Genomic DNA, 54,592 nt, shown 5'->3' with positions numbered 1-54,592 from the left:
CGTTGTCGGCCGCGTAGCCGGGGTAGTACAGATTGCCGATGACCTTGAGCTTGGTGCCCGGGTAGGCGTTGGCGTTGATGTAGTCCATCGCCTTGGCCACGTAGAGCTTGCAGTTGGCCTCGGCAGCGTCCAGGCCGCTGTAATTGCAGGTGCCGGTCTGGCTCTTCAGCGCGGAGCGGGCCTGCAGGCCGTCGTTGCCGCACATCTCGAAGGTGACGACGCGGGTGCTGCTGCTCTGCATGTAGGAGCGCTCGGCGACGATCTTGTTGTCGTACACATCCTTGGCCACCGCGCCGGACTTGGCCCGGCGCACGCTCTCGATGTCGGCATTCCACTGGGCCGACAGGTACTCGGCATCCACGGTGGGAGCCGAATACTTCGCCGCGTTCAGCGTCGAGCCGTTGTAGCCGGCGTAGATCGAGTCGCCATAGGCCACCAGGCGGTACTTGGTGCTGGTGCCGGAACGATCGATCGTCCAGGACACGTTCTGGTTCAGGGTGCTGGCGCCCACCTGGGTGGCAAGGCCGAGCAGGGCCAGGGCGGGCAGCAGGCGGCGCAGCGCGCCGGGCAGGGAAAGGGGCATGGAGGTCTCCTGAAGGGGGTCGGAAACAAGCTCACCCTCTCGGTGCGCCCCTCTGCCGGGGCCTACGACGGAAACACCGTGCGGTGAAGCCCGCCAGCGTGCGGCCAGGCCCCCAAACGGCGAATCCCTTCTATCCCTGCCCAGACAAACCCTGGCCGCCCCTTGGCAGCCGGCCGTCCTGGGAAACCAGGCCCTCACGCGCCCGCACGGGGCGCCGGCGCTCAGCCCGGTTGTTGCAATCCCGCCGCAGCCAGCGCCGCGCGCCAGCGTGCCTGCAGGGCGCGCCAGGCCGCCCAAGCCTGCGCCGCCAGGGCGCGATGCCGCTCGGCGGCCTCGGCTTGGTCCAGGTATTCGTACACCTGGGCCAGGCGCGAATGGGTGATGCCCAGGTCGTCCGGGTGGCAGGCCGGCTCGATCTCCAGCTCGGCCTGGCGCGCCTGGGCCAGCGCGGTGTCGGCCTGCCCCAGACGGGCGCGGCACCAAGCGAGATCGGCCATCAAGCTGGAGCCCAGACGGCTCAGGCCGAGGCCCAGGGTCTCGGGCAGGCTGTCCTGATAGAGCGGCAGGGCCTGCTCGAACTGGCCGGCTGCCACCAGCACCTGGGCCCGCAGCAGCGGGGTCAGCGGGTCCAGCGCGGCCACGCCCATGGCCCCATCGAAATGGGTGATCGAGTCGACCGCCGCCATGGGCACCGGACCGCGCGCCGCGCCGTCGGCCAGTTCGGCCTCGCGCAAGCGCGCCACCCGGATCACCGCCATGTTGTAGAGCAGGGCCGAGACCAGTGCATCGTCCCCGCAGCCGGCGGCCAGCGCACGGGCCCGCTGGTACCAAGGCTGGGCGGCTTCCTGGCTGTCGGTCAAATGGTGGGCCAGCGCCAGCACCAAGTGCCAACGCGCCAGCGCGGCGCCCTGCTCGGGCTGAGCCAGGGCCCGCGCGGCCAGGGCATGCGTCACCAACAGCTCGGGCTGGTGATCGACGAAGGCCAGGTGCGCCAGAAAGGCCTGCACCTCCACCTGCACCTCCACGCAACCGGCCTCGGCCGCCACCGCGTCCGCGTGCAGCAGGCGCTCCCGGGCGCTGTGGCTGTCGTAGCCGCCGTAGAAGCCCAGCAGGCCCTCGGCCAAATGCAGCCACGCCGCCAGTTCGGGCTGCGGGCTGGCAAAGAGGGCCTGGTAGAGCGCCGTCAGCTCGCCCCGCGCCAGATCCAGCTGGCCGTGGCGCACCAGCAGACCGCAGCGGCGCGCGCGCAGGGTCTGGGCCTGCAACTGGCGTCCGGCCAACTGGGCCTGCTCGATCTCCTGCTCGACCTGGCGCAGCAGGCGCGAGTGGAAGGCGCCCCCGCTCATCAGGCGGTCAGGCGATCCAGGGCCTTGCGGTAGGTGGCCGCGGTCTGCTCGACCACGGCAGCCGGCAGCGCCGGCGCCGGCGCGGTCTTGTTCCAGGGCTGTGCCTCCAGCCAGTCGCGCACGAACTGCTTGTCGTACGAAGGCGGGTTGGCGCCGACGGCATAGCCTTCCACCGGCCAGTAGCGCGAGGAATCGGGCGTCAGCACCTCGTCCATCAGCGTGAGCGTGCCGTTGGCGTCGAGGCCGAACTCGAACTTGGTGTCCGCAATGATGATGCCGCGCGTCAGCGCGTACTCCGCCGCACGCTGGTAGAGCGCAATGGCGGTGGCGCGCACCTGCTCGGCCAGCTCGCGGCCGATCAGGCCGACGCAGCGCTCGAAATCGATGTTCTCGTCGTGCTCGCCCACATCGGCCTTGGTGGCCGGCGTGAAGATCGGCTCGGGCAGCTTGGAGGCGTTTTGCAGACCGGCCGGCAGGGCCACGCCGCAGACCGATTGCGTGGCCTGGTACTCCTTCCAGCCCGAGCCGGCCAAGTAGCCGCGCACCACGGCCTCGATCGGCAGGGGCTTCAGGCGCTTGACCAGCATGCTGCGGCCGCGCACCTGATCGACCTCATCGGCCGCCACCACGGAGAGCGGGTCCTCGCCCGTCAGGTGGTTGGGCACCACATCCTTGAGCTTGTCGAACCAGAACAGCGCCATCTGCGTCAGCAGCTCGCCCTTGCCGGGGATGGGTTCGCCCATCACGACGTCGAAGGCCGACAGGCGGTCGCTGGCGACCATCAGGATGCGGTCTTCGCCGACCGCGTAGTTGTCGCGCACCTTGCCACGGGCGAGCAAGGGCAGGGAGTGCAGGGAGGAGCTGAGCAGGGCATTCATGGCGCGGGATTGTCGCCGCGGCGCTTAGAGCATCGGCAGGCCTTCGATGAAGTGCCGCTTGGCGCGGTACTCCACCCGCAGCCAGGCCAGCCAGAGCCGGGCGGCTTCGGGTTCCAGCACCTGCAGCGCCTGACGCACCAGGCGCAGCGGCTGGGCGTAGGGGGATTTGGCGGCGCGCATGGAGCGGGTCAGCAACTCCTTGAAGATCTGCGCCGCCGCGTCGCGGTGCTCGGCCGGCAGCAACTGCGCCAGGCGCAGCAGCGCCGTCTCGCCCACCGCGCGCGGCGTCTGCAGCCAGCGCAGGACGCTGGCCCAGTCGCCTTCGTCGGTCCAGAGCGTCAGCATCAGGTTCGCCACCTCGCTTTCGCGCCAGCCGGTGGCGCCGGCCAGGCGCTGCTCCAGCTCGCGCCAGACCCGCTCGCGCTCGGCCGCACGGGGCTGGCCGGCAGCTTCGGCGGCCTGCAGAAGGGCCTGGTAGCGCGCGCTGTCGGGCTGGCGATCAAACAGCTCGCGGTAGAGCTGCAGCACCTGCTCGTCCCAGCCGTCGCGGCGGTAGAAGCCGATCAGCAGCTCGGTCAGTTCGGCCGCCTGCGGGTGCGCGCGGTGCGCAGCCTCGGCGGCCTGCAGGGCCTCGCGCGCGCGGCCGGCGGCCTGCAAGGTCTCGATCAGCTCACGATGGTCCGTCCAAGCCTGCAGCCGGGCGCGCAGCACGCGCAGCGCCTCGTCCCAATCCTGCACGGCGCGCAAGTGCTGCAAGTAGTGGCGACGCGCCGGCGTGGCAGTGCCGGCTGGATCCACCTCCCAGCGCTCGCGCAGCAGGCGCAGCAGGCGTTCGCGCGCGGCGGGGCCCAGCGCCACCAGGGCGGCGTTGACGGGCAGGTAACCGCAGTCATCGGCATCGAGCAGCTTCAGGTAGCGCTCGGCGTACACAGCCGGTGGCGGCCCAGCGGCCTGCAGCGCAGCCACCCAGAGCTCGCCCACCTGCACGATCAGCTGCTGAATCTCGCCATTCGAGTCGTCGGCCGTATCCAGCAGCTTCCACAGCTTGAGCCACGCATGCTCGGCCGCCCCGAGGCCGAGCGCGGCGTCGCGCGCCGTCCAGCCGGCCAGCAGGCCAAGCACGCTTTCCGCCTTGCGCACATAGGCGCTGACCTGGCGCCACTCCCACAGCTCGCGCGGCGCGGCCAGCACGGTGGTGACGACCTTCTTGGCCTGCGCCAGATCCTGCACCGGCGTGGCGGCCTGCTGCCAGAGCTGCAGCTCCTTGCGCAGTTCAGGCAGGCGCGCAGCCCAGCGCAGCAGGCGCTCCGCCAGCTCGGCGGCGGGCTGCTGGCGCACGAAACGGGCCCAATCCTGCTCGGCGGCCGGCTTGACCGGGGGTTCGGTTGCGGGTTCCGGTCCGCTCATGGCCCCCGCCAGCGCCTCGCCGCCCAGATGCCGGCGCCAAGCCAAGGCCAGCGCCGCCTGGTGCTTGCAGGCTTGACCACCCGCTGCATGCGGGCAGTCGCAATCGCCCCGCAAGGCGCCGCCCGGGCTATGGGTCAGGCTGACGCGATACAGCGCCCCCCCTTGCACGCGGCCCTGCGCGGCGCTGACTGCCCCTTGTTGAGCGCATTCGAAGTCGCGCACATGGGCCAGCAGTGCCGTGCCGCGCTCCAGCACCGCCGCCGTCCAGCGGCGCGCCAGGGCCGGGTCGCCGAGCGCCTCCAGCAGGGCGGTGGACGCAGGCACCATCAGGTCAGCGCACCCACCAGCGCCAGCAGCACGAAGCCCAGCATCAACAAAAGCAGGTGCAGGAAGCAGAGCAAGGTCGCGCGCAACAAGGTCTTCCACCATGCCCCGTCGTACACGCGCTTGAGCGCCAGCACCGGATAGGCGTTGCCCCACAGCACCGCGAAGGTCACCGCCGTCCAGTGCGGCAACTGGGCCAGCAGCAGCACCGCATACCAGGCAGCGTGCAGATGCATGGCGAACACGAAATGCGCGCCAAAGGGCTGGCGCCGGTTGCGGTACAGCAGCGCCAGCAGGCCGGCATAGAAGGGCAGGCTGCACAGCACCGCATAGGGCGCCAGCGCCAGCATGCGCGCGCCCAGGCGGCGCGATTCGGCCTTCGGGTCGGCCTCAAGACGCGCCATGGCGCGCTTGGCCGCCCGCTCCATCGGCGCCGGCAACTGACGAGCGAAGTCCTCGAACTTCTGGTTGTCGCCGGCCTCCTGGGGCTCGTTGGCTCTTTTCGCACGGTCGGCTTCGAACTCCGCCTTGGCCTGTGCCACCGGGTCGGGAGCCGAGGCCACCGGCTTCCTGGGCTTGCCCAGGCTCGCAGCCGAAGCCGGCGCCGACGCAGCGGTGGACGCCTGCGCCGCGCCGTCCACGACCACCAGATCGTCGGCCGGCTCCACCTTGAGCACCAGGAAGAACACCAAGCCCAGGGTCAGGATGAGGCGCAACGGCAGTACATAGCGCTGTTTGCGGCCGGCCAGGTACTCCTTGGTGAGAAAGCCCGGCCGTGCCAACAGGCCCCAGAGCGACTTCCACAGCTTGCCCTCGAAGGCGACGTAGTGCAGCAGGAACTCGTGCACGAACTCCCACAGCGAGGGCGGGTGGTCCAGAGTGTCCTGCCCGCATTGCGAGCAGAACTTGTCCCAGGGGGCGACACGGTGGCCGCAATTGCTGCAATTGGAAGTCGGAGCCGCCGCCATGCAATACCTATTTGTAGAGAGCTGCTAACGGAAAAATCGCGAGAAAAGCAACCAGCAAGTAGGCGCACTGGTAGCCCAGAAATCGCAGCGACACAGTCCACCATCGCCCGCCATAGACACGGCGCAATGCAATCCATGGAGCCAAAAGAATCCAGACCAGCGGCGGGTATTCAAGCCAATGCAAGCCCAGCATCTCGAAGCCGACGCTCAAGGCAATCATCAGATAGACACCTGCCTGCTGATGGACGGCAAACACCATGTGCTCACCGAAGGGCCGACGCCGATTGCGAAAGATTGCCATCAAGGCAGCCGCAAGCACTGGCAAGGCGACCAAGACCGCATAAGGCACAAGCCCTAGATTGAGCCAAGCCCTTGCCTGCGGATCGTGAATGACCAGCGCTCGCAGCTTGATCGTCAGCAAGCAAAGCAGACCGAAACTCAGCAGCAAGTGCAGCGGCAGCACGTGGCGAGCACGGCGCCCTTCCAAGTAGTCAACGGTCAGTTGACCGGGGCGCACCAGCATCAGCCAGAGGCTTGTCCAAAGCTTTCCGCCTTCAATTGCAAAGTAGTGGCCAATGAACTCATGCACAAACTCCCAGAAACTGGGTTGATGCAGCACTGCAGTCTGGCCGCAAGACGCGCAAAAGCGGTCCAAGACATTGAACCGATGCCCGCAGTTCGGGCAATGGGTATTGCGGTGCCCTGACATCAGTTCGCCGCGGTATCGAAGGTCCAACTGCGCTGAAGCTTCAGCGCGCCTGCCTCGCCCTCGAACTCGACCCGGTAGCGGCCACCGGCCAGCAGGGGCAGGCGTGGCACCAGGTAAGCCAGGTTGCGGTGCAGTTTCAGGTAGGGATCGTTCTCGGCATTCAGCAGCAGGGCCTCGACGGCGCGGCCGCTGGGCTCCTCGAAAAGCTCGAAGCGCACCACTTTGAGGACGCGACCGGGGGGTGCGTAGACGGACACCGGCATGCCGAAGCGGTCCAGCCCGGCTGGGCGCGGCCGTTCGCAGCAGGCCAGGCCCGGCACGTTCTCTTGCGCGGGGCTGGGCCAGAGCAGCCAGTCCGGCGCAGCTTGCGGCGCGGCGCGGGCGGCGCCGAACTCCATCACCAGGCCGGGCTGATCGGACAGGCCGAGGCCCAGATCGGCCGCGCGGGCCGACAGCAGGATGTGGCGGTGGTAAGGGCCGGAGAGCAGTTGCATCAGCGCCGCGTCCACATCGGCGATGCCGACCACGAAGGCCTCGGCCACCACGCCGGCCTGGCCCAGGCCATAGCCATGGGCGCGGGCGCGGTCCCAGGGCATGCTGCCGAGGAAGCCCGCTTCATCACGCTGCTGCGCGTGGGTGGCGCGGCGGTGGCGGGCCAGATGGTCGGCATGGGCCTGAGCGGCCTTGTCGAGCTGGGGCTGGCGCACCAGTTCGCCCAGCCCCAGGCGGGTGCGTTCACGGTTCAGGCTGTCCAGCACCTGGGGTGCAGCGGCCAGCCAGGCCTGGCGGACTTCGGGCAGCAGGCCGTAGGCGGGGGCCTGTTCAGCGTGCGCGCCCGTCAGGGCCAGCAGCAGGGGAATGAGGAGGGCGATTCGGCGCATGGGGCGGGAGTTTCGCTGCAGCCATGAAAAAGGGGCGCCGCAGCGCCCCTTGTGGATCACTCGAAGCGTGTTCAGCGAACCACTTGCGCCAGCTCGCCCTTGGCGTAGGCGGCGGCCATGTCCACCAGGCTGCGGTTGTTCTGTGCGCGGCCCTGGCCTTCGCAACCGAACTGCAGGTAGCGCTGCTTGCAGATTTCTTGCGCGGCAGCGCGGGCGGGTTTCAGCCACTCGCGGGCGTCGAACTTGTCGGGGTTCTCGGCCAGGAATTTGCGCACCGCGCCGGTCATCGCCAGGCGGATGTCGGTGTCGATGTTGATTTTGCGCACGCCATGCTTGATGGCTTCCTGGATCTCCTCGACCGGCACGCCGTAGGTCTCCTTCATCTTGCCGCCGTACTGATTGATGACGGCCAGCAGGTCGGCCGGCACCGAGGAAGAGCCATGCATCACCAAGTGCGTGTTGGGAATGCGGGCGTGGATCTCCTTGACACGGCCGATGGCCAGGATGTCACCCGTGGGCTTGCGGCTGAACTTGTAGGCGCCATGGCTGGTGCCGATGGCGATGGCCAGCGCGTCCAGCTGGGTGGCCTTGACGAACTGGGCCGCTTCTTCCGGGTCGGTCAGCATCTGCGCGTGGCTGAGCTTGCCTTCGGCGCCGATGCCGTCTTCCTCGCCCGCGTCACCGGTTTCCAGATTGCCCAGACAGCCCAGCTCGCCCTCGACCGACACGCCCACCTTGTGCGCCATCTCAACCACGGTGCGGGTCACTTCGACGTTGTAGGCGAAGTCGGCCGGGGTCTTGCCGTCGTCGCGCAGCGAGCCGTCCATCATCACGGAACCGAAGCCCAGGTCGATGGCGCCCTGGCAGACCTTGGGGCTGGTGCCGTGGTCCTGGTGCATCACCAGGGGGATGTGCGGGTAGGCCTCGGTGGCGGCCTGGATCAGGTGCTTGATAAAGCTTTCGCCGGCGTACTTGCGGGCACCGGCGCTGGCCTGCAGGATCACCGGCGCACCCACCTCATCGGCGGCGGCCATCACGGCCTGCACCTGCTCCAGGTTGTTGACGTTGAAGGCGGGAATGCCATAGCCGTGCTCGGCGGCGTGGTCGAGCAGCTGGCGCATCGAAACGAGTGGCATGGGAAGGTCCTCGGGGGAGTTGATGAATCCTGGGAAGGCCGGCTCGCAGACTGCGCTGTAACCGCTTCGTAACTGGGGCGGGATTCTACGGAGCGAGCTGCAGAAGGGCGGGCCGGCCGGGCAGGTTGAGCCGCGGCCGCAGCGGCTCGCAACGGCTCAGCACCTGGCCGCCGCGCAGCACCGCCAGGCGCGGCGCACGGGTGCGAATGGCCTCGATGGGGTCGCGCGCCTGCAGCAGCACGAAGTCGGCCGGGGCGCCCGGCTGCCAGGTCTGCACCGGCCGGCCCAGCAGCTGCGCCGGGGTGCGGGTCACGGCCTCAAAGCAGGCGTGCATGCCGGCTTGCGAGCTGAGCTGCGCCACATGCAGGCCCATGTGCGCCACCTCCAGCAGGTCGGCGCTGCCCAGCGGGTACCAGGGGTCGAGCACGCAGTCCTGCCCGAAGGCCACCGACACGCCGGCGGCCAGCAACTCGGGCACGCGTGTCATGCCGCGGCGCTTGGGGTAGCTGTCGTAGCGGCCCTGCAGCAGGATGTTGATCAAGGGGTTGGCCACCACGCTGAGCTGCGCTTCGGCCATCAGCCCGATCAGGCGGGCGGCGTAGGCGTTGTCCATGCTGTGCAGCGAGCACAGATGCGAGGCCGTGACGCGCCCCTGCAGGCCCAGGCGCAGGGTCTCGGCGGCCAGGGTCTCGACATGGCGGGAGTTCGGGTCGTCGGTCTCGTCGCAGTGCAAGTCCATGCCCACCCCGCGCTCGGCCGCCAGCTCGCACAAGATGCGAATGCTTTGCGTGCCCTCGGCATAGCAGCGCTCGTGGTGCGGAATGCCGCCGATGAGGTCCACGCCCAGATCCAGGGCCTGCTTCAGCTGCCCCAGCGTGCCGGGGTGGCGCAGCAGGCCGTCTTGCGGAAAGGCCACCAGTTGCAGATCGAGGTAGGGCCGCACGCGCTCGCGCACCTCCAGCAGGGCGCGCACCGCCAGCAGCCGTGGGTCGCACACATCGACATGGCTGCGGATGGCCAGCACGCCCTGGGCCACCGCAAGGTCACAGTAGCGCAGCGCGCGCTCCACCACCGCCTCATGCGTCAGGCTGGGCTTGAGCTCGCCCCAGAGCGCGATGCCCTCCAGCAGGGAGCCCGATTGATTGACGCGCGGCTGGCCATGGGTGAGCGCCGAGTCGAGATGGAAATGGGCATCGACAAACGGCGGGCTGAGCAACTGCCCTTGCGCATCCAGGCACTCCGCCCCGGCCGGCGCCGGCAGCTGGGGGCCGACGGCGGCGATCCTGCCCTGCTGCACCAGCACATCCAAGCCGTGGCGGCCATCGGGCAGATTGACATTGCGCAACAGCAGCATGGCGGGGCTCCGCTGGGGGTGAGGCGGCGAGTGTCGGCGCTGCGCGCAAGCGAATGGCAAGTCCACAACAAAAAACGCTTGCGCTTATGAATAAGCTTTATTTATCATTCGCCACTCGTTTAGCTCACTTCCTTGATCAGGAGCCTCTATGCCGCAATTCACCTCGCCGCGCCCCAGCAACGGCAGCAGCCTGCGCAAACCGCGCAATCCCTGGGTCGCACCCAGCCAGTTGCGCAAGGCCGGCGTCCACCGCGCCGCCCATGCCCGACAGGCCGCCCGAATCGAGCTGGCGCAGACCCTGCGCGAACTCTGGAGCCCACCCCGCCACGACTGAATAGCTGAGCCGCCGCAAGCGGCCCAGCCGGAGAACACCATGCACGCCATCGCACTCACTGCCCGCAGCGCCGGGCGATCCCTCCCCCGCCAGCTCCTGATCCGTGCCCTGCACGCGGGGAGCCGCCAACTTGACTACCTGGCCGCCCGCCTGGCCCAGCCCGCCCGTGCCGCCGCTGAACCCAGCGGCCATCTGGAATACCGGCTGGACCCGAGCACCGGCCAAGGCGCGCTCTACGAAGATGGCGTGCGCCGCTTCACCTTCTTGCAAGGCTTGGAGCGCCTGTAAATCACGCAAACAAGCCACAAAGGCCCGCTTCTGCGGGCCTTTGTTTTTGGGGCCGCTCCTATCATGGTCACAACCCTGGCGTGCCCCATGAACGACAGCCCAGTTCTCCCGCCCATCGATCGCCCACTGCCCAGCCTGTCGGCCTGGGTGCAGGCCTTCGCCGGCCGTGAGATCCCCGTGCTGGCCACCAGTGCCGAAGCGCTGGAGCAGCTGCGTGCCGACGAGGATTCGGTGGACGCGCATCTGATCGGCGAGACTTTCGCGAGCGACCCGCTGATGAGCCTGAAGGTCTTGGTCGCTGCGGCGCAACTCGGCCGCGAGCGCCGCAATGCCGACGCCGAGACCGTCACCAGCGCCGTGGTGCTGATGGGCATCACGCCCTTCTTCACCACCTTCGGCCCGCAACCCACGCTGGAGCACTGGCTGGTCGGCCAACCACAGGCGCGCGATGGGGTCGACGCGGTGCTGCGCCGCTCCGAGCGTGCCGCCCGCTACGCCCTGGCCTTCGCCGCCCACCGCATGGACCAGGATGCCCAGATCCTGCACAGCGCCGCCCTGCTGCACGACTTTGCCGAGTTGCTGCTCTGGTGCCACGCGCCCGCGCTGGCGCAGGAGATCCGCCGCCTGCAGGCCCTGAACCCGAACCTGCGCAGCGTCAAGGCACAGCAGCAGGTGCTGGGCATCGAGCTGCCGGCGCTGGAGCAGGCGCTGATGAAGACCTGGCATCTGCCGCCGCTGCTGGCCCACATCACCGACGACCGCCACCACCACGACCCGCAGACTCAGTGCGTGCGCCTGGCGGTGCGGGTGGCGCGGCACAGCAGTCAGGGTTGGGACAACCCGGCCATTCCGGACGACGTCAAGGACATCAGCACCCTTTTGAACCTGGGGCCCGAGCCGACGCTGCGCCTGCTGCAGGACATTGACCGCGAAAGCGGGCCGAGCCTGCGCTAGCCAGCTCGCGACCTAGACCGAGACGGCGCCCGCGCTCTTCACCCGCTCCAGCACGAAGCTGGTCTTGCAGTCCTGCACCGCCGGGTGCGCCAGCAGGGTGTCGCGCAGGAAGCGCGCGTAATGCTCCATGTCGCGCACCAGGATGCGCAGCAGGTAGTCCATCTCACCGGCCAGGGCCGCGCACTCCACCACCTCGGGCCAGGTCTGCACGGCGGCGCGAAAGCTCTCCATCGGGCTGCGGCGCAGGTCCGGCGTGTGCTTTTCCAGGCGCACGTTGACGTAAGCCGTCAGGCCCAGGCCCAGGCGCTCGGGCACCACCACGGCGCGGTAGCCGGCAATCACCCCGGCCTGCTCCAGCCGCCGCACCCGGCGCAACACGGCCGAGGGGCTCAGGCCCACCTGTTCGGCCAGGGCATCGAAGGTCAGGCGGCCATCGGCCTGCAGGGCCTGGATCGTGCGTCGATCAATCGCATCCAGCTCAATGGGTGCATTCATATTGACAATTCTGCATTGATCATGCGCAACTCGGGTGAAGTGCCGCCAAAAGTCGCAGGAAACCTGCGCCACCTCAGGCCTACAGTGCTGGGTTCACTCAAACAGGAGACCACCATGGCGCAGTTCACTCCCTGGGACAACCCCATGGGCACCGACGGCTTCGAGTTCATCGAATTCGCCGCCCCCGATCCCGCCGCGCTGGGCCGCCTATTCGAGACCATGGGCTTTCGCGCCGTAGCCAAGCACCGCCACAAGAACGTCACGCTGTACCGCCAGGGCGAGATCAACTTCATCATCAACGCCGAGCAGGATTCGTTCGCGCAGCGCTTCGTGCGCCTGCACGGCCCCTCGATCTGCGCCATCGCCTTCCGCGTCAAGGACGCCGCCTACGCCTACCAGCGCGCGCTGGAGCTGGGTGCCTGGGGCTTCGACAACAAGACCGGCCCGATGGAGCTCAACATTCCGGCCATCAAGGGCATCGGCGACTCGCTGATCTACTTTGTGGACCGCTGGCATGGCAAGGACGGCGGCCAGCCCGGCCAGATTGGCAACATCAGCATCTACGACGTCGACTTCGTGCCGCTGACCGACGCCGATGGCAAGCCGGTCAGCAGCGAGGTGCCGGGCTACGGCCTGGGTCTGATCGACCACCTGACGCACAACGTCTACCGCGGCCGTATGAAGGAATGGGCAGACTTCTACGAGCGCCTGTTCAACTTCCGCGAGGTGCGCTACTTCGACATCGAGGGCAAGCTGACCGGCCTGAAGAGCAAGGCCATGACCAGCCCCTGCGGCAAGATCCGCATCCCCATCAACGAGAGCAGCGACGACAAGAGCCAGATCGCCGAGTACCTGCACACCTACAACGGTGAAGGCATTCAGCACGTGGCCCTGTCGGCCAGCGACATCTACGGCAGCGTGGACGGCATGAAGCGAGGCGGCGTGGAGTTCCAGGACACCATCGAGACCTACTTCGACCTGATCGACAAGCGCCTGCCCGGCCATGGCGAGAACCTGGCCGAGCTGCGCCGCCTGCGCATCCTGATCGACGGCGCCGCCCACCTGGGCGCCGACAAGGAGCTGCTGCTGCAGATCTTCACCAAGGAAGTGATCGGCCCGATCTTCTTCGAGATCATCCAGCGCAAGGGCAACGAGGGCTTCGGCGAAGGCAACTTCCAGGCGCTGTTCGAGAGCATCGAGCTGGACCAGATCCGCCGCGGCGTGTTGAAGGACGAAGCCACCCCGGCCTGATGAGCGAAGTTGGCGCGCAGATCCTGGACTGCCTGGCGCGGGTCGAGCGCCAGCGCCAGCGGCGTGCCGTCGAAGCAGCGCTGGGCGACACCACCCAGCGCCTCAAGGCGTTCCAGCAGGAACGCTTCCGGCGCGCCTACGGCGACCTGCTGGCCACGCCGCGCTACACCCACGCGGCCAGGTTCTTTCTGGAAGAGCTGTACGGCCCGGCCGACTTCAGCCGCCGTGACGCGCAGTTCCAGCGCATCGTGCGCCCGCTGGTGCGGCTCTTCCCCTGCGAGGTGGTGGACACCGTGCATGCGCTGGCGCAACTGCATGCACTGTCGGAGGAGCTGGACTCCGCCATGGCCGAGCGCCTGCTCGGCTCGGGCGTGCAGGCGCCGGACTACATCGCCGCCTGGCAGGCCGTGGGCCAGCCCGAGGCACGCCAGCGCCAGATCGAGCTGACCTTGGCCGTGGGCCGCGCGCTTGACGTCTACACGCGCAAGCCGCTGCTGCGCCATTCGCTGCGCCTGATGCGCGGCCCGGCCCAGCTGGCCGGCCTGCACGAGCTGCAGGATTTCCTGGAATGCGGCTTCGACACTTTCCGCGCCATGCGCGGGGCGCAGGAGTTCCTGGGCACGGTGCAGGGGCGCGAGCAGGACTGGGCGCAGCGCTTGTTTGCGGGCGACCCGGAAGGGGCGCTGCCCCAGCTGATGGCCTGAATCAGGGCAGCCAGAGCTCGAAGCGCGTGCCGCCGCCCACGCGCGGCAGCAGGTCCACCCGACCGCGCACGGCCTCGCGCCGGTGCGCGCGCGCCACGGCTGCGCAGAGCTGCATCCCTAGGCCGGTGGAGCTCTGCGCGCTGGGATCTTGACTGCCCAGGCCCGGGCCGTCGTCTTCCACCGTGAACAGGAGCCCACCCGCCTGCGATTGCACCGAGAGCAGCACCTCGGCGCGCGCGAAGCGCCAGGCGTTGTGCAGGGCGGCTTCCAGCGCCAGGCGCACCAGGCGGGCGTCAAAGTACCAGTAGGGAGGCAGCCCCGCTGCCGGACACAGGCGCAGAGGCGCCCCTTCCGGGCGCGAGGCGATGTGTTCCAGCGTGCGCAGGAACTCGGCCGGGGCTTCGTCCTCCAGCTGCGCGCGCAGGCCCTGGCGGCCGCCGTAGAGCGTGAGGTAGGCCACCAGGCGCTGGCGCAGCTGGGCGCAATGCTGGTGCGCGCGCGTGGCGCGGGCGGCATCCGGCTGCAGGCTCAGGCTGGCCAGTTCGGCTTCCAATTGCCCGAGCTGGTTCTTCAGGTCGTGCGCCAGCAGGGCCACGAGTTCGCGGTTCACGCCTTGTCTTTGCTGATGCTGAAGTTGCCGTCGCGCTGCAGCGTGGCCAGGGTCTCGCGCAGGTAGCGGCGCATCTGCGCCACGCGCTCATGGCCGGGCAGCAGGGCTTCCAGGCGCTCCAGGTAGTCACGCACGCGGTCCAGGCGCACGGGATCCAGGCTCTTGTTCAGGCGCAGCCACATGCAGTTCATCTGCGTGCACTCCAGCAGCACGGTGGTGTTCTCGGGGTACTCGCGCAGCTCTTCTTCGATGGCCTCCAGGGCTTCATCCAGCTTGCCGCTGCGCAGCAGGCGCTTGGCCTCGAACAGACGCGTCTTCAGGCTCTGGGTGGCGCTGGCGATCAGGGCCTCGGCCTGCTCGCCCTGGCCATGGTCCTGCAGCGCGCGGGTGACGAGCTGCTGCATGCGCTTGTTCTCGTGGTCGGCGCACAGGGCCTGGCGCATCAGGGCCAGCGCACGCTCGTGCTGGCCGGTGGCCAGCGCCGCGCGCGCCAGCGCCAGGGTGGCGAAATCGCCCTTGCTGCCCGCGCCGGCCTGCATCTCCAGCGCCTGGCGGGCGGCGGCCTGGGCGCGCTCGGTCTCGCCCGCGGCGGCCAGCGCCTGCGCCTTGATGGCCAGGGCCACCTGGTCGAAGGCGGCGCCGCGGGTGCCGCGCGCATGGGCCTCGGTCAGCAGGGTCAGCGCCTCCTGGGTCTCGCCCTGCTCCACCAGGGTCTGCGCCAGCGCCAGCGCATCCTGCGGCTGGCCCATCATCGAACCCTGGCTGCCCTTGTAGGCCTTGGCATAGGCCTGCTTGGCAGCGCCCAGATCACCGCTGCGGTAGGCGGTGTCGGCCATCAGGCGCTGCCGGCGGGTGGACGGCACGGCCTGCGCGGCCTGCTTCATGGCTTCGAGCGCGCCGGCCGTGTCGCCCTGGCCTTCCAGGGCTTCGGCCAGCAGATCGAAGGCGGCCAGGCACTTGGCACCTTCGCGGCTGGCCAGCACCTCCTGGGCCAGGTTGCGGCAGGCTTCAAAGGCGCCGCCGGCCTTGTAGGCGCGCATCAAGCCGATCTGCGCCCACAGCAGGCCGGGGCGCAGCTGCAGGGCCTGCTGGTAGGCCAGCTTGGCCTCGTCCACCATGCCCAGCTGCAGCTGCAGCTGGCCCTTGTATTGCAGGGCCTGCATGAACCAGCGGTCCTTGCGCGCCAGCAACTCGTCGGTCGCGGCCAGCGCGGCGTTCAGGTCTTCCTTGGCGATGGCCTTGGTGATGGGCAACAGGGCCTGGCGCTTTTCCAGCTGCGCCTTCAGCCGCTCTTCGATATCGCCCGCGGTGATGGGCTTGAGCAGGTAGGCATCAGGCACCTGCTCGCTGGCCGAGGCCACGGCGCTGTAGTGGCTCTCCGCCGTGACCATGAAGAACAGACAGTCGGGCGCCAGGATCTTGTTGTCACGCAGGTACTCGAAGAGCTGCTGACCGTCGGTCTTGTGGTTGAGGTTGTAGTCGCACAGGATCAGCTGGTAGCGCTTGTTGCGGATCTGGCGCAGCGCGTCCTCGGCCGATCCGGCCGCATCCACATGCTCGATGCCCACCATGTGCAGTTGGCTGCGCAAGGTGGTCTGCTGAGTGGCCATGTCGTCAACGACCAGGGCCTCGATGCCGGCATAGGGGTTGTCGATTCGCACCCTTGAGTCTCCCTGCCTGGATTGGCCGCGAGAGCTTACGCGCTACATCCAGATCCGGTAGGCCCAAAACGCCTCGTCCTGGGCAACTCGCTGACGCAATACCTCGGGGCTGAAGCCGGTCAGCCGGCGGGTTTCGCGGCACAGGTGGGCCTGGTCGCTGTAATCATGTGCGGCCGCCAGGTCGGCCCAGGCCACGCGATCCTGCGGGGCATGGGCGGCCACGGCGAGGTAGGTGGCCTCGGCGCGCGAGACCAGGCGCAGCTCACGCAGCGGCAGGCCGGCCCAGGCCTTGATGCGCCGCTCCACCTGCCGCAGGCTGCGCCCGGCACCGCTGCTGGCGGCGCGCAGAGCCAGGGCCTGCATCCAGTCTGCATAGCGGTTGCCGGCGGCGCGTTGCGGGCGCAGGGCCTGCCAGCGCGGCCGCAGGAAATCCACCACCGTGCTCAGGCGCGTCTCGTCATCGGCTGCACCGGCCACCGCGGCACACCAGTCGCGCCAGTCCGGCGGCAGCAGGGGCGTGGGGTCGATCAGGCGGTTGCACAGTGGGCCGGGGTCGATGCCGGTCAGGGCCTGCCAGGCATCGGCCAGAAAGAGCAGCTTGAGCACGTGCACGGGCCCGGGGTTGCGCGTGTGGCTGGGCAGGGTGAAGGGGCCGCCCAGCATCAGCGGCCGGGGCTGCTGTGGGTCATCCACCGCCAAGGCGGAAAAGCCCGCCTCGGGCAGCCATTCGCCGGTGCCATCCAGCCACCACACCAGGCTGATGAGTGGCGTGGCCGGAAAGTAGTTGTGGCGTTGCGCCGGCTGCAGCTGCAGGCCACGCGTGTCGCGCAGCATCGCGGCGCGCAGGCAGCCGCTCAGCGCCAGCGGAGGCAGCCACAAGCGGGCGGCTTGCGGGCAGGGAGCGGCGGCAACAGGCACCATGGCGCGGCAGTTTAGGCAGGCGCCTGGTGTCGCAATCGTTCAAGACCCGGCCCGCCCGGGCCACGAGCATGCGGCCATGCAAAACCGTTCTTGGAATGACCTGCCCGGCCCGGCGCCGCGCTGGTGGGGGTGGCCGGACTTCCGCGCCATGCAGCGTGACTTGCTCGGATTCGTGAACCGCCAGCACGCGCGGGGCGACTGGGTGCGCCACCAGGTGCTGAACGAGCGCTCGCTGGACCTGTTCGACCCCGAGGCCCTGCGCCGCCTGCTGATCGACCGGCACGATCAGCTGATCCGCTACGAGCGCGGCCCCGAAGTGTTCGCGCAGACCATGGGCCAATCGGTGCTGGTGACCGAGGGGGCCCGCTGGCAGCGCCAGCGCCGCATGCTGCAGCAGGGCTTCGGCCCGCGCCAGGTGGCCGGCTTTGCGCGCCTGATGAGCGAAGCCGGCGCCGCCGCGTTCGATGCCCTGCCCGGCGGCGACACCGATATGGACGCCCTGTTCACCCACCTGACGATGGACGTGATCCTGCGCACCCTGTTCAGCCACCCGGGCGATGCCCAGGAGGCCCAGAGCGCCGCGCAGGCCATGAAGGATCTGGGCGAAATCGGCCTGCGCGAGATGTTCTGGCCCTTCAGCCTGCCCGACTGGTTGCCCCTGCCGGCGCTGCGCCGCAAGCGCCGCGCCCTGCGCGTGATGCGGGAGCTGCTGCAGCGCCATCTGAGCACCCGCGCTGCTGACCCACACCCCCCGCAGGACGATGTGCTGGCCATGCTGCAGGCCCTGCGCGACCCGGAGACAGGCCAGGCGCTGGCGGTGCAGGAAATCTTTGACCAGTGCATGCTGACCTTTCAGGCCGGGCACGAGACCAGCGCCTCGGCCCTGCTCTGGTGGTCTGCGCTGATGGCCGCGCACCCCGAGGCGCAGGCGCGCGCTGCGGCCGAGGTGGCGCAGGCCCTGCAGGGCCGCGCCCCCGGCCCGCAGGACCTGGCCGCCCTGCCCTGGCTGGGGGCCACGCTGAAGGAGGCGCTGCGCCTGTACCCGCCGATTCCGGCGCTGCTGACGCGCCGCACGCTGGCCGAGATCGAGCTGGCCGGCGTGCGCCTGCCGCGCCGCCTGCTGGTGCGCATCACCCCTTGGGTGCTGCAGCGCGACCCGCGCCACTTCCCTGCGCCCGAGACCTTCCGGCCCGAGCGCTTCCTGCCCGACGCACCGACGCCGCCACGCGGTGCCTGCATCCCCTTCGGCATCGGGCCGCGCGTCTGTCTGGGTCAGCACTTCGCGCTGCTGGAGCTGAACCTGCTGGCGGCCCAGCTGCTGCAACGCTTTCGCCTGCTGCCGCTGGCCCCCGGCCTGCCCACCCCGGCCTTCCATGTGACCCTGCGGCCACAAGACGGGCTGCGCCTGAAGCTGCAGCGAGTTTGAGTTGACGCACAGGCCGGGCGCGCCGCGCGCGCTAGGCTTACGTGATGCAAAACCCCACCCTGCACATCCGCCGTGTCGGCATCGACACCTGGCGCGAGAACGTGGCCTATCTGCACCGGGATTGCCCGGTGGTGCGCGCCGAGGGCTTCCAGGCCCTCTCCAAGGTGACCGTGCACGCCAATGGCCAAGCGATCGCCGCGGTACTGAACGTCGTGGACGACGAGCGCATCGTGCCGCCCTGCGATCTGGGCCTTTCCAAGGAGGCCTTCGCGCGCCTGCAGGTCGAGGAAGGGCATGCCGCCCGCATCGAACACGCCGAACCGCCGCCGTCCATCGCCGCCCTGCACCGCAAGATCGCCGGCGAGCGCCTGGGCCGCGCCGATCTGTTCGCGGTGATGGCCGACATCGCCGCCGCGCGCTATTCCAAGATCGAGCTGGCGGCCTTTGTGGTGGCCACCAACCAGTTCGAGCTGGACCGCGACGAGGTGCTGCACCTCACCGAGGCCATGATCGCCGCCGGCCAGCGCATCGACTGGCGCCAGGACATCGGCCTGGGCCCGGTGGTGGACAAACACTGCATCGGCGGCATTCCGGGCAACCGCACCTCGATGCTGGTGGTGCCCATCGTCACCGCACATGGCATGTGGTGCCCCAAGACCAGCTCGCGCGCCATCACCAGCCCGGCCGGCACGGCCGACACCATGGAGGTGCTGGCCGAGGTGGAGCTGCCGATGGAACGCCTGCAGCAGATCGTGCGCAGCACACGCGGCTGCCTGGCCTGGGGCGGCACGGCCGATCTCTCGCCGGCCGACGACATCCTGATCTCGGTCGAGCGCCCGCTGGCGATCGACTCGCCCGGCCAGATGGTGGCCTCGATCCTGAGCAAGAAGATCGCCGCCGGCTCCACCCACCTGGTGCTGGACATCCCCGTGGGCCCGAGCGCCAAGGTGCGCTCCATGCCCGAGGCGAACCGGCTCAAGCGCCTGTTCGAGTACGTGGCCGGCCGCCTGGGCCTGCAGCTGGAGGTGATGGTGAGCGATGGCCGCCAGCCGATCGGCCGCGGCGTGGGCCCGGTGCTGGAGGCGCGCGACGTGATGCAGGTGCTGCAGAACGACCCCGAGGCGCCGCAGGACCTGCGCCAGAAGGCGCTCTGGCTGGCCGGCCGCATGATCGAGTTCGACCCCGACGTGCGCGGCGGCGAGGGCTGGCGCATCGCGCGCGACATCCTGGAAAGCGGCCGTGCGCTGGCGCAGATGCAGGCCCTCATCGACGCCCAGGGCCGGCGCAGTGCACCACCCCCCACGGCCGCGCTGCTGCACGAGGTGCGCGCCCCACGCTCCGGCGTGGTGGTGGCGGCCGACAACCACCGCCTGGCGCGCATCGCCCGGCTCTCCGGTGCCCCGCAGGTGCCCGAGGCTGGCATCGACCTGCGCGTGCGCCTGGGCGACACGGTGCAGGAAGGCCAGTTGCTTTACCGCATCCACGCCCGCTTCGACGCCGACCTGCAGTTCGCCCGCGAACTGGCCGAGGCCGACAGCGGCTGGCGCATTGGCAGCAGCACCGAGCTGCCGCGCGACTTCGTGGCCTCCGAATGAGCAGCGCCCCGCAGTTGCTGCTGGCCTGGGCCGACGAGGCGGCGCTGGCCCATGCACTGGCCCAAGAGCTGGGTTGCCCGCTGGCCCTGGTGGAGGTGCACCGCTTCCCCGATGGCGAGAGCCGCCTGCGCCTGCCGCCCCGCCTGCCCGCCCACACCGTGCTGCTGCGCGGCCTGCAGCAGGCGAACGAGCGCCTGGCCGAGCTGCTGCTGGTGGCCGGCGGCGCGCGCGAGCTGGGCGCGCAGCGGCTCAGCCTCGTCACGCCCTATCTGGGCTATATGCGCCAGGACATCGAGTTCACGCCCGGCGAGGTGGTGAGCCAACGCCATATGGGCGCCCTGCTGGCGCGCGCCTTCGACGCCGTGCTGACGGTGGACCCGCATCTGCACCGCGTGGCCACGCTGGATGCGGTGATGCCCGGCTGCGAGGGCGTGGCGCTGAGTGCCGCGCCCCTGCTGGGCCGCTTCGTGGCCGCCCAGCGCCCCGGCGCGCTGCTGCTGGCGCCGGATGGCGAGGCGGAGCAGTGGGTGGCCGCGGCCGGCGCGGCATCCGGCCTGGCCCATGCCGTCTGCCACAAGGAGCGCCACGGCGACCTGCAGGTACAGATCGCCCTACCGGACTTCGAGTTCAAGGGCCGCGCCGTGGTGCTGCTGGACGATGTGGCCAGCACCGGCGGCACGCTGGCCCTGGCCGCGCGCCTGGCCTTGGCGGCGGGGGCCGCCGCCCTGGACGTGGCCGTGACGCCTGCGCGGTTCGTGGGCGACGCCGAGGCGCGCGTGCGCGCGGCCGGCGTGGATCAGATCTGGAGCAGCGACTGCGTGCCCCACCCCAGCAATGCGGTGGCGGTGGCGCCGCTGCTGGCGCAAGCCCTGCTCAACTGAGCAGGATGCCGCTGCCGCGCACCTCTTGCGCCACGCGTTGGATGTAGGCCTGGAAGCCGGCATCCTCGCCGCGCAGCAGGGTCGGCAGGCTGAAGAAGAAATCGTCGCGCTCGCACCACTCGCGCATGTAGTCGTCCCAGCTGTTCCAGCGCCGCCGCTCGCTCTCGCTCATGTCCTCCTTGTAGGCCACGAGGTAGGCGCGCTCGAACAGGCTGACGAGCATGTCGAAGATCACCTGCATGCGCTCGCGCTGCTCGGGCGTGGGGTTCTCCAGCGCAGCGGTGGTGCGCAGCTGCAAGTCGCTATTGGCCAGCACCACCTTGAGGAACTCGTTGTAGGCGTTGGCCAGCAGCAGGTAGGCCTCCTCCTCTTCGTTCTCGCGCTCGGCGCGTTCCTGGCGCATGAAGACCCAGATGGCAAAGGGCAGACCGATCACGGTGACCAGGTAGCTGGCCTGCTCCAGGGCGTTGCTCCATTCCATGGTGGCTCCCCGCTCAATCGTTCGCCAGCGGCCAGATCCGCTGCGCCAGCTCGGCAAAGCTGCGGGCTTCGGCCCAGCCCGGACAACTGGCCAGCTGAATGGGCAGATGGCTGTAGCGGTGCAGCAGCAGGAGACGCAACTGGCGCTCGCGCGCGGCTTCGTCAAACGCTTGGCCATAGCCCGCAAAAAAGGCCGCCACGCGCTCGGCATGGCCGGCGGCCAGGAAGCACAGCGGCCCACCCCAGTCGTAGGCAGCCGGGCCGATCAGGCCGTCGCCGAAGTCGAACATGCCGGTGAGCTGCTCGCCTTCGGCGTCCACCAGCAGGTTCATGGGCGTGTACTCGCCCGTCAGCAGCACATCGGGCCCCGCGGGCAGCGGGCCGGCGATGCAGGCCTCGACCTCTGCCAGCAGGTGCTCGGGCAGGCCGGTACGGCGCTGGCGGGCCAGGCAGCCGGCGCGCTGGCGGGCGATGAAGTCTTCCCAGCGCGGCGCCAATTGCACTTGATCGCCCACCGGCAGCGCATGCACCTGCGCGGCCAGCGCGCCGATCTGGCGCAGCAGCGCGCCGCGCCGTGCTTCGTCCAGCTGCGCCCAGCGCTGGCTCAGCGGCTGGCCGGGCAGGCGGCTCATCACGGTCCAGGCCCAGCCCTGCTGCTCGCCACTGGCCTGCAGTTCCGGCGTGGGCACGCTCAAACGCCCCTGTAGGCGCTGCAACAGGCCGCGCTCGAAGGCCCAGTGGTCGCGCAGGAAGGGCGGGTAGAGCTTCAGCACCTGCTGCTCGCCCACGCTGGCGACCAGCACGGTGCCCTCGCCCAGGGGCTGCACCGCGCCGCCCAAGCCCAGGCCGCGCGCCAGCTCGGCCAGCAAGGGCTGCCAGCATGCCGGCTCGTCGTGCAGGGCGTCGAACTGCGCCGGGCCTTCGAATTCGGGGAACTTCAGTTGATTCATGCTTGGCGTCCTTATCGACGGCCGACTCATTGATAGCGCCCCTTGGAGCCCATGCGCAGCAGCTTGGGCAGGGGCGCCGGGTCGGCATCGGGCCCGGGATGGTGGCCAGGAGGTTCGGAGCGGATCTGCTCGCGCAGGATCAGGTCGCGCCAGCCCGCCGTCTGGCTGTTCGCCAGGCTGAGGCTGCGCCGCGCCTCAAAGCGGATGCAGCCCGTCTGGCCGGGCTGGAAGCAGGCCGGCAAATCCCCGCCCAGGCTCCAGGTCGACATCGGCAGGCGCTCCAGCACCAGGCGGTAGTTCTTGTCGCCCTCGGGCACGAACAGGGTCAGGTAATCACCCTGCCCGCCTTCGGCCCAGCGCGGGCTGTCGGCGCCGGCCATGCGCACGCCGATGGCGCGCCGGCCGGGCTGCAGGCTGTAGGGGGCCGTGTCGAGCGCCAGCGCGCCGCCGGCCTGATCCAGGGCATCCACCTCGACGGCCATGCGCCCGTGGCGCAGCAGGCGGCCCGGCCCGGTGTCCACCAGGGCCAGCACGAAACCCTGCCGGTCGGCCCGCGCGCTGGCATGGAACAGCGCCACCAGCAACTGCCCCGGTTCATCGGGATGGGCGGCGCAGGTCCAGCGCAGCACCTCATTGGCACGCGGCGCTTCGCTGCGCCCGAAGCGCAGCTTCAGCGGCGCCGCCAGCCAGCGGGCCACATGGGCCTCGTTGCAGACCTCGCCCGTGCGCGGCCGGTGCCAGCTCGGCGGCAGCTCGGCGGCCGGCGCGCCGGCCGCCTGGGGGGCATCGGCCACGAAGTAGCCCAGGCTGTCGCCATCGATCTCGCCCAGCTCCGCATGGGTCTGGCGGCAATGCAGGTCGCGCTGCAGGTCCGCCGGGCTGCCATCGCAGCGCTCGAACTGATGGGCCTGGGCCCACCAGAGTTCCAGGCGGCCGTCCTGGTCCAGGTCGCTGACGCGCACGATCTCCAGCGGCGTGGCATCCCGCTTCTCAAAGCGGGGCGGCACTTCAAAGCGCTGCAGGCCCTGGGCCGAGAGGGTGAAGCGCTGCCGCGTGCCGGCGTTGTCGGCCAGCACCAGCTGCACCAGCACCTGGGAGTGGCCGGGGCGGCGCCACTGCGTCGCTTCAAAGACCTTGCGCCCCTCGGCCTGCAGGCCCGCCAGCAGCGCACGCCATTGCGCCGCCACCGGCGCACTCAGGCCTTCGGCGCCCGCTTCCAGCCAGTCCCAGTCCGGGGCCTGATGGCCACCGGGCGCGCGCCAGGTCTGGGTTTGGAATTCGGTCTCGGCATCCACGCTTCGCCCGGGCATCAGCGCCTTGAGCGGTGCATGCTGGGGTGCATGGATCCAGCGCCGGCAGGCGGCCGCCACAGCGACGGGCACAGCGGCGGGCAAGGGCGCAGCGAAGCAGTCGGCCCCATTGGCGGTCAGGCCGCTCAGGATGCGCTCGCGCTCCGCCCCGGAAACAGCCGGCAGGCGCGCCAGCTGGCGCTCGCGCAGCGCGCGCAAGGCGGGCGTCGCGCCCGCGCGCAGGGCCGCCCAGTCCAGGCCATGGCAGCTCGGGCCGGGGCGGCGCTGGGCCCGCTCGGCCAGCAGGCTGCGCAGTTCCTCCCCCCAGCGCCCCGAGGACTCGAACCAGAGCTGCTGGGGTGGGCAGCTGCTGGCCGCCGCCACCTCGCGGTCCAGGTGGGCCAGCACGGCATCGAAGACGCCCTCTTCAGCGCCAAGGTGCAGCAGCGCCCACGGATTGAAGCGCGCATCGCTGCGCAGATCGAACTGCGACCAGCGCCAGTCGATCGTGTCGGCATGCTGGCGGGCCAGTTCACTGAGCTGCGCCAGCAAGGTGCCGAAGGCCGGACCGGCACGGCGGGCGGGCTCGGCCAGCAGGGCCGCCAGCTTGGCGCGCAGGAAGGCCGCCCGGCGCGTCAGTTCCACATGGCGCGGCTCGCCCAGGGTCTGGTGCCCTTGGTAGCTGCCGGGGTCCTTGCGCCAGCCCGGCAAGGGGGCAGAGGGCGCCACGGCGCTCTCCAGGCGCTGCAGGGCTTGCCAGAGTTCCGGGTCCGCCGGGGCCAGCTGGGACCAAGCCAGCAGCACCAGCACGCAGTCGTCCGGCCCTTGTCCGGCGCAGCCCGCGCGGCGCAGGTGGCGCGCAAAGGCCGCGCTCAGCACGGGCGTGGCGCGCGCCGTCATGTCCTGCAGCGCCGCCTGGGCGGCGGCGCGCTCGGCCTCGCCGAGCAGATGTTGCGCGCCGTTGTGATGGTTCAGGCAAGTGCGGAACTCCTCAGCCCCCACAGCGCCGCCCGGACCGGCCAGGGGCGCGTGATCAACCTCGGCGCCGCGCCGGAAGGGCGAGCGCTGCGGCTCCAGCCAGGCCGCCCGTGGCCAGCAATGCCACAGGCCCGCCCAGGCGATCGAGGCCCCCGACCAATGCGGGTAGGGGCCGGGCAGATCCAGGCTGAACAGCGGGCGCCTGGCGTCGCGGGCGCGCGCCAGTTCGGCCGGCAGCAGGCGCTCCAGCAGGGCCAGCACATCCGAGGGTTGGTCGAAGCGCAGGCCCTCGCCTGGCCCGGCCAGCGCCAGCACCTGCGCCCGCAGGGGCTCGCTGGCCTCGGCCAGGGCCGGGCTGTGGAGCAGGCGCTCGACGCGCTCCGGCGTGGCCAGCTGGGCCCGGAAGCCTTGGCGCTGGCGCGACGGCAAGCGCATGGCCAGCTCGGCCTCGGCCAGCACCGCCTGGGCCTCGTCGGCGGACAGCGGCGTCGCTGCGGCCTGGGCGGCCAGGCCTGTGCACAGCAGCAGCCAACCCGCGGTCCAGGCCCTCAGCAAGAAACTCGCTCGCATGGCCGATAGGTCCCCGGGGCTTCAGCAGCCGCAGCCGTAGGAGATCTGGTCGCTGCTCAGCAACTTCCACTGCCCGGCCAGGTTGACGAAGAGCAGGCGCAACCAGGGGTCGTCATGCGCGGGCGGACCGTCCAGATGGCCGACGCCGCGCCCCGTGGCCTCGGCCCAGAGCAGGTCGGGCAGGCCATCGCCGTCGAGGTCGAAGCGGCGCAAATCCACGCGCGTGAAGCCGTGCTGCTCGCGCTTCAGCGTGACGCGCTCGGCAGCGCCCAGGGCCTTGGCCGCGGCGGCGGGCATGCGGCTGCTGTGGAACCAGAACAACCGGCGCGGCCCGCCCGGCGGCGCCTGCCAGCCATTGCGCTTGGCGGTGCCGGCGTCCAGGTCGCCATAGGCAAAGCCCTCGCCCGGCCAGTCCTGGCACATGTAGTCGACTTCCGGGCGCCATTCGTGGCGCACGGTCTGGGGCTGTTGCGCGCTGGCACGCACCCGGCCATCGCTGAGCAGCTCGATGCGCAGCACTGGCTTGGTCAGGCGCTCGACGCGCGCGCCCTCCCACTTCGTGTCCAGCAGTTCACCCACGTACCAGCGCTGCTGGGCGTCGAAGCGCTCGGCCAATTGATTCAGTGGCGTGGCTGGCCCCGCCAGTTCGTGCTCGCTGCGGAACCAGGAAGGCGCCGGCGACTGCAGCGGTAAGGCGCTCAGGAAGGCCTTCAGGCGCGCGGCAGCCGCGTCGCCTTCGCGAGGAAAGTCCGGTGAGCCCTGGATCCCCCATTCCGCCCCGTCCAGTTCAGCCAGGCTCTTGAGCGGCGCGGCCGGCTCGCGCTGCACCATCAGCTGGCCATGCAGGGCCTGCAGCATGCGCTGGCGCTCGGCCACGTAGTCGGCATCCCGCACCGGGCAATCACCCCCTGCGGCCGCTTCGCAGAACTGACCCTGCTGCTTCTCGTAATGCGCCAGCCATTCCCAGGAGGGCTCCAGCGCAAACATCTGGCGCGGGTTGTACTCGGGGTTGTCTTCCACGCCCTCCCAACGATGCCACTCGCGCACCGCGATGCGCTCCAGCGCGATGGGCGTCCGCGCCAGCAGATTGCAGGCCACGAAACCGTCCTGCGGCGCCTGGGTGGGGATCTGGGTCTGCACCGCGCAGTAGGTCTCGGTCTGGGCGGGCGGCGCGCGCAGATTCAGTTCGGTGTTGAGCGGCAGGCGCGCCAGCACCTCGCCTTGAGGCGCGGCGCGCAGCAGCACGGCGCGCCCGGCGGCCCAGCGCCGCTCGGCCGGCACGCCGGCCTCGCCCGCGCGCAGCGGCGCCACCCAGGTGGGATTGAGAAAGCGGCAGGCCACGAAGCCGGCCTGCGATTCGGCCCAGGCGCCCAAGGGACCGCCAAACGCCACTTCGCAGTAGCCGTCCTCCGGACCGGCCTTGACGAGCTTGACCCGGCTGCCCTGTTGCAGCCGAGCCTGCACGGGGGCCTCGGCGCTGCCCTGAGCGCGCACCAGCAACGGGCCGCTCTTGACCCAGCGCTCGTCCGCCATGGGCAGCGGTTGCGGCAGCAGCTTGTCGCAGCTCACCCAGCCCTTGGCCTGGGGTCGGTTCGGACCGTAGGCGATCTCGCAGAGGGATCCGACCTCGCGCAGCTGCGTGACCCGATGACCCTGCGGAATCTTGTCCATCAACTTGGCGCCCGCCCGGTCGGTGTCGCGCACCTCCAGTGGCGCCGCGCGGTTCCAGCGGTGGGCAGGCTGCGCGACGGCAGGCTGGGCCAGCAGGGCCACGGCGAGCAAAAGGCCAGAGCCAAGGCGAAGGATCATGGAATGGCGGAAAGCGTTTCGAAAGGCGGACTCAGCCGCGCGCAAAGCGCCGGCTGGCGTCGTAGGGGAACACATCATGCACATGGCCGGCCAGGATGCGTTCCTTGTGGCCCTGCCAGAAGCCCGGATCCAGCAGATCGGCATGGTGCTTCATGAAGGGCTCGCGCACGCCGGGGTGGCCGAGCAGGAAGGGGCCGAAGGTCTCGGGGAACACGTCGCCCTTGTTGACCGTGTACCAGATCTCGCCGCTCATCTCCTCTTCCTCGTTGCGCGGGGCGGGCACCTTGCGGAAATTGCAGTCGGTCAGGTATTCGATCTCGTCGTAGTCGTAGAACACCACCTTGCCCTGGCGGGTGACGCCGAAGTTCTTCCACAACATGTCGCCCGGGAAGATGTTGGCTGCCACCAGGTCCTTGATGGCATTGCCGTACTCCAGCACCGCGGCCTCACGCTGCGCGTCGCTGGCGTCCTGCAGGTAGATGTTCAGCGGCACCATGCGGCGCTCGATGTAGACATGCTTGAGCACGATGTCGTCGCCGTTCTCCTCCAGCAGGCTGGGGCAGAAGTGGCGCAGCTCCTTGATGAGCTCCTCCTCGAAGCGGTGACGGGGCAGCGCGACGTTGCTGTACTCGAGCGTGTCGGCCATGCGGCCGACACGGTCGTGCTGCTTGACCAGCAGGTACTTGCTCTGGATCAGCTCACGCGTGGTGTCCTTCTGCGGCGGGTAGAAGTCCTTGATCAGCTTGAACACGAAGGGGAAGCTGGGCAGGTCGAACACCAGCATCACCATGCCCTTGATGCCGGGGGCGATGCGGAACTTGTCGCTGGAGTGGCGCAGGTGGTAGAGCAGGTCGCGGTAGAAGAGGTTCTTGCCGTGCTTCTGCAGGCCGATGGCGTTGTAGAGCTCGGCACGCGGCTTTCTGGGCATCAGGCTGCGCAGGAACTGCACGGTGGCCGAGGGCACCTCCATGTCCACCATGAAGTAGGCGCGGGCGAAGCTGAAGAGCATCAGCAGGTCGTCCTCGCCGAACAGTGCGCCGTCGATCACCAGGCCCTTGTCGCCATGCAGGATGGGCAGCGCGAACGGTGTCTCGTGGAAGCCGTTGATGATCTTGCCCACCACATAGGCGCCCTTGTTGCGGAAGAACAGGCTGGAGAGCACCTGCACCTGGAAGTTGGTGCGCCACTTGGCGCCGGCCATCTGACGGTCCACCGCCGCCATCACGGCGCGGGTGTCGCGCTCGGGGTCCTCGAACGGGGCCTTGAGCTGGAAGTTGGTGACGATGCGGCGGAAGGTCTGGTCCAGCCTGCCGGGCTCGGGGTAGTAGGCGCGGTAGGTGGGCTTGGCGGCGGGCTCGTCGTTCTCGATGTACTCGGTGCTGACAGCCGGGCGCACAAACAGGAAGCTGTTGTGGAAATAGCTGTGGTGCAGGATGCGCGTGCACACCGAGTTGAAGAAGGTCTCGGCCAGTTCGGGCTGCAGGTGGTTGGTCAGCAGGCCGATGTAGTGCAGCTTGACCTGCTGCCACACATCCATCGGCAGCTGCGAGGCCTCGTAGCCCAGTTCCAGCAGCTCCACACATTCGCCCACGCGCTGGTCGTAGAAGGCAATGCGCTCGGCCTGGGCTTTCTGCTGGCCATGCCAGTCGGCGTTCTCGAAGCGCGCCTTGGCCTTGGCGGTGGTGCCGCGAAACAGGCGGAAGTGGCGGTTGAAGCCGCCCAGCAGGGCCTGCGCGATCTCGTAGGCGCGGGGGTCGTTGAGCTGATGGGGAAACACCGCGGGCTCCGTCCGTTCTGCACAAGCCCGCAGACTAGCCGGCGCGACGGGGATCGCCCGCACCAGCATCCGCGTTGGACGAAGCCAGCCCGAAGCTAGACCTCGGCCAGGTAGCGGCGCGCCACCCGCTCCAGACCCTTTTTGTAGGCCGGCATCACATCCTCGGGCCCGCCGGCGGTGATGCGCAGATCCTGCAGCAGGCCGTTGTGCAGGCCGTAGACCCAGCCGTGCACCACCACCGATTGGCCGCGTGCCCAGGCGTCCTTGACGACCGTGGTGTGGCAGACATTGCGTGCCTGCTCCAGCACGTTCAGCTCCACCAGGGCGTCGACGCGTAGCGCCTCGGGGATCTGCTCCAGCAGCGCGGCATGCTGGTCGCGCACGTCCTGCACATGGCGCAGCCAGTTGTCCACCAGCCCCAAGCGCGCACCGGCCAGCGCGGCCTTGACGCCGCCGCATTGCGAATGGCCGACGACGATGATGTGCTGCACCTTCAGGCCATCCACGGCGAACTGGATGACGGACAGCGCATTCAGATCGGTGTGCACCACCAGGTTGGCCACATTGCGGTGCACAAACAGCTCACCCGGCAGCAGGCCCACCAGTTCATTGGCAGGCACGCGGCTGTCGGCGCAGCCGATCCACAGGTACTGCGGCGTCTGCTGGCCCAGCAGGCGCGTGAAGAAGCCGGGCTGGCGCTTTTCCTGCGCCGCCGCCCAGTCGCGATTCTTGGAAAACAGTTCGTCGAGGTCCTGACTCATGCTCGATAGCTTGCGTACAGATGCCGGTCCAGGACCCGCCCTTGCTTGATCACACTCTGGCGCTGCAGGCCTTCGTACTGCATGCCAATCTTCTCGGCCACGCGCCGGGAGGGTGCATTGCCGTCATAGATGCCGGCGAAGGCCCGCGTGATGTCCGGCTGGGCCAGTGCCTGCGCCACCACCTCCCGCGCTGCGCGGCTGGCCACGCCCAGGCCCCAGAAGGTGGGCGCCAGCCACCAGCCCACCTCGGCATTGCAGCGCAGCGGGCCCTGGCCGGGGTGGAAGCCGCAGCCGCCCTGCGGCGCATCGTTCAGGCAGATGGCCCAGGTGCCGCCGCCGCTGGCCTGGTGGCCCTCGGTGACCCACCAGCGCGCATCGTCCAGCGTGTAGGGCATGGGCCAGGTGTCCACCATCCAGCGCGCGACGCGCTCGTCGTCGGCCAGCCGCTGCAGCGCGGGGGCATCGGCCTCGCGCCAGCGGCGCAGCTGCCAGCCGGGCAGGCCCAGCTCGATGCGTTCCTCGCTCATGCGCCCGCCTTGGGCACCCGCGCCCCCAGCCAGCCCAGAGGCCCCAGCAGCAGGCTGCAGCCGAACACCCACCAAAGCGTGAAGGTGCCGCCCTCGAAGGCCAGAAAGCCCAGCGAGCGCAGCACCAGCACAGCGATGGCCACCATGCCCAGCAGCAGGCACAGGGCGCCGCTGACCTTGGTCATCAGCTGGATCGGACCGTCATTGGCCGGCACCACGAAGAGGCCATAGCCCAGCAGGGTGAGGCCCGGGTAGGCCAGCCAGGCCGTCCAGCCCGGCTGCAGCTTCGTGACCTCCAGCGCGGCGGCCGTCAGCACCCCGCCCGAAAGCAGGCCCAGAACCACCATCAATGCGCCGAAGGCCAGCACCATCACATCGTCTCCGCAAACAGTTCGCGGCCAATCAACATGCGGCGGATCTCGCTCGTACCCGCGCCGATCTCGTACAGCTTGGCATCGCGCCACAGGCGGCCCAGCGGGTACTCGTTGATGTAGCCGTTGCCACCATAAATCTGGATGCCTTCGCCGGCCATCCAGGTGGCCTTCTCGGCGCACCAGAGGATGACGGAGGCGCAGTCCTTGCGCACTTGGCGCACATGGGCGGCGCCCAGCTTGTCGAGGTTCTTGCCCACCGTGTAGCAGAAGCTGCGGCCGGCCTGCAGCACGGTGTACATGTCGGCCACCTTGCCCTGGATGAGCTGGAACTCGCCGATGCTCTGGCCGAACTGCTTGCGGTCGTGGATGTAGGGCACCACGTTGTCCATCACCGCCTGCATGATGCCGATGGGGCCGGCAGCCAGCACCGCGCGCTCGTAATCCAGGCCGCTCATCAGCACCTTGGCGCCCTGGTTCAGGCCGCCCAGGATGTTCTCGGCCGGCACCTCGACGTCCTGGAACACCATCTCGCCGGTGTGGCTGCCACGCATGCCCAGCTTGTCCAGCTTCTGCGCGGTGCTGAAGCCCTTCATGCCCTTCTCGACGATGAAGGCGGTGACACCGCGGGCACCCAGCTCGGGCTCAGTCTTGGCGTAGACCACCATGGTGTCGGCGTCGGGGCCGTTGGTGATCCACATCTTGCTGCCGTTCAGCAGGTAGTAGCCGCCCTTGTCCTCGGCCTTGAGCTTCATGCTGATGACGTCGGAGCCGGCACCGGGCTCGCTCATCGCCAGCGCGCCCACGTGTTCGCCGCTGATCAGCTTGGGCAGGTACTTCTGCTTCTGCGCCTCGTTGCCGTTGCGCTTGATCTGGTTGACGCACAAATTGCTGTGGGCGCCGTAGCTCAGGCCGATCGACGCGCTGGCGCGGCTGATCTCCTCCATCGCCACCATGTGGGCCAGGTAGCCCATGTTGGCGCCGCCGTACTCCTCGGGCACGGTGATGCCCAGCACGCCCAGCTCGCCCATCTTGCGCCACAGGTCCATGGGGAACTGGTCGTTGCGGTCAGCCTCAGCCGCACGCGGGGCGATCTCGGCCTCGGCGAAGCTGCGCACAGCGTCGCGCAGCGCGTCGATGTCCTCGCCCAACTGGAAGTCAAGACCTGGGAGATTCATGGGGTTACCTGCAGTTTCCGAAAAGAGAAGGATTCTAGGGAGCGCCCCCTACGATGCCGGCCATGCGACTGACCCAGATCCTGTTTTCCCAAGGCTTCGGCACCCGGCACGAGTGCCTGGGCATGATCGTCAACGGCGCCGTCTCGCGCGCCGGCACAGTGCTGGATGACCCCGAACTCGACCTCGACATCAATGGCCTGGTGCTGACGATCCAGGGCCAGGATTGGCCGGTGCACGAGAAGGCCCTGATCCTGCTGCACAAGCCCACCGGCTTTGAATGCAGCATGAAGCCCAAGCACCACCCCTCGGTGCTGAGCCTGCTGCCCGGCCCCTTGCGCGTGCGCGGCGTGCAGCCGGTAGGACGGCTGGACGAGGACACCACCGGACTGCTGCTGCTGACCGACGACGGCGCGCTCATCCATCGCCTGACGCACCCGAAGAAGAAGGTGCCGAAGATCTACGAGGCCACGCTCAAGCACCCGATGGACGAGACCGCGCGCCAGCAGTTGCTCAAGGGCGTGGTGCTGAACGACGACCCCGAACCCATTCAGGCCGCCGCGGCCGAGCTGCCCGAGCCCACGCGGCTGATCCTGACCCTGACGGGCGGGCGCTACCACCAGGTCAAGCGCATGGTGGCCGCGGTGGGCAACCGTGTGGAAGCCCTGCACCGTAGCGGCTTCGGTCGCCTGCGCATCCCTGCTGATCTGCCTCCCGGCGCCTGGGCCTGGGCCGACCCGGCGGATCTCTGAACCGTGAATAAGTCACCGGATTGGCGGCCGCATCCCGCAACCGGGCGGTATTGCCCCCGATGCATCGCCGCCGCTTCGCGACTAAATTCCGGGGTGTGGCTGCCTGTCCGGCCGCTCAAGATTCACAGCCCCGCCGAGGTAACCCCATGAAGAAGTTCGCCCTGCTCGCCCTGCTCGCCCCGCTGAGCGCCTTTGCCGCCAACGACACGCTGCGCACCGAATGCGCCACCCGCGACGGCGCCAAGGCCAACGAGTACGAGTTCGTCTACACCAAGGGCAAGCTGGGCTGCAACGAGCGCCAGTACAACCAATACCTGGCCAGCCTGGACCCCGCCAAGGTGCTGGCCGCAAACCCCACCGCCGCCGGCAAGCCGGCCGTGGAAGAGCACCAGTTCAGCTACCGCAAGGGCAAGCTGAAGGCCCAGTAAGCACCCGCTGCGTTGACGAAAAAAAGCCGACCCTCGGGTCGGCTTTTTGTTTTGAATCAAAGCCTCAGTTGGCGCTGGCGGTCAGCGGTTGCGGCAGTTCGCGGATGGCGAAGCGCTGCGCGCCGCCGGGTTCGTCGCTGTTGCGGATCGCCAGCACGAAGGCGAAGCGCTGCGCCTGGCCGGCGGTCTGGGCATCCTGGCAGTCGACCTTGCGCATGGCGGCGCGCACGGCCTGGCGGTAATCCACCGGGCCGCCCAAGGCCTGCACAGCGCTGACATGGTCGCCCTGCAGGTCGAAGCGGACCTGGTAGTCGGCGTCCAGGTTCACGCGATAGATGCTGCGGGCCAGCGCGTCGCTCAGGTCCGCGGCGAGGTTCGGGCAGGTGCGGTTGACGTCCACGCGCATCGACTGGCCCGCGACTTCCACACGGTCCAGATGGGCGTTGTCGTCACGGGCCTGGGCGGCGCCGGAGCCGAGAGCCAGCACGGCGGCCAGCAGGGGGGCGAAAGATTGCAGACGGGTGCGGGTCATGGTGCTCTCCAAGGGGCGTTGGTTTGACGAACCCAGACCCCAGCGCGGGCCCATGCCCACGCCGGATCTGAAGTCAAACCCCGGCCGTAGCACCTTGCGTCGCGCGCCGCGGGGAACGCAGCGGCTGGGGTCAGAGCCCCCGTTTCCGAAGGCCTGACAGCGATCTTGTGCCCGTTTTCAAGCGCCCCGAAAAGTCACAGGAGAGGCTTGGCAATTGGGGTAACTACCGGCACCGTGCGCCTTGGCATGCCGCGGCCTGCAGGGCGTCGATCTCGCGGTCCTTTTCTTCCCAGAGAGCCTGCAACCAGGCTCCGAAGCGCTTGCGCAGCACCGAGTCCTCGATGCAATCGCCCTCCACGAACTCGGCGGGGATGGCGCGCTCATGCACGCGCACGATCACCCGTCCCACGCGTCCGCAGGCCAGGTCCCAATAGGTCGGCACACCGTCGGGGTAGACCAGGGTCACGTCCAGCAAGGCGCGGAACTTCTCGCCCAGGATGTTGACCGCCAGGGCCAGCGCCCCGCTCTTGGGTTTGAGCAGATGCCGATACGGCGATTCCTGGCGCTGGTGCTTGTCCGCCGTGAAACGGGTGCCCTCGGCGAAGTTCATCACGCTGGTAGGTGCCAGCGCAAAGCGTGCGCAACTGCGCTTGGTGGTCTCCATGTCCTGGTGGCGCAGCGCCGGGTTCTTGCGCAGCGCCGCCTTGCCGTGGCGGCGCATGAAGGGGAAGTCCAGCGCCCACCAGGCCACGCCGATCACCGGCACCCAGATCAGTTCCTGCTTCAGAAAGAACTTCAGGAAGGGAATGCGCCGGTTGAAGATCTTCTGCAGCACAAAGATGTCGACCCAGCTCTGGTGGTTGCAGTTCACCATGTACCAGCCGCCGGGCTTGAGCTGCTCCAGCCCCTGCACGTCCCAGGGCGCACGGTTGATCAGCGCGATCCAGGCGCTGTTGCAGGCAATCCAGCTCTTGGCGATGCGGTTCAGCCAGGGGTCGATGGCCGCGCGCGCAGCCTGAAAGGGCAGCACCAGCTTGACCAGCGAAAGGATGAAGAGTGGCGTGCACCAGAAGATGGTGTTCAGGCCCAGCAGCAGCGAGCTGAGCAAACCCAGCGGAATGGCAATCAGGGAAGGCATGGGGGCAATCAGGGCGCGGGGAGCGGCGAATTCTCCCGGGCGCCCGGTTCAAGGGCATTGATCTGGATGAACCCGGCGTGGCCGGTGCGGCTCACAAGAAGCGCTCGAGCAGACGGCGCGAGGCGCGGTCCAGAGCCCAGCGGTCGGCCACGAAGAGCTGCAGACCGTGGCTGGTGGTGATCAGCAGACGCCCCTCGCCCGGGCCCCCCAGGCGGCGGATGTCTTCCTCGGTCTTGAGGATGAACTGCAACGGGCCACGGTCGGTCTCGACCGTCCATTGGCTCGGGGTTGAAAAGGTGCTGACCGCCACCAGGCGCTGCAACTGCGGGTGGAACTCTCGGCTGCGCAGCTCGTCCTCGATCAGCCGGCGCGGTGCGTCGGGCAGGCCAGATAGCCGGTCCACCCAGGCCAGTTCATGGCCATCGGGGCCGATCAGGCTCAAGCCTTCGTCGGGCGCGCTGATGGGGTGGGCGCGCACCGGGCTCACGCCCACATGGGCCTGGCCCTGAGCGTCGGTGAGCACCAGCTTGCCGAAGGCGTCGCGTGAGAGGGTCCAGTCCATCAGGCGCTCACCGTGTGTTGGTTGGGGTTGGGCGAAACGACCATCAGACCGCTGTCCTCGCTTTCATCGACGCGCCGGGCCTGCGCCTCCCACAGGCGCCAGTAGTGGCCCTGCTTCTCGATCAGCTCGTCGTGCCCACCGAGCTCGACGATCTCGCCGCGGTCCATCACCACCAGGCGGTCGGCCTTGCGCAGGGTGCTCAGGCGGTGGGCGATGGCGATCGTGGTGCGGCCCTTCACCAGGTTGTCCAGCGCCTTCTGGATTTCCTTCTCGGTCTCGGTGTCCACCGCGCTGGTGGCCTCGTCCAGGATCAGCAGGGCCGGATCGATCAGCAGCGCGCGGGCAATCGAGATGCGCTGGCGCTCGCCGCCGCTCAAGCCTTGGCCACGCTCGCCCACCAGGCTGTCGTAACCATGCGGCAGTCTCAATATGAACTCGTGCGCATGCGCGGCGCGCGCCGCGGCCACGATCTCCTCGCGCGTGGCCTCGGGCTTGCCGTAGGCGATGTTCTCGGCAATGGTGCCGAAGAACAGGAAGGGCTCCTGCAGCACCAGGCCGATGTGGCGGCGGTAGTCGGCCACCTTGATGCGGCGCAGGTCCACGCCGTCGACGCGGATGCTGCCCTCGGTGACGTCGTAGAAGCGACAGATCAGGTTCACCAGCGTGCTCTTGCCCGAGCCGCTGTGGCCCACCAGGCCGATCATCTCGCCGGGGCGGATGTCCAGATCCAGGCGCTTGATGACGGCGCGACTGCCGTAACGGAAGTGCACGCCCTGCAGGCTCAAGGCGCCCTGAGCCTTCTGGAAGGGCACCGGGTTGGTCGGGTCGGGCACGTTGGAGACATGGTCCAGGATGTCGAAGATGCGCTTGGCGCCGGCCGCGGCCTTCTGCGTCACCGAGACGATGCGGCTCATCGAATCCAGCCGGCCGTAGAAGCGTCCGATGTAGGCCAGGAAGGCGGTCAGCACACCCACCGTCACCGCGCCCTGGCTGACCAGCCAGATGCCGGTGGCCCAGACGACGAGCAGGCCGATCTCGGTCAGCAGCGCCACCGTGGGGCCGAACAAGCTCCAGGTCTTGTTCAGCTTGTCGTTGACGGCCAGGTTGTTGGCATTGGCCTCCTTGAAACGCATGGCCTCCCGGCGCTCCTGCGCAAAGGCCTTGACGACGCGGATGCCGGGGATGGTGTCGGCCAGCACGGAGGTGACTTCGCCCCAGACGCGATCGATCTTTTCGAAGCCGGTGCGCAGGCGGTCGCGCACCAGATGGATCAGCCAGGCGATGAAGGGCAAGGGCACCAGCGTGGCCAGGGCCAGGCCGGGGTGAATGCTGAACAGGATGATGGCCGTCATGGCCAGCATCAGCACGTCGGTGATGAAGTCCAGCGCGTGCAGGCTGAGGAACACCGAGATGCGGTCGGTCTCGGAGCCGATGCGGGCCATCAGGTCACCGGTGCGCTTGTTGCCGAAGTATTCGAGCGACAGGCCGAGCAGATGCTCGAAGGTGGCCGTGCGCAGGTCCGCAGCGATGCGCTCCGAAACCAGAGCCAGGATGTAGGTCTTGGCCCAGCCCAGGCTCCAGCTCACCAGCGCGGCACCGAACAGCCCGGCTAGCAGCAGGCCCACCAGGCCAGTGTCGATCGGCTGACCGTTCTGGAAGGGGATCAGCACCTGGTCCATCAAGGGCATGGTCAGGTAGGGCGGCACCAGCGTGGCGCCGGTGGCGCCCATCATCAGCAAGAAGCCTAGCAGCAGCTGGCCCTGGTAGGGCCGGGCAAAACGCCACAGGCGCAGCAGCACCCAGGTACTGGGCGGCGTGTGCAGCTCGCGGTGGCAGGTGGGGCATTCCTCGCTGTCCGGGGGCAGCGGAGCCTGGCAGGTGGGGCACAGGGCGGCGTCCTCGCCGCGCTCGGGCGGGGCCTGGCCGGCCAACTGGTCCAGGGCTTGAGAGAAGCCGTCCTGCAGGCGCGTCACGCTCAGCTGTTCGGCCAGGGTGAAGTGCCAGTGCTGCAGGCGCTGCTGGGCGTCGCACAGCTCGAGACAGCCCAGCCCGGCGTGGTCGTGGCAGCGCAGCTGCAGGCCCGGCTGCACCAGCCAGGACTTGCGCGCCCCGACATCCAGCAAGCGGAACGCACCCTGGGGCGCCTCGACCAGGGCCAGCAGCCCGGGCGCGAAGGCCAGCTCGCGGCTCAGGTCAACGGCCGCCAGCGCGATCACGTTCTCGCCGGCCTGCAACTGCGACCGCAAGCCGCCCTCGCCCTCCCACAGGGGGTGTTGGCGCAAGGCGTCACTCAGGGGAAAGGGCTGCATGGTTTGTTCTTCGGGTCGGCAGGCGACGAATTGTGCGTGAGCCGCCCCTCGTAGCAGTCCAGAGCAGAATCCAGCCCCATCGGCGTCGAAACGGTCCCGTCCATGAGCAAAAAGAACGACATCCAGCTGCTGCGCATCAACTACCTGCGTGGCCCCAATATCTGGACCTACCGCAGCTGCCTGGAAGTGTGGCTGGACCTGGGCGAGCTGGAAGACCACCCCAGCCACCAACTGCCCGGCCTGAACGAGCGCCTGTGCAGCTGGCTGCCCAACCTGGTGGAACACCACTGTGGCGTGGGCGAGCGCGGCGGCTTCCTGCAGCGCCTGCAGGAAGGCACCTGGTGCGGCCATGTGCTCGAACATGTGGTGATCGAACTGCTGAACCTGGCCGGCATGCCGACCGGCTTCGGCCAGACGCGCTCGACCTCCCAGCGCGGCGTCTACCGCATGGTGTTCCGCGCCCGCGACGAGCAGGTGGCGCGCGCCGCCTTGCGGGAAGGCCATGCGCTTTTGATGGCCGCCATCAACGATGAGCGCTTTGATGTGCAGGCCGCTGTGGCGCGCCTGCGCGACACGATTGACGATTGCTACCTCGGCCCCAGCACCGCCGCCATCGTGGCCGCCGCCACCGAGCGCCGCATCCCGCACATCCGCCTGAACGACGGCAACCTGGTGCAGCTGGGCCATGGCGCCAAGCAGCGTCGCATCTGGACGGCCGAGACCGACCGCACCAGCGCCATCGCCGAGGGCATCGCCCGCGACAAGGACCTCACCAAAACCCTGCTGCAGGCGGTGGGCGTGCCCGTGCCACACGGCGTGGTGGCCAAGAGTGCCGAGGCCGCCTGGGAGGCCGCGCAGGACCTGGGTCTGCCGGTGGTCGTCAAACCCAGCGACGGCAACCATGGCCGCGGCGTCACCCTGGACCTGAAGACCGAGCAGGACGTGCACGCCGCCTTCGCGCTGGCCGAAACCGAAGGCTCGGAAGTGCTGGTGGAGCGCTGCATCCCCGGCAACGAGCACCGCCTGCTGGTGGTGGGCGGCAAGGTGGTGGCCGCCGCGCGCGGCGAATCGGCCTGGGTCCATGGCGACGGCAAGCACAGCGTGCAGCAGCTGATCGACCAGCAGATCAACACCGACCCGCGCCGCGGCCTGACCGAGGACTTCCCTCTTAACCGCGTCACCCCCGAGGAAGACCCGGTGGTGCTGCTGGAGCTGCAGCGCCAGAACCTCAGCCCCAGCTCGGTGCCCGCCCATGGCCAGCGCGTGCTGATCCAGCGCAACGGCAATGTGGCGATTGACTGCACGGCCGAGGTGCACCCCGAAGTGGCCCATGCCGTGGGTCTGGCGGCACGCACCGTCGGCCTGGACATCGCCGGCATCGACCTGGTGTGCGAGGACATCGGCAAGCCGCTGCAGGAGCAGGGTGGCGCCATCGTCGAGGTGAACGCCGGCCCCGGCCTGCTGATGCACCTGAAGCCTGCCGAGGGCGTGCCCCAGCCCGTCGGCCAGGCCATCGTGGACCACCTCTTCGCCGAGGACGAGAGCGGGCGCATTCCCATCGTGGGGGTGACCGGCACGAACAGCCCGAACGGCACCACGCCGATTGCGCGCCTGGTGGCCTGGCTGCTGCACCTGCATGGCAAGCAGGTGGGCCTGGCCTGCCACGCCGGCCTGTTCCTGGGCCCGCGCCAGGTGGAGAAGCAGGTCAAGCGGCCCTTTGACGCCGCGCACCGCCTGCTGATGAACCGCCGAGTGGATGCCGTGGTGGCCGAAAACGACGCCAGCTCGATCCTGAACGACGGTCTGGCCTACGACCGCTGCCTGGTCGGTGTCGTCACCGACCTGAACCTGAACGACCAGCTGCACCACCACGATGTGCGCGAGCAGGCCCAGCTCTTCAAGGTGCTGCGCACCCAGGTGGACGTGGTGCTGCCCGAGGGCGCGGCGGTGCTGAATGCCGAGGACGAACAGGTGGCCAGCATGGCCGAGCTGTGCGACGGCGAGGTGATCTTCTACAGCTGCAACGAGCAGGCCGCCCCGCTGGTGGCGCACCGGCACGGCGAGGGCCGCGCGGTGGTGCTGCGCACCGGCCAGGCCTGGCTGCTGGGCCCAGAGGGCGAGGTGGTCGGCGCCAATGTCGATTCCCTGCTGCGCCGCTATGCCGCGGCGGGCCTGAGCTGCGAGGCGCCGGCCGTGTTGGCCGCGGTGGCCAGTGCCTGGGCACTCGGCATTTCGCCGGAATTGATCGCCGCCGGCCTCGAAACCTTCATCCCCGCAGCCTGACCCGAGAGACAACATGGAAATCTCCCGCATCCGCGCCCTGCGTGGCCCGAACATCTGGAGCCGCCACATCGCCATCGAGGCGGTGGTGGTGTGCACCCCGGCCGAGTGCGACATCAACGACCTGCCCGGTTTCGAGACCCGGCTGCGCGCCCTCTTTCCCGGCGTGGGGCCGCTGCACAGCCCGCAGAAGGAACCCGTGAGCCTGGCCCATGTGCTGGAGCAGGCCACGCTGGCGCTGCAGGCCCAGGCGGGCTGCCCGGTCACCTTCAGCCACACCCACCGCACGCCCACGCCCGGGCACTTCCAGGTGGTGGTGGAGTACAGCGAGGAAGACGTGGGCCGCCTGGCCTGCGACGAAGCCATCAAGCTGATGCAGGCCGCGCTGGAAGGCCGCGAGGATTGGGATGACGAGGCCGTCATCAAGGCCCTGCGCGAGCTCGACGAAGACGTGCGCCTGGGCCCTTCCACCGGCAGCATCGTCAATGCCGCCGTGGCGCGCGGTGTGCCCTATCGCCGGCTGACGCAGGGCTCGCTGGTGCAGTTCGGCTGGGGCCACAAGCAGCGCCGCATCTGGGCCGCGGAGGTGGATGCCACCAGCGCCGTGAGCGAGTCGATTGCGCAGGACAAGGACCTGAGCAAGCGCCTGCTGCAGAGCGCCGGCGTACCGGTGCCGCACGGCCGCCCGGTGGACAGCGTGGAGGACGGCTGGGCCGCCGCGCAGGAGATCGGCCTGCCGGTGGTGGTGAAGCCCCAGGACGGCAACCAGGGCAAGGGCGTGACCGTCAACGTCAGCACCCGCGAGGGCTTCGAGGCCGCCTACAAGGCCGCCGAGGAGATCGGCGAGGTGATGGTGGAGAAGTTCCTGCCCGGCTCCGACTACCGCCTGCTGGTGGTGGGCAATCAGCTGGTGGCCGCGGCGCGGCGGGACCCGCCGCAGGTCAGCGGCGACGGCGTGCACACCGTGCGCGAGCTGGTGGCCAAGGTCAACGAAGACCCGCGCCGTGGCGACGGCCACGCCACCTCGCTGACCAAGATCCGCCTGGACGACATCGCCATCACCCGCCTGGCGCTGCAGGGGCTGACGCCGGATGCCGTGCCCGAGAAGGGCCAGCGCGTCATCCTGCGCAACAACGCCAATCTGAGCACCGGCGGCAGCGCGACGGATGTGACGGACGACGTGCACCCCGAGGTCGCACAGCGCGCCATTGCGGCGGCCCAGATCGTCGGCCTGCATGTCTGCGGCGTCGATGTGGTGGCCGAGACCGTGATGCGGCCGCTCGAAGAAGTGAACGGCGGCATCGTCGAGGTGAACGCCGCGCCGGGCCTGCGCATGCACCTCTCGCCCTCCTACGGCAAGGGGCGCAATGTCGGCAAGGCGGTGATCCAAAGCATCTACGGCTCGGACAAGAACGAGGACGGCCGCATCCCCGTCGTCGCCGTCACCGGCACGAACGGCAAGACGACCACGGCACGCCTGATCACGCATCTGTTTGCCACCAGCGGCATGACGACGGGCATGACGAACACCGACGGCGTCTATGTGGACGGCCGTCAGATCGACAGCGGCGATTGCTCCGGCCCGAAGAGCGCGCGCAATGTGCTGATGCACCCCGATGTGGAGGCCGCGGTGTTCGAGTGCGCGCGCGGCGGCATCCTGCGCGAGGGTCTCGGCTTCGACCGCTGCCAGGTTGCCGTGGTGACCAATGTGGGCGCCGGCGACCACCTGGGCATGAATTACATCGAGACGGTCGAGGACATCGCCCGCCTCAAGTCCGTGGTGGTGCAAAACGTGGCGCCCAGCGGCTATGCCGTGCTGAACGCAGCCGACCCGCTGGTGGCCGCGATGGCACCGCAGTGCCCGGGTCAGATCATTTATTTCTGCGCCGACCGCCACCTGCCGCTGATGGCCACGCACCGGGCGCAGGGCCGGCGCTGCGTGTTCGTGGATGAAGGCGCCGTGGTGGCCAGCGATGGCGCCTGGCGCGAGTCGATCCCGCTGCGCGACATCCCCATCACGCGCGGTGGTCTGCTCGGCTTCCAGGTCGAGAACGTCATGGCCGCCGTAGCGGCCGCCTGGGGCGCCGGCCTGGCCTGGGACGCGATCCGCCGCGGCCTGGCCAGCTTCAACAGCGACGGCGACAACGCCCCCGGCCGCTTCAATGTGATGGAGTTCCAGGGCGCCACCGTGATCGCCGACTACGGCCACAACCCCGACGCGATGCGCGCACTGGTGACCGCCGTCGATGCCCTGCCGGGCAAGAAGCGTGTGGTGGTGATCAGCGGTGCGGGCGATCGCCGCGATCAGGACATCACGGAGCAGACCCAGATCCTGGGGGCTGCCTTTGACCAGGTGGTGCTCTACCAGGACGCCTGCCAACGCGGCCGCGAGGATGGCGAGGTGCTGGCCCTGCTGCGCAAGGGGCTCGAAGGCGCCAGCCGCACGCGCCAGGTGGATGAGATCCGCGGCGAGTTCGTCGCCATCGACCACGCCCTGGCAACGCTGGAAGAAGGCGATCTGTGCCTGGTGCTGGTGGACCAGGTTGAGGAGGCGCTGGCGCATCTGCGCCGTCGTTGCAGCGAGTAGTGGGGCGAGCAGAAAGGCTGTTGGCCCTGCTGGAACTGCTGCGCCGCCACCGCCGCCCGGTGCGCGGGGAACAGCTGGCCGGCCAGCTTGGCATCAGCCTGCGCACGCTCTACCGCGACATCGCCGCCCTGCAGGCGCAAGGCGCCACGATCGAGGGCGAGGCGGGCGTGGGCTACCTGCTGCGCCCCGGCCACAGCCTGCCGCCGCTGATGTTCGGCGTCGAGGAGATTGAGGCCCTGGCCCTGGGCGTGCGCTGGGTGGCGCAGCGCAGCGCCGACCCGGCCCTGGGCGAGGCCGCCCGCCAGGCCCTGGCGCGCATCCGTGCCGTGCTGCCCGCCACGCTGCGGCACGAGCTGGACCACAACCCCCTGCTGGTTCCCCCCGTCGAGCAGACGGCCAGCGACCCGCGCTGGCCCGGCCTGCTGCGCCAGGCCCTGCGCCAGCAGCGCTGCATCCAGGTGGGCTACTGCGATGGACAGGGCCGTTTCAGCGAGCGCGTGCTCTGGCCTTTCGCGCTGGGCTTCTTCGAGCAATCGCGCGTGCTCTCGGCCTGGTGCGAACTGCGTCAGGACTACCGCCACTTTCGCCTGGACCGGCTGCAGACCCTGGAACTGCTGGACCGCAGCTACCCACGCCCGCGCCAGGCCCTGCTGGCCGAGTGGCGCGCGCGCGAAGGCATCCCGCCGCTAGAATGACTGCTGACAGGATCTGACAGTGCCGCGCCCGAGCATGGCGGCTCTTCAACCGGAGCCCTTCATGCAAGCCCTGATTCCCAACTGCCTGATCCTTTACGTCGCCAGCGTCGCGCACAGCGTCGAGTTCTACCGCCATCTGCTGGGCGCCGCCCCGCTTGAGCACCACCCGGGTTTCGCCAGCTTCCAGCTCGGCGAGCACATGGTTCTGGGCCTGTGGGCCCGTGCGGACGTGCTGCCGACGGCGCAAGCTGCACCGGGTTCTGCCGAGCTGGTCATCCAGTGCGCCAGCCGTGGCGAGGTGGATGCCCACCACGCCGCCTGGCTGGCCACGGGCTGGCCGGATCTGCAAGCCCCCACGGCCATGGACTTCGGCTACACCGCCACCACGGCCGACCCTGACGGACACCGCGTGCGGGTGTTCTGGCCCACGGCCTCCTGATATGCCGGCATGAACCTGCAGGCCGCCTTTGGTGCACCGCTGACCCAGCTCTTTGCCGCCAAGGTGGCCGATTACCAGGCGGCCCGGCCCGACTACCCGGCGGACCTGTTCGAGTGGCTGGCCGGCCAGCTGCCCGCGGACCCACGGGTGCTGGATCTGGGCGCTGGCACCGGCCTGTTCACGCAGAGCCTGCTGGCCCGCGGCTGGGAGGTGCTGGCGGTGGAGCCCGAGGCCGCCATGCGCGCCGCCTGCGATGCGCGCCTGGGCGCCCACCCGCGCTACCGCAGCGCGGCGGGCCAGGCCGAGGCCCTGCCGGCGGACGCAGCCGATTTCGACCTCATCACCGCCGCGCAGGCCTTCCACTGGTTCGATGTCGGCCCGGCGCGCCGGCAGTTCGAGCGCGTGCTGCGTCCAGGGGGCCGGGTGGCATTGGTGTGGAACGACCGCGTGGCGGAATCGGCCTTGAACCGCGAACTGGATGCCTTGCTGACCGAGTTCGGCGGCCACGGCCGGGCCGCGCAGACGGCGGACAACGACCGCGCCCGCGCCCATGAGTTTCTGGGCGCCGACCTGCAGCAATGGACGGGGCCACATGGCCACCGGCTGGACCAGACCGGGTTGCAGGCCCTGGTGTTTTCGCGCTCCTACATGCCGGCACGCGATAGCGCAGCCGGGCAGGCGCTGATGCCTCTTTTGGCGGCGCTATTCAGCCGCCATGCCGCGAATGGGCAAGTGGAGCTGCCCTACCGAACCCTCTGCCTGATGGGGAGCCTGCGCTGCTGAGACTTGGGCTCAGACGTGTCGCCAGGCCTCGCTGCGCACATTGAAGTCCTGCTCCGCCACGCCGCGCGCCTCGGCTTCGCTGCGATGCCAGGTGTCACCACTGAGCTCACCATCCTCGGATCGATAGCTGAGCAGGTAGCCCTCCTGGTCGGGGTTGAGGCACAGCTCAAAGCGCACGGGCCGCCCGCCCTGCACCGTCTGAGCGGGCCAAGTCAACCAACCCTGCTCCTGGCTGCCCGTCACCCAGACTTCGGCCTGAGTGTTCTGCCTGCGCTTGTTCGCGCCAAACCGGGCCTGCGGGTGAGCTTGGGCCCGCGCCGCCGACGTCATTCTTTTTCCCATTGTTGACACCTTGAGGCTGCCACTTCTTGTTACAGATGAGAGTGTCCTGCCCCAGGAGCTTTCCAGCCTCAGTCGGACGAAGGAGGCGCGGCTGCAGGTGCGACAAATCACCGCCGGTGGCGCAGTCCACAGCGCTGGACGTCGATTCAGGGCCTGAAATCGGCAGATCGTCGCAAGCCACTCGTGTCGATTAGGGCAATCCCGCAAAGTTCAGCCATCGCAACGCTGAACCCCAAGGAGCCCACCATGAGCCGCACCACTTCCCGCCTCGCCGATGTCCTGACCTTCGTCACGATGGCCGGCCTGACCTTCGCCAGCGCCGCCGCCCTCGCCACCTACGCCCCGGCCCCGCTGCACGAAGAGCTGCACATGGTGACGGTGCTGCCGCCGGTGGAAGTGGTGGTGCCGCGCGCCCACCAGGTGGTGCACCAGCTGCCCACGGTGGTGATCACCGCCAAGCGCGCCGAGCAAGCCGAGCGCGTGGCGCAGGCCGCGGCGAATTGCCTGCCTTCAAGTACCGCAGTCTGCTGAGCCGCCCAGCGTTCCGCGATACCTCGAACAGCCCGGCACTGCCGGGCTGTTTGCTTTGAGCCCGGCGCCGCCGGGCTTTTCACTTTTGAGCGGCGCAACGAGCCATTCGCCCGCCGCAAACCGCAGTTCGTCGCAGCCGGCTCGCATCGCCCGCCGCCCCGTCGCACAGTCCACCCATCGCTTCTCGCACCGGAGACCCACCATGAACCTGCGCCTGCCGCCCCTGCTGAGTGATCTGCTGGCCGCCCTGGCCTTGGTGGGTCTGGCTTTTGTGGGCGCCAGCCTGCTGAGCCAGCAGCCCGCAGCGGACCCAGTCAAGCCCAACGCCTTGCTGATCGCCAAGAGCAGCCAGAGCACCAAGACCTGAAGGCGGCCCGGGGCGCGCACTCGAGCCGCGCGCCCTTCGGGGTCCTCCCGCCTGCAGCGCAAAGCCCGGCACCGCCGGGCTTTGTCATTTCAGGCGGCGGCTTTGTGGCGGGTGTAGAGGAAGTCGATCACCGCCTTGCGCGCCTGCATGTAGCGGGCGTCTTCGGCCAATGCGACGCGTTCGCGCGGGCGTGGCAAGTCGACCGTCAGCACCTCGCCGATCGTCGCCGCGGGCCCGTTGGTCATCATGACGATGCGGTCCGACAGCAGCACGGCCTCGTCGACATCGTGCGTCACCATCACCACGGTGGCGCCGGTGCGCGCCACGATCGCCAGCAGCTCGTCCTGCAGCTGGGCGCGCGTCAGCGCATCCAGCGCGCCGAAGGGCTCGTCCATCAGCAGCACCTTGGGCTCCATGGCCAGCGCACGGGCAATGCCCACCCGCTGCTTCATGCCGCCGCTAATCTCCGCCGGCCGCTTGCCCGCCGCATGCGCCATGCCCACCAGCTCCAGCGCGGCCTGGGTGCGGGCACGCAGCTGGCTGCGGCTCTCGCGCTTGCCGAACACGGTTTCCACCGCCAGCAGCACGTTTTCGAAGCAGCTCAGCCAGGGCAGCAGCGAGTGGTTCTGGAACACCACCGCGCGCTCGGGGCCGGGGCGGTCGATCTCGCGCTTGTCGCAGATCAGCGCCCCGCTCGTGGGCTTGAGCAGGCCGGCAATCAGGTTCAGCAGCGTGCTCTTGCCGCAGCCGCTGTGGCCGATCAGGGTCATGAACTCGCCGCGCCGGATGTTCAGGCTCACGTCCTGCAGCGCATGGAAGCGCCCGCGCTGCGTGTCGAACACCATGTCCACGTGTTGGATCTCAATCATGGGAAACCTTTCGAGCGAGCAGGAGCAGCAGCTGTTCGAGCAGCAGGCCGACGAAGCCGATGACAAAGATGGCGATCAGGATGTGAGCGACGTTGAGGTTGTTCCACTCGTCCCAGACCCAGAAGCCGATGCCCACGCCGCCGGTCAGCATCTCGGCCGCGACGATCACCAGCCAGGCCGTGCCCACGCTCAGCCGCACGCCCGTCAGCAGATAGGGCAGCACGGCGGGGAAGAGGATGCGGGTGATCAGCTTCCACTCGCTCAGATTCAGCACGCGGGCAACGTTCAGGTAGTCCTGCGGCACGCGCTGCACGCCCTGGGCGGTGTTGAGGATCATGGGCCAGATGGAGCAGATGAAGATGGTCCAGATGGCCGCCGGGTTGGCGCTCTTGAACACCAGCAGGCCGATCGGCAGCCAGGCCAGCGGGCTGACCGGACGCAGCAAGCTCACCAAGGGGTTCAGCATCGCTGCCAGGAAGGCAAAGCGGCCGATGAGGAAGCCCAGCGGAATGCCCACCAGCGCCGCCAGGCCAAAGCCCAGGCCCACGCGCTGCAGGCTGTTCAGGATGTTCCAGCCGATGCCCTGGTCGTTCGGGCCGTTGCGGTAGAAGGGGTCGGCGAACAGCTTCGCTGCGGCATCGAAGGTGGCCTGGGGTGTGGGAAAGGGGCCGCCCTTTTGCGTGAGCAGCGCCCACACGCCCACCAGCAGGGCCAGGCCGAGCACGGGGGCCAGCACGGGCAGCAGCGCACGGCGCAGCCAGGGTGCGCGCGGTGTGCGCGCCGGTTTGGTGGCGCGCAGCGGCGCGGGGGCGAGAGCGGGTGAGAGCGCAGGAGCGGGCGCAGTCGGGGTGAGCACCTCGGCCTGGTGGAAGACGGCAGCAACCATGGTGTTCTCCTTCAGACCTTGAGGGCAAAGCCGTCGGCGTACTTGGCCGGGTCCTTGCCGTCCCAGCTCACGCCATCGATCAGCTTGCTGGTGCGGAAGTCGCTCTTGGGCACGCTGATCTTCAGTTGCGCGGCCGCCTGCTTGTAGAGCTCGGTCTGGTTCACCTGCTGGGCCACGGCCAGGTAGTCGGGGTGGCTCTTCAGCAGGCCCCAGCGCTTGTGCTGGGTCAGGAACCACATGCCGTCGCTCAGGTAGGGGTAGTTGACGGCGCCGTCGTCAAAGAACTTCATGTGGCGCGGGTCGTCCCAGGTCTTGCCCAGGCCGTTCTGGTAGCGGCCCAGGATGCGCTGGTTGATCGCGTCGACGCTGGTGTTGACATACGCCTTCTCGGCAATCGTCTCGGCCATCTTGTTCTTGTTGATGAGGCCGGCGTCGATCCAGCGCCCCGCCTCCAGCACCGCCATCACCACCGCGCGGGCGGTGTTGGGGTACTTCTTGACGAACTCGGACGTGGTGCCCAACACCTTCTCGGGGTGCTCGGGCCAGACCTCCTGGGTGGTGGAGGCGGTGATGCCGATGCCGTCGATGATGGCGCGGTGGTTCCAGGGCTCGCCCACACAGAAGCCATCCATATTGCCCACGCGCATGTTGGCCACCATCTGCGGCGGCGGCACGGTGATGACCTTGGCGTCCTTCAGCGGGTGCACGCCATGCGCGGCCAGCCAGTAGTACAGCCACATGGCATGCGTGCCGGTGGGGAAGGTCTGCGCGAAGGTGTACTCGCGCTTTTCCTTCGCCATCAGCTTGGCCAGGCCCGCGCCGTCCACCGCGCCCTGCTCGGCCAGCTTCTTCGACAGGGTGAGCGCCTGGCCATTGCGGTTCAGCGTCATCAGCACCGCCATGTCCTTCTTGGGCCCGCCCACCCCAAGGTGCACGCCATACATCAGGCCGTAGAGCACATGGGCGCAGTCCAGTTCGCCGTTGACCAGCTTGTCGCGCACGCCGGCCCAACTGGCTTCCTTGGTCGGCACGATCTTGATGCCGTACTTCTTGTCGAAGCCCAGCACCGAGGCCATCACCACCGACGCGCAGTCGGTCAGCGGAATGAAGCCGATGCGCACCTCTTCCTTCTCGGGCTTGTCCGAGCCGGCGGCCCAGGCGCGCGGCAGCACGCTGCTGGCGGCGGCCGCGGCGCCGGCACCCAGCAGGCTGCGGCGGGAGGTGTTCAGGGGGTCATCGCTCATCGGTGGCTCCAAGGCAAAAAAAGAGGGCGTCACAGCCAACGTCTGCCCGCCTCAGGAGACCAATCCAGGCGGCCAGCTGTCAGCTGGACGCCCTTGTCCAACACAGCTTAGGAATGCCGGGGGCTTGCGCTCCCTTTATTCCTGCCACCCGCCCCGTTGCGGGTGACGCTTTCTCTATTGCAGGAGCCGTGCCAGCTTTTTTCAGGGGGGGTCTGCCCCATGCGGTGGCCGTTTGGCGCTGCGGACGCGCCGTGCTGGTGCAGATCGGCCCCGTCTCGGTGCCGGGCCGGGGTTTCAGCCCCGCAGCAGCTCGGCGGCGGCGATGACGCGCTGGGCCACGCTGGCCAAGGTTTCACCCCGGTCCATGGCCAGTTTGCGCAGGCGCTTGTAGGCGGCGTCCTCGCTCAGGCCCTGCTCTTGCATCAAGAGGCCCTTGGCGCGCTCGATCTGCTTGCGCGTGGCCAGCTCGAGCTGGGCGGCATTCAGCTCCTCGCGCAGGCTGCGGTCCTGCGCAAAGCGCTCCTGCGCCACCGCCAGCACGGCGGCCAGGCGCTCGGGCTGCAGCTCGGGTACGCCATAGGCGCTCACGCCGGCGCGCAGCGCGGCGCGGATGGTTTGCGAGGCGGCGTCATCGGCCAGCATCACCACCGGGCGCGGGGCGCGCTCGTGCATCAGGGCCAGGTGCTCCAGGGTGTCGCGGCTGGGCGATTCGGCGTCCACGATCACTACATCAGGCCGCAGTTCCTCCACCGCGGCCTGGATGCGTGTGGCCTCGTCCAGCACGCCCACCACCTGGTGGCCCTGCAGGATCAGCGCTTCGGCGACCAGGCGCACGCGGTGGGCGCCGTCGTCGATCAGCAGCACACGCAGGGCGGCAGCAGGGGGCATGGGAATGGCCATGCCCCCTGCTGTGCAAGCACCGTGCCAGTTGCCTGTCAGGGCGTCTGCAGCACCTGCAGTTCGCTCACCCCACCGGCCCCCTTCCCCCAGCGCAGGCGCACATGGGTGGCCACGGCGGCAATTTCGGCTTCGCTGAGCACATGACCAAAGGGCGGCATGCCGAAGGGACGCGGGTTGGCGGCGGTGGAAGGGCCAAAACCGCCGTGGCGGATGGCCTTGACCAGGTTGGCGGGGCTGGGCAGGGCGAGGGTGCGGTTGTCGGCCAGCGGCGGGTACAGGCCCTGACCATCGCCCTGCTCGCCATGGCAGGCGGCGCAATGCTGGGTGTAGAGCCGTGCGCCCAGGCTGGCGCGGCCGGCCTGCTGGGCGGGTTGCCGGTCCGGTTGGCTCTCCACCGCCTCAGGGTCAGGCAGGCTGCCCAGGTAGGCGGCCATGGCCCGCAGATCGGCCTCACTCAGGTACTGGGTGCTGTGCAGCACCACCTCGGCCATCGGCCCCAGCGCTGCGCCGCGGGCGGACTGGCCGCTGCGCAGCAGGCCGGGCAGCTCGGCGGCTTCGCGCGCGCCGCCCAGGGCCGGGGCGTACCAGCCACTCACCGGCATCAGGCCGCCGCCCAGAGCGGCATCGGCCAGGCTGCCGCCCAGCGCGTTGCGCGGCGCGTGGCAGCTGGCGCAGTGGCCCAGGCCTTGCACCAGGTAGGCACCGCGGTTCCAGGCCGCATCCCGCGCGGGCTCGGCTAGGAACTCACCGGGCCGGAAATGCAGCGCGCGCCACACGGCCAGGGCCCAGGGCTGGTTGTAGGGGAAGCGCAGCGCGTGCGGCGGGCGCGCGCGCTCCTGCGCCGGCAGGCTTTGCAGAAAGGCGAACAGCGCGTCGCTGTCGTCCCGCGTCACCTTGGTAAAGGCGGTGTATGGGAAGGCGGGGTTTAGCAGCCGGCCGTCGCGCCCGCGGCCGTGGTGCAGGGCCTGCCAGAAGTCTTCGGCGCTCCAGCTGCCCAGGCCGGTGCGCGGCGCGGGCGTGAGGTTGCCCGCAAAGACGGTGCCGAAGGGCGTCTCGATGCCGCGCCCGCCCGTGTAGGGCAGGCCGCCGCGCGCCGTGTGGCAGGCCACGCAATTGCCGGTGCGGGCCAGGTAGGCGCCGCGCTCGATCAGGGCCGGGGTGCTGGAGAAGGCTTGGGCTGGAGCAGGGGCCGGACTGCGGTTCATCCAGGCCACCCAAGCGGCAAACATCACGAGCCCCAGCAGCAGCAGGGCCAGGCTTCGTCGCAAGGCGCGCTTCATTGCGCGGCTCCGCAGGGCTCGGGGAGGGGCGCCGGGGCTTCGGGCTGCAGGCCGGGGGGCACCGGCTGGTGGGCGATCCAGCGCGTCACGGCGGCCACGTCTTCGGGGCTTAGGCGGCGTGCCAGCTCGGCCATGCAATCGGGGGCCTGGGCGCGGCGCTGGCCCACACGCCACGCACCCAGCTGGCCGAGCAGGTAGTCCGGCGGCAGGCCCAGCAGGCCCGGGATGCCGGGCAGGCGCCCGCCCAGCCCCGCCCCGTGGCAGGCCGCGCAGGCGGGCAGGCCGCGCGCCTTGTCGCCCTGGCGCACCAGCTGCTCACCGCGGCGCAGCTGCTCCGGGCTGGCCGCCGGCCGGGCCGGCGCGGGGTAGGGCAAGTCCAGGGTGGCGAAGTAGCCGGCAATCTCGCGCAGGTAGGCGTCACTGAGCGGCGCCATCAGGCTGGCCATCACCGCGTTGGAGCGGCGGCCGTCCCGGAAGGCGAGCAACTGCTGGTAGAGGTAATCGGCCGGCTTGCCCGCCAGGCGCGGGTGGTAGCCCTGGGGGGTGGCACGGCCCTCAGCGCCGTGGCAGACGGTGCAGGCCTGCAGGCGCTGGGCCAGGGTGTCTTGAGGAGCGGGGGCGGCGGGCGCCGGGGCGCCGGCCAGGGCCAGCAGCAACAGGCCGGCGCGCCGCAGGGCGGCAAACAGGGTCATCGACATGCCTGCCATGCTGCCTGGGTTTGCAGCGGCCCAGGCGGCCACTGGGTCTTTCAGCGCTCGCTACCGGGCTCCCACAGCAGGGCCAGGGCGGTGGCCGCCTCGGTGACGGCCGCGGCGCTGGCGGCATCGGGGCGCCACAGGCGCGGCGTGCCACCCACCAGGTCCAGCGCGCCCACCACACGGCCGTCGAGGCGCATCAGGTAGCCCAGCGGCCGCTGGCTGGCGATGCCACTGCCCTCGTACTGGTGCACCGAGCTGATCTGCAGGCGCTGCTTGCCCCGCTGGTACTCGCCTTCGCGCTGGTCCAGCGTGGCGCGCACACGGCGTTCGCTCAGGCTCAGCTGGGCGCGGCCGCCCTCCCCGCCTTCCCCACCCTCCCACTCGCAGCGCAGCTGGAAGGGGCGCAGCTCCACCGCCAGCACGCCGGCCTGCAGCTCGTGGCGGCGCGCCGTGCAGCTGGCGCGGCGGGGGCCGCTGGCGCGCTGCCACTCAAAGCGCAGCGGGGCGCTGCCGAACTCGAGCGCGCGGTCGAACAGCTGCCAGGTGGAGGACTCGCGCTCGAAGCGCAGCGGCGCGCCGTCCAGCTTGAACTCGCCGCGCCGGCCCGCGCCCACCGGGCCCAGGGTTTCGGCGGCCGAAGCGTTCAGCTCGGACGGCAGTTGCATGCGGGCTTCGCGCACCAGGCCGCTGCAGGCACTCAGCGCCAGGCAGGCGGTGGCCAGAGCGGCCCGGGAAAGGAATCGTTGCATCGTCGGTTCTCGTCAGGGGTCGCCGGCAACGGCCTCGTTGCGTTCGGCGTTGACCCGGTAGCGCAGCTGCACGAAGCCGCAATCGGGGTACGGCGTGGCCGCTTCCAGCTGCAGGCCCACATCGCCCGGCAGCGCGCCCCAGAGCGTGCGGCCCTGGCCCAGCAGCACCGGAATCACGGTCAGCGTCAGGCTGTCCAGCAGGCCCTCGCGCAGCGCGCTGTGCACCAGCTGGCCACCGTCCAGATAGACCTGGCGCACGCCCTGCCCGCCCAGGCGCTCCAGCAGCGCGGCCAAGGGCTCGGCCGTCTGCTGCAGGGGCTTGCCGGGCAGCAGCTGCAAGGGGCGGCGTGAGCAGACCCACACGGGCTTGTCGCCATAGGGCCAGGGGTCGAAGCCCTGCACGGCTTCAAAGCTGCCGCGGCCCATCACCAGGGCATCCATGCGGGAGAAGAATTCGGCGTAGCCGAAGTCCTCCCCCGCGGGGGCCTGGGCATGGCGTTGCAGCAGCCAGTCCAGGCCGCCATCGGGCCGGGCGATGAAGCCGTCGAGCGAGGCGGCCAGAAAGGCATGGGCACGGGCGCGCATCAGGCTTGCTCCTCCGCCGCTTGCGGGGCGACCACGGCGCCGGCCAGGATGCCGCCGTCCACGTGCAGCTCGGTGCCGGTCATGTAGGCGCTCTCGTCGCTGGCCAGCAGCAGGGCCACGGCGGCCACCTCTTCGGGCGTGCCGAAGCGGCGCAGCGGGCAGTCGGCCGTGAAGGCGGCCATGCGCGCTTCGCGCTCGGGGCCCTCGCCCAGCATGGGTTCCCACATGGGGGTCAGGATGGCCGCCGGGTGGATGCTGTTGCAGCGGATCGGCAGGCCCAGCTGCGCGCAGTACAGCGCCACGCTCTTGGTGTGGTTGCGCACCGCGGCCTTGCTGGCCGCGTAGGCGGCCGCCATGGGAATGCCCACCAGCCCAGAGCGCGAGCTGATGTTGATGATGGACGCCGCGGGGCTGTGGCGCATGGCGCGGATGCCGTGCTTGCAGCCGAGGAACACGCCGTCGGAGTTGACCGCGTGCACGGCACGCCAGTCCTCCAGCGACGCGTGCTCGGGGTCGTGCGCGGCGCCCTGCTCCAGGCCGCTGATGCCGGCGTTGTTCACCAGCACATCCAGCCGGCCGACGGCGGCAAGCACCTGGTCCATGGCGCGGATCCAGTCGGCCTCCTCGCGCACATCCAGGGTCAGCGCCGCGGCGCCCAGGCGCTGCGCGCAGGCCCGGGCGCCGGGGCCGTCGCGGTCGCTCACCCAGACCCGTGCGCCCTCGCGCACAAAGGCCTCGGCAATCGCCGCGCCGATGCCGCGCGCTGCTCCGGTGATCAACGCCACCTTGTCTTGCAGTCTTCCTTGCACGGCCATGCTTCTCCTCCGAAGTCCTTACTCGTAAATCTGCACGGTAGCGTTGAACTGGCCCTGCAGACTTTCGCCACCCACCACCAGCACGCGGCCGCTGCGCAGCCGGGTCACGCTGTGGCCGGCGCGCTCGCCCGCCATGTCGGCCAGGGCCTGACCGCCCAGCGCGAGGTCGTAGCGCTCGGCGCTCCAGGCATGGCTGTTCGCCGCCGTCTGCCCGCCAAACAGCAGCACCTGGCCGCTGGGCAGCAGGGTGGCGCGCACCTGGCTGCGCGGCTGGCGCAGCGGCGGGAGCTCGGCGAAGTGGCCGCTGGCGGGGTCGTAGCGCAGCACGCTGGCGCTGGGCTGGGGGTTCTCGCCCACGAGCTCGCCACCCAGGATCAGCACACGGCCATCCGGTCCCAGCAGAGCGGCATGCTGGCTGCGCAGCGGCAGGCCGCTTTCCACCGGTGTGAAGCGTTCGGTGGCGGGATCGAACAGCTCGGCCAACGGGGCGTTGGGGTTGTCGCTGTGGCCCCCGACGATGAGGATCTTGCCGCTGCCGAGCACCGTCATGGTGTGACCGGTGCGGCTGCTGTGCATGCCCTGGGGCAGGCGGCGGAAGGTGCGCGTGGCCGGCTCCCAGATCTCGGCGGTGGCGCTGATGGCCGGCGCGCTGCCGCCGTACGAGACCACCCCACCCGCCACCAGCACCCGGCCCCCGGGCAGGAGGGCGGCTGCGTGGTCGGTGCGCGGCGTGCTCATCGTGCCGGCCGGCTGACTTTGACCGGTGCGCTCGTCCAGCAGTTCGGCGGCGCGCCAATCGGCGCCACTCAGGAAGCCGCCGGTGACCAGGATCTGCCCTTGCGGGAGCCGCGTGGCCACCGGCGCCGCGCGGCCGCTGATCAGCTGGCCGAAGGGCAGGATGGAGCCACTCTGCGGGTCGTATCGATCCACCCGGTCGCTCAAGGCCCCACCGCCCCGCGAGCCGCCGATCAGCAGCACGCTGCCGTCGTCGGCCAGCAGCGCGGCGTGTTGGGACAGGTACAGCGTTTGCGGCAGGTTCACATAGCGGTCACGAAATCGCACCGGCACGCGCAGCACGGCTTCAGCGTCCTGCCGACCCGCGCTGCCCACCACCAGACGGAACTCGCGCTCGCGGTCCAGCGGCCCGACGCGCAGGCTCTGGCCGGACTGCAAGGCCGTGCCGTCAGGGTCGAGGCGGCCGAACTGGCCCTCGAACTCGGCCTTCAGCAGCACGGAGTCGCCCACAAACACCTCGCTGCGATCGGACTGGAAGCTGAGCACGCGCGGTGCCGGGTTGCCCGGCGGCGGATTGGTAGGAGGCGGCTGGTTGGGGTTACCGGGCGGCGTGGGTTGCGGCGCAGGCGTGCTGGAGCTGCCCCCGCCGCCACAGGCGCTGAGCACGGCGGCCACCAACAAGGCGCCGGCATG

The 54,592-nt window shown here is 69.6% G+C and carries 54 protein-coding genes (1 of these 54 cut by a window edge); 17 read left to right on the top strand and 37 right to left on the bottom strand.

Annotated features, from left to right (window positions below):
- The 9 genes from ACE3QP_RS16455 to ACE3QP_RS16415 form a co-directional block, all read right to left on the bottom strand.
- Positions 1-583, bottom strand: the 5' portion of a protein-coding gene (locus ACE3QP_RS16455) for an SGNH/GDSL hydrolase family protein (RefSeq protein WP_374437573.1). Its footprint begins 506 nt before the window's first position; only the first 583 of its 1,089 coding nucleotides appear in the window; the start codon lies at positions 581-583; the stop codon falls past the left edge of the window.
- Positions 584-804: 221 nt separating this feature from the next.
- Positions 805-1,929, bottom strand: a complete 1,125-nt coding sequence (locus ACE3QP_RS16450) for a hypothetical protein (RefSeq protein WP_374437572.1) — start codon at positions 1,927-1,929, stop codon at positions 805-807.
- Positions 1,929-2,807, bottom strand: a complete 879-nt coding sequence (locus tag ACE3QP_RS16445) for a phosphoribosylaminoimidazolesuccinocarboxamide synthase (RefSeq protein ID WP_374437571.1) — start codon at positions 2,805-2,807, stop codon at positions 1,929-1,931. Before ACE3QP_RS16445 ends, ACE3QP_RS16450 begins: the two co-directional genes overlap by 1 nt.
- Before the next feature lie 24 nt (positions 2,808-2,831).
- Positions 2,832-4,541, bottom strand: coding sequence for an SWIM zinc finger domain-containing protein (locus tag ACE3QP_RS16440; RefSeq protein ID WP_374437570.1), 1,710 nt, complete (start codon positions 4,539-4,541; stop codon positions 2,832-2,834).
- Positions 4,541-5,506 (bottom strand): DUF3667 domain-containing protein, encoded by a 966-nt coding sequence (locus tag ACE3QP_RS16435; RefSeq protein WP_374437569.1) that lies wholly within the window; start codon positions 5,504-5,506, stop codon positions 4,541-4,543. The genes ACE3QP_RS16440 and ACE3QP_RS16435 overlap by 1 nt, the downstream gene beginning before the upstream one ends.
- Positions 5,507-5,513: 7 nt before the next feature.
- Positions 5,514-6,125: a DUF3667 domain-containing protein gene (locus tag ACE3QP_RS16430; RefSeq protein WP_374437568.1), complete on the bottom strand. Its 612-nt coding sequence runs from the start codon at positions 6,123-6,125 to the stop codon at positions 5,514-5,516.
- A gap of 89 nt (positions 6,126-6,214) precedes the next feature.
- Entirely contained in the window at positions 6,215-7,096 is an 882-nt protein-coding gene (locus ACE3QP_RS16425) for a CAP domain-containing protein (protein WP_374437567.1), read from the bottom strand.
- Between the two features lie 71 nt (positions 7,097-7,167).
- Positions 7,168-8,232: a class II fructose-bisphosphate aldolase gene (gene fba / locus ACE3QP_RS16420; protein ID WP_374437566.1), complete on the bottom strand. Its 1,065-nt coding sequence runs from the start codon at positions 8,230-8,232 to the stop codon at positions 7,168-7,170.
- 85 nt (positions 8,233-8,317) lie between these two features.
- Positions 8,318-9,586 (bottom strand): cytosine deaminase, encoded by a 1,269-nt coding sequence (locus tag ACE3QP_RS16415; RefSeq protein WP_374437565.1) that lies wholly within the window; start codon positions 9,584-9,586, stop codon positions 8,318-8,320.
- Positions 9,587-9,734: 148 nt separating this feature from the next.
- On the opposite strand from ACE3QP_RS16415, the gene ACE3QP_RS16410 reads away from it, so the two are divergent.
- From ACE3QP_RS16410 to ACE3QP_RS16400, 3 genes are all read left to right on the top strand, one after another.
- On the top strand, positions 9,735-9,920 hold the full coding sequence (locus ACE3QP_RS16410) for a hypothetical protein (RefSeq protein WP_374437564.1): 186 nt from the start codon (positions 9,735-9,737) through the stop codon (positions 9,918-9,920).
- Positions 9,921-9,959: 39 nt separating this feature from the next.
- The gene (locus ACE3QP_RS16405) at positions 9,960-10,208 is read left to right on the top strand and encodes a hypothetical protein (protein WP_374437563.1); all 249 of its coding nucleotides are present in this window, start codon (positions 9,960-9,962) and stop codon (positions 10,206-10,208) included.
- An 87-nt stretch (positions 10,209-10,295) separates the two neighbouring features.
- Positions 10,296-11,162 carry an HDOD domain-containing protein gene (locus ACE3QP_RS16400; protein WP_374437562.1) on the top strand — a complete coding sequence of 289 codons (867 nt, stop codon included), beginning with the start codon at positions 10,296-10,298 and terminating at the stop codon, positions 11,160-11,162.
- 12 nt (positions 11,163-11,174) lie between these two features.
- Here the strand turns inward: ACE3QP_RS16400 and ACE3QP_RS16395 are convergent, their stop codons facing one another.
- Positions 11,175-11,657: an Lrp/AsnC family transcriptional regulator gene (locus tag ACE3QP_RS16395; protein ID WP_374437561.1), complete on the bottom strand. Its 483-nt coding sequence runs from the start codon at positions 11,655-11,657 to the stop codon at positions 11,175-11,177.
- A gap of 114 nt (positions 11,658-11,771) precedes the next feature.
- On the opposite strand from ACE3QP_RS16395, the gene hppD reads away from it, so the two are divergent.
- Positions 11,772-12,908: a 4-hydroxyphenylpyruvate dioxygenase gene (gene hppD / locus ACE3QP_RS16390; RefSeq protein WP_374437560.1), complete on the top strand. Its 1,137-nt coding sequence runs from the start codon at positions 11,772-11,774 to the stop codon at positions 12,906-12,908.
- A complete protein-coding gene (locus tag ACE3QP_RS16385) occupies positions 12,908-13,612 on the top strand; it encodes a hypothetical protein (RefSeq protein ID WP_374437559.1) in 705 nt (234 codons plus the stop codon). The genes hppD and ACE3QP_RS16385 overlap by 1 nt, the downstream gene beginning before the upstream one ends.
- 1 nt (position 13,613) lies before the next feature.
- On the opposite strand, the gene ACE3QP_RS16380 is transcribed toward ACE3QP_RS16385, so the two are convergent.
- Genes ACE3QP_RS16380 through ACE3QP_RS16370 form a run of 3 tightly spaced genes read right to left on the bottom strand, consistent with a single transcriptional unit; the run spans position 13,614 to position 16,804 of the window.
- Positions 13,614-14,222, bottom strand: a complete 609-nt coding sequence (locus tag ACE3QP_RS16380) for a sensor histidine kinase (RefSeq protein ID WP_374437558.1) — start codon at positions 14,220-14,222, stop codon at positions 13,614-13,616.
- Positions 14,219-15,883 (bottom strand): response regulator, encoded by a 1,665-nt coding sequence (locus ACE3QP_RS16375; RefSeq protein ID WP_374437557.1) that lies wholly within the window; start codon positions 15,881-15,883, stop codon positions 14,219-14,221. Before ACE3QP_RS16375 ends, ACE3QP_RS16380 begins: the two co-directional genes overlap by 4 nt.
- Before the next feature lie 42 nt (positions 15,884-15,925).
- Entirely contained in the window at positions 15,926-16,804 is an 879-nt protein-coding gene (locus ACE3QP_RS16370; RefSeq protein ID WP_374437556.1) for an AraC family transcriptional regulator, read from the bottom strand.
- Between the two features lie 76 nt (positions 16,805-16,880).
- Here ACE3QP_RS16370 and ACE3QP_RS16365 point away from each other — a divergent pair, with 76 nt between their 5' ends.
- Genes ACE3QP_RS16365 through ACE3QP_RS16355 form a run of 3 tightly spaced genes read left to right on the top strand, consistent with a single transcriptional unit; the run spans position 16,881 to position 20,706 of the window.
- A complete protein-coding gene (locus ACE3QP_RS16365; protein WP_374437555.1) occupies positions 16,881-18,230 on the top strand; it encodes a cytochrome P450 in 1,350 nt (449 codons plus the stop codon).
- 44 nt (positions 18,231-18,274) lie between these two features.
- On the top strand, positions 18,275-19,825 hold the full coding sequence (locus ACE3QP_RS16360; RefSeq protein ID WP_374437554.1) for a thymidine phosphorylase family protein: 1,551 nt from the start codon (positions 18,275-18,277) through the stop codon (positions 19,823-19,825).
- Positions 19,822-20,706: a ribose-phosphate diphosphokinase gene (locus tag ACE3QP_RS16355; protein WP_374437553.1), complete on the top strand. Its 885-nt coding sequence runs from the start codon at positions 19,822-19,824 to the stop codon at positions 20,704-20,706. Before ACE3QP_RS16360 ends, ACE3QP_RS16355 begins: the two co-directional genes overlap by 4 nt.
- Here ACE3QP_RS16355 and ACE3QP_RS16350 read toward each other — a convergent pair.
- The 9 genes from ACE3QP_RS16350 to ACE3QP_RS16310 all read right to left on the bottom strand — a co-directional run bounded on the left by ACE3QP_RS16350 (position 20,699) and on the right by ACE3QP_RS16310 (position 31,396).
- The gene (locus ACE3QP_RS16350; RefSeq protein ID WP_374437552.1) at positions 20,699-21,187 is read right to left on the bottom strand and encodes a hypothetical protein; all 489 of its coding nucleotides are present in this window, start codon (positions 21,185-21,187) and stop codon (positions 20,699-20,701) included. The two genes, ACE3QP_RS16355 and ACE3QP_RS16350, sit on opposite strands and share 8 nt — an antisense overlap.
- 13 nt (positions 21,188-21,200) lie before the next feature.
- A complete protein-coding gene (locus tag ACE3QP_RS16345; protein ID WP_374437551.1) occupies positions 21,201-22,136 on the bottom strand; it encodes a phosphotransferase family protein in 936 nt (311 codons plus the stop codon).
- Positions 22,137-22,162: 26 nt separating this feature from the next.
- Positions 22,163-24,973 (bottom strand): hypothetical protein, encoded by a 2,811-nt coding sequence (locus tag ACE3QP_RS16340; protein WP_374437550.1) that lies wholly within the window; start codon positions 24,971-24,973, stop codon positions 22,163-22,165.
- A 21-nt stretch (positions 24,974-24,994) separates the two neighbouring features.
- Complete coding sequence (locus ACE3QP_RS16335; protein ID WP_374437549.1) at positions 24,995-26,782, bottom strand: hypothetical protein; 1,788 nt, start codon at positions 26,780-26,782, stop codon at positions 24,995-24,997.
- A gap of 31 nt (positions 26,783-26,813) precedes the next feature.
- On the bottom strand, positions 26,814-28,559 hold the full coding sequence (gene aceK / locus ACE3QP_RS16330; protein ID WP_374437548.1) for a bifunctional isocitrate dehydrogenase kinase/phosphatase: 1,746 nt from the start codon (positions 28,557-28,559) through the stop codon (positions 26,814-26,816).
- Positions 28,560-28,654: 95 nt separating this feature from the next.
- On the bottom strand, positions 28,655-29,320 hold the full coding sequence (can, locus tag ACE3QP_RS16325; RefSeq protein ID WP_374437547.1) for a carbonate dehydratase: 666 nt from the start codon (positions 29,318-29,320) through the stop codon (positions 28,655-28,657).
- Positions 29,317-29,847, bottom strand: coding sequence for a GNAT family N-acetyltransferase (locus ACE3QP_RS16320; protein ID WP_374437546.1), 531 nt, complete (start codon positions 29,845-29,847; stop codon positions 29,317-29,319). Before ACE3QP_RS16320 ends, can begins: the two co-directional genes overlap by 4 nt.
- Positions 29,844-30,218 (bottom strand): hypothetical protein, encoded by a 375-nt coding sequence (locus tag ACE3QP_RS16315; RefSeq protein WP_374437545.1) that lies wholly within the window; start codon positions 30,216-30,218, stop codon positions 29,844-29,846. The genes ACE3QP_RS16320 and ACE3QP_RS16315 overlap by 4 nt, the downstream gene beginning before the upstream one ends.
- The gene (locus ACE3QP_RS16310) at positions 30,218-31,396 is read right to left on the bottom strand and encodes an isovaleryl-CoA dehydrogenase (RefSeq protein WP_374437544.1); all 1,179 of its coding nucleotides are present in this window, start codon (positions 31,394-31,396) and stop codon (positions 30,218-30,220) included. The genes ACE3QP_RS16315 and ACE3QP_RS16310 overlap by 1 nt, the downstream gene beginning before the upstream one ends.
- A 62-nt stretch (positions 31,397-31,458) precedes the next feature.
- Between ACE3QP_RS16310 and ACE3QP_RS16305 the strand changes: the two genes are divergently transcribed.
- Both ACE3QP_RS16305 and ACE3QP_RS16300 read left to right on the top strand, forming a co-directional pair.
- On the top strand, positions 31,459-32,145 hold the full coding sequence (locus ACE3QP_RS16305) for a 16S rRNA pseudouridine(516) synthase (RefSeq protein WP_374437543.1): 687 nt from the start codon (positions 31,459-31,461) through the stop codon (positions 32,143-32,145).
- A gap of 146 nt (positions 32,146-32,291) precedes the next feature.
- Positions 32,292-32,573: a hypothetical protein gene (locus ACE3QP_RS16300; RefSeq protein WP_374437542.1), complete on the top strand. Its 282-nt coding sequence runs from the start codon at positions 32,292-32,294 to the stop codon at positions 32,571-32,573.
- A 64-nt stretch (positions 32,574-32,637) separates the two neighbouring features.
- Here the strand turns inward: ACE3QP_RS16300 and ACE3QP_RS16295 are convergent, their stop codons facing one another.
- The 4 genes from ACE3QP_RS16295 to ACE3QP_RS16280 all read right to left on the bottom strand — a co-directional run bounded on the left by ACE3QP_RS16295 (position 32,638) and on the right by ACE3QP_RS16280 (position 37,114).
- Positions 32,638-33,105 carry a hypothetical protein gene (locus ACE3QP_RS16295; RefSeq protein ID WP_374437541.1) on the bottom strand — a complete coding sequence of 156 codons (468 nt, stop codon included), beginning with the start codon at positions 33,103-33,105 and terminating at the stop codon, positions 32,638-32,640.
- Between the two features lie 223 nt (positions 33,106-33,328).
- Entirely contained in the window at positions 33,329-34,243 is a 915-nt protein-coding gene (locus tag ACE3QP_RS16290; RefSeq protein ID WP_374437540.1) for an acyltransferase, read from the bottom strand.
- Between the two features lie 91 nt (positions 34,244-34,334).
- Positions 34,335-34,805, bottom strand: coding sequence for a DUF1854 domain-containing protein (locus ACE3QP_RS16285; RefSeq protein ID WP_374437539.1), 471 nt, complete (start codon positions 34,803-34,805; stop codon positions 34,335-34,337).
- Entirely contained in the window at positions 34,805-37,114 is a 2,310-nt protein-coding gene (locus tag ACE3QP_RS16280; protein WP_374437538.1) for an ABC transporter ATP-binding protein, read from the bottom strand. Before ACE3QP_RS16280 ends, ACE3QP_RS16285 begins: the two co-directional genes overlap by 1 nt.
- A gap of 102 nt (positions 37,115-37,216) precedes the next feature.
- Between ACE3QP_RS16280 and cphA (ACE3QP_RS16275) the strand changes: the two genes are divergently transcribed.
- From cphA (ACE3QP_RS16275) to ACE3QP_RS16255, 5 genes are all read left to right on the top strand, one after another.
- Positions 37,217-39,397 (top strand): cyanophycin synthetase, encoded by a 2,181-nt coding sequence (cphA, locus tag ACE3QP_RS16275; RefSeq protein ID WP_374437537.1) that lies wholly within the window; start codon positions 37,217-37,219, stop codon positions 39,395-39,397.
- A gap of 13 nt (positions 39,398-39,410) precedes the next feature.
- Positions 39,411-41,981: a cyanophycin synthetase gene (gene cphA / locus ACE3QP_RS16270; RefSeq protein WP_374437536.1), complete on the top strand. Its 2,571-nt coding sequence runs from the start codon at positions 39,411-39,413 to the stop codon at positions 41,979-41,981.
- A 20-nt stretch (positions 41,982-42,001) separates the two neighbouring features.
- Positions 42,002-42,676 carry a helix-turn-helix transcriptional regulator gene (locus ACE3QP_RS16265; protein ID WP_374437535.1) on the top strand — a complete coding sequence of 225 codons (675 nt, stop codon included), beginning with the start codon at positions 42,002-42,004 and terminating at the stop codon, positions 42,674-42,676.
- Positions 42,677-42,737: 61 nt separating this feature from the next.
- The gene (locus ACE3QP_RS16260) at positions 42,738-43,115 is read left to right on the top strand and encodes a VOC family protein (protein WP_374437534.1); all 378 of its coding nucleotides are present in this window, start codon (positions 42,738-42,740) and stop codon (positions 43,113-43,115) included.
- Between the two features lie 9 nt (positions 43,116-43,124).
- Positions 43,125-43,898 carry a class I SAM-dependent methyltransferase gene (locus tag ACE3QP_RS16255; protein WP_374437533.1) on the top strand — a complete coding sequence of 258 codons (774 nt, stop codon included), beginning with the start codon at positions 43,125-43,127 and terminating at the stop codon, positions 43,896-43,898.
- Between the two features lie 9 nt (positions 43,899-43,907).
- Here ACE3QP_RS16255 and ACE3QP_RS16250 read toward each other — a convergent pair whose 3' ends face one another.
- Positions 43,908-44,114 carry a hypothetical protein gene (locus ACE3QP_RS16250; RefSeq protein WP_374437532.1) on the bottom strand — a complete coding sequence of 69 codons (207 nt, stop codon included), beginning with the start codon at positions 44,112-44,114 and terminating at the stop codon, positions 43,908-43,910.
- A 372-nt stretch (positions 44,115-44,486) separates the two neighbouring features.
- On the opposite strand from ACE3QP_RS16250, the gene ACE3QP_RS16245 reads away from it, so the two are divergent.
- Positions 44,487-44,771 (top strand): hypothetical protein, encoded by a 285-nt coding sequence (locus ACE3QP_RS16245; RefSeq protein ID WP_374437531.1) that lies wholly within the window; start codon positions 44,487-44,489, stop codon positions 44,769-44,771.
- A gap of 202 nt (positions 44,772-44,973) precedes the next feature.
- Complete coding sequence (locus ACE3QP_RS16240) at positions 44,974-45,138, top strand: hypothetical protein (protein WP_374437530.1); 165 nt, start codon at positions 44,974-44,976, stop codon at positions 45,136-45,138.
- An 89-nt stretch (positions 45,139-45,227) separates the two neighbouring features.
- Here ACE3QP_RS16240 and ACE3QP_RS16235 read toward each other — a convergent pair whose 3' ends face one another.
- From ACE3QP_RS16235 to ACE3QP_RS16190, 10 genes are all read right to left on the bottom strand, one after another.
- Positions 45,228-46,007 carry an ABC transporter ATP-binding protein gene (locus ACE3QP_RS16235; RefSeq protein WP_374437529.1) on the bottom strand — a complete coding sequence of 260 codons (780 nt, stop codon included), beginning with the start codon at positions 46,005-46,007 and terminating at the stop codon, positions 45,228-45,230.
- Entirely contained in the window at positions 46,000-46,893 is an 894-nt protein-coding gene (ntrB, locus tag ACE3QP_RS16230) for a nitrate ABC transporter permease (RefSeq protein ID WP_374437528.1), read from the bottom strand. Before ntrB ends, ACE3QP_RS16235 begins: the two co-directional genes overlap by 8 nt.
- 11 nt (positions 46,894-46,904) lie before the next feature.
- Positions 46,905-48,137, bottom strand: a complete 1,233-nt coding sequence (locus ACE3QP_RS16225; RefSeq protein WP_374437527.1) for a CmpA/NrtA family ABC transporter substrate-binding protein — start codon at positions 48,135-48,137, stop codon at positions 46,905-46,907.
- Between the two features lie 294 nt (positions 48,138-48,431).
- A complete protein-coding gene (locus ACE3QP_RS16220) occupies positions 48,432-49,037 on the bottom strand; it encodes an ANTAR domain-containing response regulator (protein WP_374437526.1) in 606 nt (201 codons plus the stop codon).
- A gap of 35 nt (positions 49,038-49,072) precedes the next feature.
- Positions 49,073-50,317, bottom strand: coding sequence for a c-type cytochrome (locus ACE3QP_RS16215; protein ID WP_374437525.1), 1,245 nt, complete (start codon positions 50,315-50,317; stop codon positions 49,073-49,075).
- On the bottom strand, positions 50,314-51,015 hold the full coding sequence (locus ACE3QP_RS16210; RefSeq protein WP_374437524.1) for a cytochrome c: 702 nt from the start codon (positions 51,013-51,015) through the stop codon (positions 50,314-50,316). Before ACE3QP_RS16210 ends, ACE3QP_RS16215 begins: the two co-directional genes overlap by 4 nt.
- A 50-nt stretch (positions 51,016-51,065) precedes the next feature.
- Positions 51,066-51,764 (bottom strand): hypothetical protein, encoded by a 699-nt coding sequence (locus ACE3QP_RS16205; protein ID WP_374437523.1) that lies wholly within the window; start codon positions 51,762-51,764, stop codon positions 51,066-51,068.
- 12 nt (positions 51,765-51,776) lie between these two features.
- Positions 51,777-52,349, bottom strand: a complete 573-nt coding sequence (locus ACE3QP_RS16200) for a dihydrofolate reductase family protein (protein ID WP_374437522.1) — start codon at positions 52,347-52,349, stop codon at positions 51,777-51,779.
- Entirely contained in the window at positions 52,349-53,164 is an 816-nt protein-coding gene (locus ACE3QP_RS16195) for a glucose 1-dehydrogenase (RefSeq protein WP_374437521.1), read from the bottom strand. The genes ACE3QP_RS16200 and ACE3QP_RS16195 overlap by 1 nt, the downstream gene beginning before the upstream one ends.
- An 18-nt stretch (positions 53,165-53,182) precedes the next feature.
- Positions 53,183-54,592 (bottom strand): Kelch repeat-containing protein (locus tag ACE3QP_RS16190; protein WP_374437520.1); only part of this gene is annotated, 1,410 nt, incomplete at its 5' end.

Source organism: Inhella sp. (genome assembly GCF_041912635.1).
Lineage (GTDB): Bacteria > Pseudomonadota > Gammaproteobacteria > Burkholderiales > Burkholderiaceae_C > Inhella.
Note: the sequence above shows the minus strand (reverse complement) of the source record. Positions and strands in the feature narration are given on the sequence as shown.

Excerpts from the sequence above, each read along its gene's own strand:
- ACE3QP_RS16290 (WP_374437540.1), bottom strand. The coding sequence starts at position 34,243 with ATGCCTTCCCTGATTGCCATTCCGCTGGGTTTGCTCAGCTCGCTGCTG.
- cphA (WP_374437536.1), top strand. The coding sequence starts at position 39,411 with ATGGAAATCTCCCGCATCCGCGCCCTGCGTGGCCCGAACATCTGGAGC.
- ACE3QP_RS16295 (WP_374437541.1), bottom strand. The coding sequence starts at position 33,105 with ATGACCCGCACCCGTCTGCAATCTTTCGCCCCCCTGCTGGCCGCCGTG.
- ACE3QP_RS16450 (WP_374437572.1), bottom strand. The coding sequence starts at position 1,929 with ATGAGCGGGGGCGCCTTCCACTCGCGCCTGCTGCGCCAGGTCGAGCAG.
- ntrB (WP_374437528.1), bottom strand. The coding sequence starts at position 46,893 with ATGGTTGCTGCCGTCTTCCACCAGGCCGAGGTGCTCACCCCGACTGCG.
- ACE3QP_RS16435 (WP_374437569.1), bottom strand. The coding sequence starts at position 5,506 with ATGGCGGCGGCTCCGACTTCCAATTGCAGCAATTGCGGCCACCGTGTC.
- cphA (WP_374437537.1), top strand. The coding sequence starts at position 37,217 with ATGAGCAAAAAGAACGACATCCAGCTGCTGCGCATCAACTACCTGCGT.
- ACE3QP_RS16300 (WP_374437542.1), top strand. The coding sequence starts at position 32,292 with ATGAAGAAGTTCGCCCTGCTCGCCCTGCTCGCCCCGCTGAGCGCCTTT.
- ACE3QP_RS16365 (WP_374437555.1), top strand. The coding sequence starts at position 16,881 with ATGCAAAACCGTTCTTGGAATGACCTGCCCGGCCCGGCGCCGCGCTGG.
- ACE3QP_RS16240 (WP_374437530.1), top strand. The coding sequence starts at position 44,974 with ATGAACCTGCGCCTGCCGCCCCTGCTGAGTGATCTGCTGGCCGCCCTG.
- ACE3QP_RS16210 (WP_374437524.1), bottom strand. The coding sequence starts at position 51,015 with ATGTCGATGACCCTGTTTGCCGCCCTGCGGCGCGCCGGCCTGTTGCTG.
- ACE3QP_RS16335 (WP_374437549.1), bottom strand. The coding sequence starts at position 26,782 with ATGATCCTTCGCCTTGGCTCTGGCCTTTTGCTCGCCGTGGCCCTGCTG.
- ACE3QP_RS16395 (WP_374437561.1), bottom strand. The coding sequence starts at position 11,657 with ATGAATGCACCCATTGAGCTGGATGCGATTGATCGACGCACGATCCAG.
- ACE3QP_RS16315 (WP_374437545.1), bottom strand. The coding sequence starts at position 30,218 with ATGGTGCTGGCCTTCGGCGCATTGATGGTGGTTCTGGGCCTGCTTTCG.
- ACE3QP_RS16410 (WP_374437564.1), top strand. The coding sequence starts at position 9,735 with ATGCCGCAATTCACCTCGCCGCGCCCCAGCAACGGCAGCAGCCTGCGC.
- ACE3QP_RS16310 (WP_374437544.1), bottom strand. The coding sequence starts at position 31,396 with ATGAATCTCCCAGGTCTTGACTTCCAGTTGGGCGAGGACATCGACGCG.
- ACE3QP_RS16255 (WP_374437533.1), top strand. The coding sequence starts at position 43,125 with ATGAACCTGCAGGCCGCCTTTGGTGCACCGCTGACCCAGCTCTTTGCC.
- ACE3QP_RS16385 (WP_374437559.1), top strand. The coding sequence starts at position 12,908 with ATGAGCGAAGTTGGCGCGCAGATCCTGGACTGCCTGGCGCGGGTCGAG.
- ACE3QP_RS16345 (WP_374437551.1), bottom strand. The coding sequence starts at position 22,136 with ATGAATCAACTGAAGTTCCCCGAATTCGAAGGCCCGGCGCAGTTCGAC.
- ACE3QP_RS16320 (WP_374437546.1), bottom strand. The coding sequence starts at position 29,847 with ATGAGCGAGGAACGCATCGAGCTGGGCCTGCCCGGCTGGCAGCTGCGC.
- ACE3QP_RS16285 (WP_374437539.1), bottom strand. The coding sequence starts at position 34,805 with ATGGACTGGACCCTCTCACGCGACGCCTTCGGCAAGCTGGTGCTCACC.
- ACE3QP_RS16400 (WP_374437562.1), top strand. The coding sequence starts at position 10,296 with ATGAACGACAGCCCAGTTCTCCCGCCCATCGATCGCCCACTGCCCAGC.
- ACE3QP_RS16440 (WP_374437570.1), bottom strand. The coding sequence starts at position 4,541 with ATGGTGCCTGCGTCCACCGCCCTGCTGGAGGCGCTCGGCGACCCGGCC.
- ACE3QP_RS16350 (WP_374437552.1), bottom strand. The coding sequence starts at position 21,187 with ATGGAATGGAGCAACGCCCTGGAGCAGGCCAGCTACCTGGTCACCGTG.
- ACE3QP_RS16195 (WP_374437521.1), bottom strand. The coding sequence starts at position 53,164 with ATGGCCGTGCAAGGAAGACTGCAAGACAAGGTGGCGTTGATCACCGGA.
- ACE3QP_RS16220 (WP_374437526.1), bottom strand. The coding sequence starts at position 49,037 with ATGGCCATTCCCATGCCCCCTGCTGCCGCCCTGCGTGTGCTGCTGATC.
- ACE3QP_RS16425 (WP_374437567.1), bottom strand. The coding sequence starts at position 7,096 with ATGCGCCGAATCGCCCTCCTCATTCCCCTGCTGCTGGCCCTGACGGGC.
- ACE3QP_RS16245 (WP_374437531.1), top strand. The coding sequence starts at position 44,487 with ATGAGCCGCACCACTTCCCGCCTCGCCGATGTCCTGACCTTCGTCACG.
- can (WP_374437547.1), bottom strand. The coding sequence starts at position 29,320 with ATGAGTCAGGACCTCGACGAACTGTTTTCCAAGAATCGCGACTGGGCG.
- ACE3QP_RS16235 (WP_374437529.1), bottom strand. The coding sequence starts at position 46,007 with ATGATTGAGATCCAACACGTGGACATGGTGTTCGACACGCAGCGCGGG.
- ACE3QP_RS16370 (WP_374437556.1), bottom strand. The coding sequence starts at position 16,804 with ATGGTGCCTGTTGCCGCCGCTCCCTGCCCGCAAGCCGCCCGCTTGTGG.
- ACE3QP_RS16205 (WP_374437523.1), bottom strand. The coding sequence starts at position 51,764 with ATGCAACGATTCCTTTCCCGGGCCGCTCTGGCCACCGCCTGCCTGGCG.
- ACE3QP_RS16405 (WP_374437563.1), top strand. The coding sequence starts at position 9,960 with ATGCACGCCATCGCACTCACTGCCCGCAGCGCCGGGCGATCCCTCCCC.
- ACE3QP_RS16200 (WP_374437522.1), bottom strand. The coding sequence starts at position 52,349 with ATGCGCGCCCGTGCCCATGCCTTTCTGGCCGCCTCGCTCGACGGCTTC.
- ACE3QP_RS16280 (WP_374437538.1), bottom strand. The coding sequence starts at position 37,114 with ATGCAGCCCTTTCCCCTGAGTGACGCCTTGCGCCAACACCCCCTGTGG.
- ACE3QP_RS16260 (WP_374437534.1), top strand. The coding sequence starts at position 42,738 with ATGCAAGCCCTGATTCCCAACTGCCTGATCCTTTACGTCGCCAGCGTC.
- ACE3QP_RS16225 (WP_374437527.1), bottom strand. The coding sequence starts at position 48,137 with ATGAGCGATGACCCCCTGAACACCTCCCGCCGCAGCCTGCTGGGTGCC.
- ACE3QP_RS16445 (WP_374437571.1), bottom strand. The coding sequence starts at position 2,807 with ATGAATGCCCTGCTCAGCTCCTCCCTGCACTCCCTGCCCTTGCTCGCC.
- ACE3QP_RS16415 (WP_374437565.1), bottom strand. The coding sequence starts at position 9,586 with ATGCTGCTGTTGCGCAATGTCAATCTGCCCGATGGCCGCCACGGCTTG.
- fba (WP_374437566.1), bottom strand. The coding sequence starts at position 8,232 with ATGCCACTCGTTTCGATGCGCCAGCTGCTCGACCACGCCGCCGAGCAC.
- ACE3QP_RS16215 (WP_374437525.1), bottom strand. The coding sequence starts at position 50,317 with ATGAAGCGCGCCTTGCGACGAAGCCTGGCCCTGCTGCTGCTGGGGCTC.
- hppD (WP_374437560.1), top strand. The coding sequence starts at position 11,772 with ATGGCGCAGTTCACTCCCTGGGACAACCCCATGGGCACCGACGGCTTC.
- ACE3QP_RS16360 (WP_374437554.1), top strand. The coding sequence starts at position 18,275 with ATGCAAAACCCCACCCTGCACATCCGCCGTGTCGGCATCGACACCTGG.
- ACE3QP_RS16355 (WP_374437553.1), top strand. The coding sequence starts at position 19,822 with ATGAGCAGCGCCCCGCAGTTGCTGCTGGCCTGGGCCGACGAGGCGGCG.
- ACE3QP_RS16340 (WP_374437550.1), bottom strand. The coding sequence starts at position 24,973 with ATGCGAGCGAGTTTCTTGCTGAGGGCCTGGACCGCGGGTTGGCTGCTG.
- ACE3QP_RS16305 (WP_374437543.1), top strand. The coding sequence starts at position 31,459 with ATGCGACTGACCCAGATCCTGTTTTCCCAAGGCTTCGGCACCCGGCAC.